53 protein-coding genes (1 of these 53 running past the window's edge) are annotated in these 57671 nt (G+C 48.7%); 29 read left to right on the top strand and 24 right to left on the bottom strand.

Features of this window, described 5'->3' with window-relative positions:
• The 4 genes in view from mutL to MED92_RS17700 are tightly spaced (at most 20 nt apart) and all read right to left on the bottom strand, a layout consistent with a single transcriptional unit that may run on beyond the window.
• On the bottom strand, positions 1-1245 hold the 5' portion of the coding sequence (mutL, locus tag MED92_RS17715) for a DNA mismatch repair endonuclease MutL (RefSeq protein WP_007022967.1). The gene continues 639 nt to the left of window position 1, outside the view; the window shows 1245 of its 1884 coding nt (coding positions 1-1245); its start codon is at positions 1243-1245; the stop codon falls past the left edge of the window.
• 13 nt (positions 1246-1258) lie between these two features.
• Positions 1259-2587, bottom strand: coding sequence for an N-acetylmuramoyl-L-alanine amidase (locus MED92_RS17710; protein ID WP_007022966.1), 1329 nt, complete (start codon positions 2585-2587; stop codon positions 1259-1261).
• A 20-nt stretch (positions 2588-2607) separates the two neighbouring features.
• Positions 2608-3084: a tRNA (adenosine(37)-N6)-threonylcarbamoyltransferase complex ATPase subunit type 1 TsaE gene (gene tsaE / locus MED92_RS17705; RefSeq protein WP_007022965.1), complete on the bottom strand. Its 477-nt coding sequence runs from the start codon at positions 3082-3084 to the stop codon at positions 2608-2610.
• Positions 3077-4624, bottom strand: a complete 1548-nt coding sequence (locus tag MED92_RS17700) for a bifunctional ADP-dependent NAD(P)H-hydrate dehydratase/NAD(P)H-hydrate epimerase (RefSeq protein WP_007022964.1) — start codon at positions 4622-4624, stop codon at positions 3077-3079. Before MED92_RS17700 ends, tsaE begins: the two co-directional genes overlap by 8 nt.
• Before the next feature lie 37 nt (positions 4625-4661).
• Here MED92_RS17700 and queG point away from each other — a divergent pair, with 37 nt between their 5' ends.
• Together queG and MED92_RS17690 are read left to right on the top strand one after the other, a co-directional pair.
• Positions 4662-5789 (top strand): tRNA epoxyqueuosine(34) reductase QueG, encoded by a 1128-nt coding sequence (queG, locus tag MED92_RS17695; RefSeq protein ID WP_007022963.1) that lies wholly within the window; start codon positions 4662-4664, stop codon positions 5787-5789.
• A gap of 238 nt (positions 5790-6027) precedes the next feature.
• Positions 6028-7215, top strand: a complete 1188-nt coding sequence (locus tag MED92_RS17690; RefSeq protein WP_007022962.1) for an amino acid aminotransferase — start codon at positions 6028-6030, stop codon at positions 7213-7215.
• Between the two features lie 100 nt (positions 7216-7315).
• Here MED92_RS17690 and rraA read toward each other — a convergent pair whose 3' ends face one another.
• The gene (gene rraA / locus MED92_RS17685) at positions 7316-7795 is read right to left on the bottom strand and encodes a ribonuclease E activity regulator RraA (RefSeq protein WP_007022961.1); all 480 of its coding nucleotides are present in this window, start codon (positions 7793-7795) and stop codon (positions 7316-7318) included.
• A 108-nt stretch (positions 7796-7903) separates the two neighbouring features.
• Here rraA and glmS point away from each other — a divergent pair, with 108 nt between their 5' ends.
• From glmS to MED92_RS17665, 4 genes are read left to right on the top strand one after another with little or no spacing between them, the layout of a single operon-like run.
• Positions 7904-8317 carry a methylaspartate mutase subunit S gene (gene glmS / locus MED92_RS17680; protein ID WP_007022960.1) on the top strand — a complete coding sequence of 138 codons (414 nt, stop codon included), beginning with the start codon at positions 7904-7906 and terminating at the stop codon, positions 8315-8317.
• The gene (locus MED92_RS17675) at positions 8314-9678 is read left to right on the top strand and encodes a methylaspartate mutase (RefSeq protein WP_007022959.1); all 1365 of its coding nucleotides are present in this window, start codon (positions 8314-8316) and stop codon (positions 9676-9678) included. Before glmS ends, MED92_RS17675 begins: the two co-directional genes overlap by 4 nt.
• Positions 9675-10877, top strand: coding sequence for a glutamate mutase L (locus MED92_RS17670; protein ID WP_007022958.1), 1203 nt, complete (start codon positions 9675-9677; stop codon positions 10875-10877). The genes MED92_RS17675 and MED92_RS17670 overlap by 4 nt, the downstream gene beginning before the upstream one ends.
• Positions 10867-12438: an AMP-binding protein gene (locus MED92_RS17665; protein WP_007022957.1), complete on the top strand. Its 1572-nt coding sequence runs from the start codon at positions 10867-10869 to the stop codon at positions 12436-12438. The genes MED92_RS17670 and MED92_RS17665 overlap by 11 nt, the downstream gene beginning before the upstream one ends.
• Before the next feature lie 71 nt (positions 12439-12509).
• Here the strand turns inward: MED92_RS17665 and orn are convergent, their stop codons facing one another.
• On the bottom strand, positions 12510-13052 hold the full coding sequence (gene orn / locus MED92_RS17660; protein ID WP_040663594.1) for an oligoribonuclease: 543 nt from the start codon (positions 13050-13052) through the stop codon (positions 12510-12512).
• A 151-nt stretch (positions 13053-13203) separates the two neighbouring features.
• Here orn and rsgA point away from each other — a divergent pair, with 151 nt between their 5' ends.
• From rsgA to MED92_RS17630, 6 genes are all read left to right on the top strand, one after another.
• Positions 13204-14232 carry a small ribosomal subunit biogenesis GTPase RsgA gene (gene rsgA / locus MED92_RS17655; protein ID WP_007022955.1) on the top strand — a complete coding sequence of 343 codons (1029 nt, stop codon included), beginning with the start codon at positions 13204-13206 and terminating at the stop codon, positions 14230-14232.
• Positions 14233-14276: 44 nt separating this feature from the next.
• On the top strand, positions 14277-15908 hold the full coding sequence (locus MED92_RS17650) for an HDOD domain-containing protein (protein ID WP_007022954.1): 1632 nt from the start codon (positions 14277-14279) through the stop codon (positions 15906-15908).
• Positions 15909-15983: 75 nt separating this feature from the next.
• On the top strand, positions 15984-16796 hold the full coding sequence (locus MED92_RS17645) for a sulfurtransferase (protein WP_007022953.1): 813 nt from the start codon (positions 15984-15986) through the stop codon (positions 16794-16796).
• Positions 16796-17689, top strand: a complete 894-nt coding sequence (gene asd / locus MED92_RS17640; protein ID WP_007022952.1) for an archaetidylserine decarboxylase — start codon at positions 16796-16798, stop codon at positions 17687-17689. Before MED92_RS17645 ends, asd begins: the two co-directional genes overlap by 1 nt.
• A gap of 78 nt (positions 17690-17767) precedes the next feature.
• Positions 17768-18784 carry a CAF17-like 4Fe-4S cluster assembly/insertion protein YgfZ gene (ygfZ, locus tag MED92_RS17635; RefSeq protein ID WP_007022951.1) on the top strand — a complete coding sequence of 339 codons (1017 nt, stop codon included), beginning with the start codon at positions 17768-17770 and terminating at the stop codon, positions 18782-18784.
• Positions 18785-18894: 110 nt separating this feature from the next.
• Positions 18895-20160, top strand: coding sequence for a GGDEF domain-containing protein (locus tag MED92_RS17630; RefSeq protein ID WP_007022950.1), 1266 nt, complete (start codon positions 18895-18897; stop codon positions 20158-20160).
• Here the strand turns inward: MED92_RS17630 and ung are convergent.
• From ung to prfB, 4 genes are all read right to left on the bottom strand, one after another.
• Positions 20129-20812, bottom strand: coding sequence for a uracil-DNA glycosylase (gene ung / locus MED92_RS17625; protein WP_007022949.1), 684 nt, complete (start codon positions 20810-20812; stop codon positions 20129-20131). The two genes, MED92_RS17630 and ung, sit on opposite strands and share 32 nt — an antisense overlap.
• Positions 20813-20823: 11 nt before the next feature.
• Complete coding sequence (locus tag MED92_RS17620) at positions 20824-21264, bottom strand: hypothetical protein (protein ID WP_007022948.1); 441 nt, start codon at positions 21262-21264, stop codon at positions 20824-20826.
• Between the two features lie 110 nt (positions 21265-21374).
• Positions 21375-22877 carry a lysine--tRNA ligase gene (gene lysS, locus MED92_RS17615; protein ID WP_007022947.1) on the bottom strand — a complete coding sequence of 501 codons (1503 nt, stop codon included), beginning with the start codon at positions 22875-22877 and terminating at the stop codon, positions 21375-21377.
• Positions 22878-22907: 30 nt separating this feature from the next.
• Positions 22908-24002: a peptide chain release factor 2 gene (prfB, locus tag MED92_RS17610; RefSeq protein WP_007022946.1), complete on the bottom strand. Its 1095-nt coding sequence runs from the start codon at positions 24000-24002 to the stop codon at positions 22908-22910.
• A 166-nt stretch (positions 24003-24168) separates the two neighbouring features.
• On the opposite strand from prfB, the gene nhaD reads away from it, so the two are divergent.
• A complete protein-coding gene (nhaD, locus tag MED92_RS17605) occupies positions 24169-25620 on the top strand; it encodes a sodium:proton antiporter NhaD (protein WP_238321537.1) in 1452 nt (483 codons plus the stop codon).
• A 1-nt stretch (position 25621) separates the two neighbouring features.
• Here the strand turns inward: nhaD and fldB are convergent, their stop codons facing one another.
• Both fldB and MED92_RS17595 read right to left on the bottom strand, forming a co-directional pair.
• Positions 25622-26140, bottom strand: a complete 519-nt coding sequence (fldB, locus tag MED92_RS17600; RefSeq protein ID WP_007022944.1) for a flavodoxin FldB — start codon at positions 26138-26140, stop codon at positions 25622-25624.
• A 57-nt stretch (positions 26141-26197) separates the two neighbouring features.
• Complete coding sequence (locus MED92_RS17595; RefSeq protein WP_007022943.1) at positions 26198-26521, bottom strand: phasin family protein; 324 nt, start codon at positions 26519-26521, stop codon at positions 26198-26200.
• Positions 26522-26691: 170 nt separating this feature from the next.
• Between MED92_RS17595 and gloA the strand changes: the two genes are divergently transcribed.
• The 4 genes from gloA to creD all read left to right on the top strand — a co-directional run bounded on the left by gloA (position 26692) and on the right by creD (position 30694).
• On the top strand, positions 26692-27084 hold the full coding sequence (gloA, locus tag MED92_RS17590) for a lactoylglutathione lyase (RefSeq protein ID WP_007022942.1): 393 nt from the start codon (positions 26692-26694) through the stop codon (positions 27082-27084).
• Positions 27053-27775, top strand: a complete 723-nt coding sequence (gene creB / locus MED92_RS17585) for a two-component system response regulator CreB (protein ID WP_238321536.1) — start codon at positions 27053-27055, stop codon at positions 27773-27775. Before gloA ends, creB begins: the two co-directional genes overlap by 32 nt.
• On the top strand, positions 27772-29220 hold the full coding sequence (gene creC, locus MED92_RS17580) for a two-component system sensor histidine kinase CreC (protein ID WP_007022940.1): 1449 nt from the start codon (positions 27772-27774) through the stop codon (positions 29218-29220). The genes creB and creC overlap by 4 nt, the downstream gene beginning before the upstream one ends.
• A gap of 67 nt (positions 29221-29287) precedes the next feature.
• Positions 29288-30694, top strand: coding sequence for a cell envelope integrity protein CreD (gene creD, locus MED92_RS17575; protein WP_007022939.1), 1407 nt, complete (start codon positions 29288-29290; stop codon positions 30692-30694).
• Positions 30695-30696: 2 nt separating this feature from the next.
• Here the strand turns inward: creD and MED92_RS18755 are convergent, their stop codons facing one another.
• Positions 30697-31914, bottom strand: coding sequence for a GGDEF domain-containing protein (locus MED92_RS18755; protein ID WP_007022938.1), 1218 nt, complete (start codon positions 31912-31914; stop codon positions 30697-30699).
• Between the two features lie 120 nt (positions 31915-32034).
• Positions 32035-35688 carry an EAL domain-containing protein gene (locus MED92_RS18750; RefSeq protein ID WP_007022937.1) on the bottom strand — a complete coding sequence of 1218 codons (3654 nt, stop codon included), beginning with the start codon at positions 35686-35688 and terminating at the stop codon, positions 32035-32037.
• A gap of 374 nt (positions 35689-36062) precedes the next feature.
• Here MED92_RS18750 and MED92_RS17560 point away from each other — a divergent pair, with 374 nt between their 5' ends.
• The 3 genes from MED92_RS17560 (at position 36063) to MED92_RS17550 (ending at position 38764) form a co-directional block, all read left to right on the top strand.
• Entirely contained in the window at positions 36063-36860 is a 798-nt protein-coding gene (locus tag MED92_RS17560; protein WP_007022936.1) for a tetratricopeptide repeat protein, read from the top strand.
• 198 nt (positions 36861-37058) lie between these two features.
• The gene (locus MED92_RS17555; RefSeq protein ID WP_007022935.1) at positions 37059-38303 is read left to right on the top strand and encodes a YeeE/YedE family protein; all 1245 of its coding nucleotides are present in this window, start codon (positions 37059-37061) and stop codon (positions 38301-38303) included.
• 2 nt (positions 38304-38305) lie between these two features.
• Entirely contained in the window at positions 38306-38764 is a 459-nt protein-coding gene (locus tag MED92_RS17550) for an RDD family protein (protein ID WP_007022934.1), read from the top strand.
• 76 nt (positions 38765-38840) lie between these two features.
• Here the strand turns inward: MED92_RS17550 and MED92_RS17545 are convergent, their stop codons facing one another.
• From MED92_RS17545 to lptF, 3 genes are all read right to left on the bottom strand, one after another.
• Positions 38841-39173 (bottom strand): four helix bundle protein, encoded by a 333-nt coding sequence (locus tag MED92_RS17545; protein ID WP_007022933.1) that lies wholly within the window; start codon positions 39171-39173, stop codon positions 38841-38843.
• An 86-nt stretch (positions 39174-39259) separates the two neighbouring features.
• On the bottom strand, positions 39260-40351 hold the full coding sequence (gene lptG, locus MED92_RS17540; RefSeq protein WP_238321535.1) for an LPS export ABC transporter permease LptG: 1092 nt from the start codon (positions 40349-40351) through the stop codon (positions 39260-39262).
• On the bottom strand, positions 40348-41466 hold the full coding sequence (gene lptF, locus MED92_RS17535) for an LPS export ABC transporter permease LptF (protein ID WP_040663544.1): 1119 nt from the start codon (positions 41464-41466) through the stop codon (positions 40348-40350). Before lptF ends, lptG begins: the two co-directional genes overlap by 4 nt.
• A 204-nt stretch (positions 41467-41670) precedes the next feature.
• Here lptF and MED92_RS17530 point away from each other — a divergent pair, with 204 nt between their 5' ends.
• Both MED92_RS17530 and MED92_RS17525 read left to right on the top strand, forming a co-directional pair.
• On the top strand, positions 41671-43167 hold the full coding sequence (locus tag MED92_RS17530; RefSeq protein WP_007022930.1) for a leucyl aminopeptidase: 1497 nt from the start codon (positions 41671-41673) through the stop codon (positions 43165-43167).
• Positions 43168-43185: 18 nt separating this feature from the next.
• Positions 43186-43626 (top strand): DNA polymerase III subunit chi, encoded by a 441-nt coding sequence (locus MED92_RS17525; RefSeq protein ID WP_007022929.1) that lies wholly within the window; start codon positions 43186-43188, stop codon positions 43624-43626.
• Positions 43627-43800: 174 nt separating this feature from the next.
• On the opposite strand, the gene MED92_RS17520 is transcribed toward MED92_RS17525, so the two are convergent.
• Complete coding sequence (locus MED92_RS17520; protein WP_007022928.1) at positions 43801-44895, bottom strand: PrnB family protein; 1095 nt, start codon at positions 44893-44895, stop codon at positions 43801-43803.
• A gap of 364 nt (positions 44896-45259) precedes the next feature.
• Between MED92_RS17520 and MED92_RS17515 the strand changes: the two genes are divergently transcribed.
• The 3 genes from MED92_RS17515 to MED92_RS17505 all read left to right on the top strand — a co-directional run bounded on the left by MED92_RS17515 (position 45260) and on the right by MED92_RS17505 (position 49583).
• Entirely contained in the window at positions 45260-48115 is a 2856-nt protein-coding gene (locus tag MED92_RS17515; protein WP_007022927.1) for a valine--tRNA ligase, read from the top strand.
• 181 nt (positions 48116-48296) lie between these two features.
• Positions 48297-48713 carry a MarR family winged helix-turn-helix transcriptional regulator gene (locus MED92_RS17510; RefSeq protein ID WP_007022926.1) on the top strand — a complete coding sequence of 139 codons (417 nt, stop codon included), beginning with the start codon at positions 48297-48299 and terminating at the stop codon, positions 48711-48713.
• Between the two features lie 87 nt (positions 48714-48800).
• On the top strand, positions 48801-49583 hold the full coding sequence (locus MED92_RS17505) for a thioesterase family protein (RefSeq protein ID WP_007022925.1): 783 nt from the start codon (positions 48801-48803) through the stop codon (positions 49581-49583).
• Positions 49584-49882: 299 nt separating this feature from the next.
• Here MED92_RS17505 and MED92_RS17500 read toward each other — a convergent pair whose 3' ends face one another.
• A complete protein-coding gene (locus MED92_RS17500) occupies positions 49883-50812 on the bottom strand; it encodes a DMT family transporter (protein WP_007022924.1) in 930 nt (309 codons plus the stop codon).
• Positions 50813-50909: 97 nt separating this feature from the next.
• Between MED92_RS17500 and MED92_RS17495 the strand changes: the two genes are divergently transcribed.
• On the top strand, positions 50910-51698 hold the full coding sequence (locus MED92_RS17495) for an AraC family transcriptional regulator (RefSeq protein ID WP_007022923.1): 789 nt from the start codon (positions 50910-50912) through the stop codon (positions 51696-51698).
• A gap of 210 nt (positions 51699-51908) precedes the next feature.
• Here MED92_RS17495 and MED92_RS17490 read toward each other — a convergent pair whose 3' ends face one another.
• A complete protein-coding gene (locus MED92_RS17490) occupies positions 51909-52568 on the bottom strand; it encodes a substrate-binding periplasmic protein (protein ID WP_162010877.1) in 660 nt (219 codons plus the stop codon).
• 294 nt (positions 52569-52862) lie between these two features.
• A complete protein-coding gene (locus tag MED92_RS17485; RefSeq protein ID WP_007022921.1) occupies positions 52863-53600 on the bottom strand; it encodes a type 2 periplasmic-binding domain-containing protein in 738 nt (245 codons plus the stop codon).
• A 175-nt stretch (positions 53601-53775) separates the two neighbouring features.
• On the opposite strand from MED92_RS17485, the gene cadR reads away from it, so the two are divergent.
• Together cadR and MED92_RS17475 are read left to right on the top strand one after the other, a co-directional pair.
• Positions 53776-54222: a Cd(II)/Pb(II)-responsive transcriptional regulator gene (gene cadR / locus MED92_RS17480; protein ID WP_007022920.1), complete on the top strand. Its 447-nt coding sequence runs from the start codon at positions 53776-53778 to the stop codon at positions 54220-54222.
• A gap of 91 nt (positions 54223-54313) precedes the next feature.
• Positions 54314-54949 carry a cation efflux transmembrane domain-containing protein gene (locus MED92_RS17475; protein ID WP_007022919.1) on the top strand — a complete coding sequence of 212 codons (636 nt, stop codon included), beginning with the start codon at positions 54314-54316 and terminating at the stop codon, positions 54947-54949.
• Positions 54950-55003: 54 nt separating this feature from the next.
• Here the strand turns inward: MED92_RS17475 and MED92_RS17470 are convergent, their stop codons facing one another.
• The 3 genes from MED92_RS17470 to MED92_RS17460 form a co-directional block, all read right to left on the bottom strand.
• The gene (locus MED92_RS17470) at positions 55004-55903 is read right to left on the bottom strand and encodes a DMT family transporter (protein ID WP_007022918.1); all 900 of its coding nucleotides are present in this window, start codon (positions 55901-55903) and stop codon (positions 55004-55006) included.
• A gap of 92 nt (positions 55904-55995) precedes the next feature.
• The gene (locus MED92_RS17465) at positions 55996-56565 is read right to left on the bottom strand and encodes a TetR/AcrR family transcriptional regulator (RefSeq protein WP_007022917.1); all 570 of its coding nucleotides are present in this window, start codon (positions 56563-56565) and stop codon (positions 55996-55998) included.
• 92 nt (positions 56566-56657) lie between these two features.
• A complete protein-coding gene (locus tag MED92_RS17460) occupies positions 56658-57089 on the bottom strand; it encodes a hypothetical protein (RefSeq protein WP_007022916.1) in 432 nt (143 codons plus the stop codon).
• Positions 57090-57199: 110 nt separating this feature from the next.
• On the opposite strand from MED92_RS17460, the gene MED92_RS17455 reads away from it, so the two are divergent.
• Positions 57200-57671 (top strand): substrate-binding periplasmic protein (locus tag MED92_RS17455; protein ID WP_007022915.1); only part of this gene is annotated, 472 nt, incomplete at its 3' end.

Raw genomic sequence — 57671 nt, 5'->3', positions numbered from 1 at the left:
AGGATGCAACGCTGCGTAACCAGAAATCTGTTCCCGTATCTGACCGCCGCTCGGCGCCGAAGGCGGTGTATACCCACCACCTCTGACAGAAGAGTTGAATCCTGCATTTCCAGATACATTTTGCGCAGAACTGAAAGCAATCCTGTTCTGCTCATAATTCTGCTGAACGGGCTGTACTTGTGGTTGCAGATTAACAGAAGCCTCCGCCTGCTCTGGTGAAGCCATCTGATCCTGAGGGCGCATATCTGCAATGAGACGATGGAGCGTTCGAAACAGAAAATCATGCACCAGGCGGCTTTCACGGAAACGCACCTCATGTTTTGTTGGGTGCACATTGACGTCCACCAGCGCAGGATCAAGCTCGAGATACAAAACATAAGCGGGATGGCGACCGTGATATAGCACATCGGCATAAGCCTGACGAACGGCATGCGTCACTACTTTATCGCGAATCATTCTGCCGTTAACAAAGAAATACTGGAGATCCGCCTGGCTGCGCGAGAATGTTGGCAAACCCACCCAGCCCCATAACCGCAACCCGGACGCCTCAGCAATCACATCCGCTTTAACCGCATTATCAATAAACGCTGATCCACAGATACTCGCCACGCGACGCTCTTGCTCTAATTCACTGTCAGCCTGATGTAACTGATGAATCACTTTACCGTTATGACGTAACTGGAAAGCCACATCAAAACGACTTAAGGCCAGACGCTTAACCACCTCATCAAGATGACGAAATTCTGTTTTTTCTGTTTTAAGGAACTTCCTACGCGCCGGCGTATTAAAGAACAGATCTTTAACTTCAACCGTGGTACCCGTAGGATGGGCAGCAGGCTCTAACTGGGCCTCCATATCTCGCCCTTCGGTCTGAACCTGCCAGGCATTATCCTGATCAGCTTGCCGGGAGGTCAGCGTGAGTCTTGATACCGAACTAATACTGGCCAGCGCCTCGCCACGAAATCCCAGGCTACCCACCGCCTCCAGATCTTCCAGTAACGTAATCTTTGACGTCGCATGACGGCTCAGCGCCAAAGGCAGATCATCCTTCTCGATGCCAAAACCATTGTCGCGGATGCGCATCAACTTCACACCACCCTGCTCAACATCTACATCGACTTTATTGGCGCCCGCATCAAGACTGTTTTCCAGAATCTCTTTAATAACAGAAGCCGGACGTTCAACCACCTCACCCGCGGCAATCTGGTTGGCAAGCCGCGGCGAGAGCAGATGTATTCGTGACATGAAGATTCCTTAACTAGCTGGTCGGGATACGAAGAACCTGACCAATCCTGATCCGGTCGTTTTTAAGGTTATTCGCTTTACGTAAAGCCGCCAATGATACATTGTTTCTGGTTGCAATAACTGACAACGTATCTCCACGGACAACTTTGTGGGTTTTGTTGTTCGCGGCTTTTCTTTGCGCAATATAAGTAAGCGCTGGCGGCTTACGCTGGAAGTGCTGAGTTATCCCCTGATAGACAGCATTTGCCATCTTTTTCTGATAAGCAGAGGTTTTCAGCTTAGCGGCTTCGCCCGGATTCGAGATAAATCCAGTCTCAACCAAAATTGATGGAATGTCAGGCGATTTCAAAACAGCAAATCCCGCCTGCTCTACATGCGGCTTGTGCATTTTTGCAAAACGGTTGATGTTATTGTGTATCTGCTTGGCTACAGAGCGGCTATCACCACGACTGGCCGTCATCGACATATCAAGCAACACACTGGCAAGCACATCATCTTTATCCTCAAGGCTCACGCTTCCCACACCACCAATCAGATCGGCACTGTTCTCTTTACGCGCCAACCAACGCCCCATTTCACTACTCGCCCCTCGTGAAGACAGCACCCAGACTGATGCACCACGAGCACGCTTATCTTTAAACGCATCGGCATGAATTGAAACAAACAGATCAGCATTTTGTTTACGCGCCGCCTTGGTACGACCACGCAAGCTAATATAGTAATCACCCGTACGGGTTAATTGTCCCTTGTAACCGGGCGTTGCATCCAGTTTGCGCTTCAGCTCTTTAGCAATTTTAAAAACAACATCTTTCTCGCGCACTCCACCCGGACCAATTGCACCTGGGTCTTCACCCCCATGGCCCGCATCAATTGCGATGACAATGTCTCGACCAGCCACCACTTTAGGTTTAGCTGTTTTCTTAGCTTTAACTAAGCTCTCTTTCTCATACAGATCGAGAACCAAACGGTGACCATATTTCTGATTCGGCTTTAATTCGAAACTTTTCGGTCTTACCGAGCGTTTCAGGTCCAGCACTAAACGAAGCGTTTTGCCGTTTTTGCCTGAACGGAGTTTTTTAACCGGGCTCTTATCCAGCCCTAGCTTATCGAGATTAGCGCTAAGCGTCGTTTTATCAATATCCAAAACGATACGGTCGGGCTTACTCAGGGTGAACACTTTATGAGTCGCAGGCCCCGTCATATCAAATACCAGACGGGCATGATCAGGTGCCAGCCACATTCTGACATTTTTAATATCAGCCGCATGACCCGATATACTCCCCATCAAAAGGAATAAACCGAACAGGTAAACTAACTGAGAGCGAATCATTCCGATCAGCATATAACTTAAGTATTCCCCTACTACTCAGATACGGCTGTTTCTAGCTTATCGGCCATAGCTTGACCAAGTTCAGTCTGAGCTGTCCAATGCAACTTCCGCCCCTGCCCTTCTAACTCAATACTTAATAACAGATCGGCCTGAGGCAAAATACCGCGCCCTTTATCTGGCCATTCAACCAAACAGAGCGCCTGCTCATCAAAGTAATCACGAATTCCCAGAAACTCTAATTCTTCTGGGTCACTCAGGCGATACAGATCAAAATGATAGACCTGCTTATCCCCTATAGCGTATGGCTCAACCAGCGTATAGGTTGGACTCTTAACCGAACCTTGATGACCACAGCCACGCAATATACCGCGACTCAGGGTCGTCTTACCCATACCCAGGTCACCTAAAAGAAAGATCACACCATGCGCATCAGATGCATCAGCAATCACCTGGCCAAACGCAACCATTGCCTCCTCATCAGGCAATACCACAGAACCCGTACTACTCATATTTCCCGTTTATCACTCCTGGAATTGCTGCAAACAGATCCGACGCCAGCAATCCTCTTTCACCTTGTTTTTCGACAATCTTATCAGCTGACCTCGCGTGAACATATACCGCAAGTCGCGCGGCCAGCTCAGGACTCAACCCCTGAGCCATAAAAGCACCGCAGATTCCGGAAAGCACATCACCCATGCCTCCGACAGCCATGCCGGGATTACCTGCATTACAAAGGTAAACAGCCTCACCCGCACAAACCAATGATCCGGCTCCTTTTAACACAACACTGCCACCGAGACGATTTTGCAGCTGTTCCACTGAGGCAAAACGATCCTCCTCAATCTCAGCCACGCTCGAGCGCAATAGCCTGGCAGCTTCACCCGGATGCGGGGTACAGATCCAGTTATCTCGAGGCCTCAATAGCGATTTATGCCGGTCAGACAGCAAGTTAAGCGCATCCGCATCTAAAACCATCGGTTTATTACTCGCAAAAGCCGCACGCAACATCTGATCCGACCAAGCATTCTGCCCGAGCCCCGGACCTATAACAATAATTTCAGCTTGCTCTAGTAATGGCGCTAATGCTCCCGTTGACTCCACAGCGTGAACCATCACCTCTGGGCAACGCACCAGAGAGGCAGTTACATGAGCCTCACGTGTCGCCAGACTCACTAATCCTGCTCCGCTTCGCATAGCAGCCTGCGCCGCCAACAAAGCCGCGCCTCCCATGCCTGAATTCCCCCCAACAATCAGCACCCGACCAAAATTACCTTTATGGGCACTTCGAGAGCGCTGCGGGAGAAATTCATTCAGATCATCAGATGTGGTCCGAAACACATTGACCGGAATCCGATCGCACACCTCTTCAGGCACCTTAAGATCATCAAACAACAACTCCCCACAATGGTCGACCGCCTGGGAGGTTAGCAAACCACGCTTTAAACCAATAAAACTCAGGGTAAGATCAGCTCGGACAGCACAACCCAGGACTCTACCGCTGTCTGCACATAACCCAGAAGGGATATCCACAGCGACAACAGAGCGGGAAGACTGATTTATCTTATGAATAGCCGAGGCATAAGCACCACGCACAGCCCCACTCAGCCCAGTTCCCAGTAGCGCATCAACCACCAATTCCCCTTCAAAATCAATGTCATCAGCATAAAGTTGATACTCGGGATCGATAGCTTGCAGTTGTACCCAGGCCTCTTTTGCTTCACCTTTAAGTTTGTCTGCAAAATCATTCTGCCCGACACACAGTAGCTGGACCTTCACGCCCTTCTGACGCGCCAGTAAAGCAATCACAAACCCATCGCCACCATTATTCCCTGACCCACACAGAATTGTCATAGAACGGAGGGATGGGTATCGCTCGACGATTTCAGCAAAAACCGCATGCCCAGCACGCTGCATAAGGCGTATACCGGGTATAGAAAATTCCTCTATCGCAGTACGATCAAGTACGCGGGTTTGCTCAGCCGTGTATAATGGGGCTGGCAACTGAGATCGGTTTATAGACATCTGAATCACTACTGCTTTTTCTTTCATTATGAGTAATCCGCCCCTAAGGGAGCAAGTTTAAACTATGCCTACATTATCACCCGAAGCGCTTTCCCAGCTCGCTGATAAAATAAAACAGTGGGCATTAGAACTCGGGTTTCAACAATGCGGCATTACCGACTGTGATCTGACAGCAGAACAGGAACATTATAAAGAGTGGCTTAATCGACAGTACCACGGCGAGATGAACTATCTGACCAACCATATGGACAAGCGCTTTAATGCGGCCGAACTGGTACCAGGCGCCCAGAGAATCATCTGCGTGAGAATGGACTATTTACCCCCTGACACGCAGGCTCTGAACAACCTTGAAGATCCTGACCAAGCCTATGTATCCCGCTATACGCTGGGGCGTGATTATCACAAACTGATCCGTAAACGCCTTACCCAGTTAGGTAAGCGAATTGATGAAGAGGTCGGCTGTAGCGTTTACCGTGCATTTGTAGACAGTGCACCGGTACTTGAGCGCCCGCTAGCCGAAAAAGCCGGCATTGGCTGGCGCGGCAAACACACTTTGGTTCTTAATCGCCACGCAGGGTCACTTTTCTTCCTCGGCGAGCTTTTCATAGACCTACCACTACCACTGGATCAACCGATAACCGAGAACCATTGTGGCAAGTGCACCGCCTGCATGGATGTTTGCCCGACGGCGGCTTTCCCTGCGCCCCACTTACTGGATGCCAAACGCTGTATTTCTTACCTGACCATTGAGCATAGCGGCTCCATTCCTGAAGAGCTGCGCCCACTGATGGGCAATCGAATTTTTGGTTGCGATGACTGCCAACTCATCTGTCCCTGGAATCGCTTTGCCAATTTCACTCAGGAACAGGATTTCCATCCTCGTCAAAAACTTGATCAGAGCGAACTGATCAGCCTCTTTAACTGGAGCGAAGAGGAGTTTCTGAAAAGGACAGAGGGCTCTGCAATTCGCCGCACAGGCTATGAAGGCTGGCTTAGAAACATCGCTATTGCACTGGGCAATAGTTCTGGCGGGAAAGACACAATTACAGCACTGAAAGAAAAGACAGAACACCCCTCTGCCATAGTTCGTGAGCACGCTGAATGGGCTTTGGGCAATTTAGCTAGCCGCCAAGGGAAAGGGTTAGACCAACCACTGTCGCTCCATCCACGCAAGAATAAAGTCGCGCTATAAACGGCAGAAAAGCCAAATCTGTAATAAAAAATCTGGCAAAACGGGATATCAACGCGAAAAAGCCAATTTACTGGGCACTTTATGAAATAAAATCTACTATTAGCGCCCAAATTTCGCGCAAGATTATATTTGTTACTGTATAATTTCTGCCCCTGCCTTTTTTCGCCAGAATGGCGGGGTCTATACTGCCCTTAGCAGTTGATAACAAACGCACTTTCAGTAAAAGGTATAAAACTCCATGTTTTCTGAGTTAATGGCACCACCAGCGGATCCAATCCTTGGCTTGTCTATTAAATTCAAAGCCGACGAAAATCCGAACAAAATCGATCTTGGTCCTGGTATCTATAAAGACGAAGCCGGCAATACACCGGTTCTGGCTTGCGTTAAAACTGCTGAAAAACTCCGCGTAGACAACGAAACAACGAAAACCTACCTGGGTTCAGCAGGCTCCTCCCTGTTTAATGACAAGATCGCTGATCTGTTACTGGGCGAGCATGACATTATTAAACAAAATCGTATCCGTACAGTATCCACCCCTGGCGGCACAGGCGCACTGCGTCTTGCGGGTGAGTTCCTGAAAACCTGTAAAGCGGGTGCGACTATCTGGGTTAGCAACCCGACATGGGCTAACCATCAAGGTGTTTTCACAGCAGCCGGCCTGACTGTTAAAACCTACCCGTACTACGATTATGAAAACAAATGCCTGGACTTTGCAGCGATGACTGAAGCGCTGAAACAAGTTCCGGCAGGCGATGCTGTTCTATTACACGCATGCTGCCATAACCCAAGCGGCATGGACCTGAACAATGAGCAGTGGCAACAAGTTGCAGAATTAGCCAAAGAAAAAGGCTTTATGCCAGTGATCGACATTGCGTACCAGGGCTTCGGCAATGGTCTCGATGAAGATGCCTACGGTCTGCGCCTGATGGCTAACACCGTTGACGAGCTGATTGTGTGCAGCTCATGCTCTAAGAACTTCGGCCTATACCGTGAGCGTATCGGCGGTTGCTCCATCATCGGTAAAGACGCAGCTTCTGCAGACATTATCGGCGCAGTGCTAAACCGCGTTGTACGTGTTCTGTATTCTATGCCACCTGCACATGGCGCAGCGATTGTTGAAACAATCCTAAGCTCGGAAGAGCTGTCCGCTCAGTGGCACGCAGAACTGAAAGAGATGCGCGATCGCATCAACGGAACACGCCAGCTCTTGGTTGAGAAACTAGCTGAAAAAGGCGTTACTCAGGACTTTAGCTTTATCACGCGCCAAAACGGAATGTTCTCATTCCTGGGCATCGATCAGGCACAGGTAACCCGCCTACAGGACGAGTTCAGCATCTACGTTGTGGATTCCAGCCGCATCAACGTGGCAGGCATCTCTCAGTCAAACGTTGATTACCTGACTGAGTCCCTGGCTAAGATTCTATAACCGAGCCTAGAGTCAGATACAAAAAAGCCGGATGCTATGCAACCGGCTTTTTTATGCCCAAATCCCAACCTTTAACTCAGGCCAGGAATCTCAAATCAAGTTAGACAATCTTTTCCGCAGTAACGATCACACCATCAGTATCTGCATACAGGTAGTCACCCTGCTTAAACTCAACCCCACCAAACGACAAAGCAATACCGCGCTCACCTGAGGTCACAGGGATCGATTTACGCGAACAAGTCCCCAGCGCAAATAATGCCACCGGAATATCCTTGATCTGGAAAGTATCGCGAATATAACCGTTAATCACGATGCCCGAGTAACTGTTCTGCTGCGCAAACTTCATCAGGTTTTCGCCCACAACTGCGAAGTATTCCTGATCAACATCCACTACAACAACCTTGCCTGCACCGTCTTCATCACGCAACAGGCCAATCAGATCAGAATTATTCTTATCTAGCTTGATAGTCACGATCTCACCCTGACAGTGCGTCGCACCACCAAAGTTGCTGTAGCCCGGCCCCAGCACCGCTACCTTTTCGCTGTGTTCATCACAGATATCTGCAGTGAAAAAAGTCATATTTGCTCCCTGAACGGTCAATTGCAGCGCATTCTATCACCCGGGGGCCAGATTTTGATAGAAAATCTTGGTAATATACGCACCCCAATTTACAGCGGACCACATTCTATGAAGGTAGTAACAGGCGTAGTTGGCAACGATATTCACGTAGTTGCCAACCGACTCATGGAGCTCTCCCTCAATGCCAGGGGGTATGAGGTATTTAATCTGGGTGTGAACACACACCTGGAAGAGTTTTTTGATGCGGTTGTAGAGACCGGCGCAAATATTCTGCTGATTTCATCTTTGAACGGCGAAGCTGAGGGCTGGAGCCGTGAGGTCAAAGCCCTGAAGTCAAAGTATAAGAATCTGGACGATCTGATCATGATGATCGGCGGTAACCTGGCGGTAGGTCGCGGTGACGCTGAAGAGATCGAGCGTAAGTATAAAAACTACGGTTTTGACCTGGTCTGCCACCAGATCGATCTGAATACCGGATTGGACTGGCTTGAAGAGTTTATTGAAAAGAGAAAGACGCAATGAGCCTGCTGCAAGAAGAAAGAGAGATCATCCTCAGCAATGAGTATGTAGATAACTTTGACTTCGACGAAGTTGAAGAGTTTGTTCGGAATGCCAGCAAAGATTTGTTCATTTCGCACCACTTTGCCAAAGCCGACAAAATGCTGGTCCAGCCACGTGGCGGCTTCCCTACCTACAAGCAGCAGTTTGACCTGTATGAGTTCTTCGTAGAATCCAATGTAGATGTGCTGCCGCTGACGATCGACTCGAACACCCGTCTTAACGACTACGGCACAGCGAAAAAGATGCTGCGCCTGAGTGAAGAAAACGAGATCGACATGCTGAACGGCTATCCGCTGGTTAACCACGGCTACCGAACGACTCGTAAGATGATCACCAACTTCAATAAGCCGGTCAGCCTGCGTCATGGCACACCAGATGCTCGCCTGCTGATTGAAACTGCTATCGCTTCAGGTATCTTCGAGATCGAAGGTGGTCCGATCACTTACCTGCTTCCGTACTCAAAAAACTTCCCGCTTGATAAAGCCTTTCTGTACTGGAAGTATGTTGAGCGTGTCTGCGCTAACTACTCAGAGCTTAATGAGCCAATTAACCGTGAATCCTTCGGTCCGTTAACAGCAACGCTAGTGCCACCTTCCATTACTATCGTGATCCAGTTGCTGGAAATGCTGCTGGCTCTAGAGGAAGGCGTTAAATCATTCTCGGTTTCCTTCTCACAGCAAGGCTCAATGAACCAGGACATCGTAACGGGTGCAGTCATTAAGAAACTGGCGCGTTTCTATGCTGAAGAGATCGGCTGCGGCGATGCTGCAATCCATCTGGTTTATCATCAGTGGATGGGCGCATTCCCGATGAACAAAGATTTCGCTGAGCAGTTGATCAACATGTCTACGGTAATCGCCTCTATGGTCGGTGCAGACAAGATCATCACCAAAACTCGCGAAGAGGCGACCGGTATCCCAACACCACAGGCTAATGCAAAAACAGTCGCTGATACGCAATACACACTGCGTATTCTTAATGGCTTACCTAATATCGTTGATGAGGAAGAGGAAGAGATCCTCACTTTGGAAGTTAAAGCGATTATGGAAGCAGTCTTCAACGATCCGGCTGATACACTGTGGCGTAAGGTATTTAACTCCATCAAAAATGGCGTTATCGACGTACCGTTCTCCCCGCACATTATTAATCACAACAATATGATTACTATCCGTGATGCGAATAAGAATATCCGTATCATCGACCGCGGTAACGTGCCGATCCCTGATCGCTGCTTCGAATATGAACGTGCCCAGTGCGACCTAAGCAAAGACACTAAAGGCATCGTAAACGACATCATTCACGATATAGGTATTATGCAATGAGCCAGGATAACGAAAAACTGCTGATTGATGTGGGCAGTACCTATTTCAAGCTAAGTACGCCGGATAGCATCGAGCAGCACTTCCGTGATTTCAATAAAGACATCCTGGATGATCTTCTGCAAAAAAGCGGCTCAACCATCGAGCGCTTTAACAAAGATGATGTGCACATCTGCTCTTCGGCAAATGGTGGCTTAAGTACACTGATTATCGGCCTGACTAACTCATTCTCTCTGAAGTATGCGACCAACATCGCGTTCAATTCAGGCATCAACATTATCGATACCCTGCTTTATCAAAATATCGCCGAGTACTCAGTACCTGGCGATCTGATCGATGTAGTTATCATCGTTGGCGGCATTGATTCCCACAGTAATATCTTCGGACAGGATCTGTACAACTACCTTGAGCAACTGAACTACTCAAACATTGTATTTGTCGGTAGTGAAAAGGATGCGAACAGCGTAGCGGCAAACATCGATAACCTGGCAGTACTGCCAAATGTTATCGATAATCGCCTGCATATCGTGGAAGAGCATCTCAAGGAGTATCTGACCAACCTGTACCAACAAGATATTATGGGTAAAGAGGATATTAAAAACCTCTATCAGATCACCAGTAACCAGATCTTCTCTACACCCTATGTGGTTAACCAGGCTTTACCGCATATCGATGCCAGCTACTCGGTAGTCAACCCGTTTATCCTGTTGGATATTGGCGGTGCAACAACCGACATTCACTACTCAAAAGATTTGGTCGATGACAATATCGTAACTGAGAACGAATTTGACCGTCTGGTATTCAAAAAGCTTGGGGTTTATAAATCCAAGCAGTCACTGATTTACGCGGCACAAAATAATGAGTTCACCTACGAACTTCTGACCCACCTTAAAGTGACAGAAAATATTTTTGATGAGCAGAGCGACAAAGCGACCAAGGTACTGATGCAATTGGCGATTTTCCTTGTTCTCTGCAAAATTTCCCACTACCGTAAGGCTTATATCAATCTGAAACTATTGGCGATCAACTCCATCATCATCACGGGCGGGATCACCAAAGTACTTTCAGTAGAAGAGATAGAAAACATTATTGCTTTCTTCTATCGCAAAATTCTGACGTCTGATCATAAGCCAGTAACGATTCTGGATAGCAACTACGATATCTGGACCCTCGGCGCGAAGGAAATTAAACATGTCGATTAACTGTATTCGTACCCTTTTAGAAAATGCGGTTGAGACTCACGGTAACAAGATTGCGGTTACCCATGAAGGTAAATCCATCACCTATGATGAGCTATTCAAGCGTGTAAACCAGGTCGCTTTCTATCTGCGCGAGCTGGACCTACCCAAAGATGCACGCATAGGTATCTATTCGAACAAAGGCATTGAACAGGTCATCGCTATTCTGGCGATCCTGTCAACGGATTACATCCTTGTGCCACTCACTCGTCTGCTGAAACCGGAGCAGGTTGAATACATCATCAATGACTGTGGCATCCAGTGCATCATCACCGATCGCCTGAAGCTGGAAAGCATTGAAGAGATCAACTTCGAAGGCCACGTTATCTCTTATGAGACAACCAGCAAAGATGTACCTTCCTTCGAAGAGATCTATAAGTACTACAACAAGCCATACGAATGTGACATCAGCGGCCATAATAACGCAGTTATCACATATTCATTTGGTCTGACAGGCACTCCGAAAGGGATTGTGATCTCACACCGCAACCTGATCGACTCTGCCCGCGTAGTCTCTCAGTACCTTGATTTGCAGGAAGACGACGTAATCTCCGGCCTGCTGATCTTTAATCTGGATTACGGCCTGAACCAGATCTTTTGCTCGCTCTATAAGCATGCAACATTAGCGCTCCACCGTTTCATTCTTCCGGAAGACTTTTTCAATCATCTAATGAATGACAAAGTAACGGTACTGCCGCTGATGCCGGTCAACATCTCTGAGATGTTCGATGACGAGATCAGCCGCATCCCAAGCCCTGAGCTTTTCGAGGATCTGCGAATCATTACCTCTTCAGGTGGAAACGTAACGGCGAAAATGATCAGCGACTGCAAGAAAACCTTCCGTAACGCAGAATTCTATTCTATGCACGGCCTGACCGAAGCATTCCGTTCGACCTATCTGGACCCGTCACAGGTTCAGATTCGTCCGGACTCGATCGGTAAAGCGATCCCTGATGTTGAACTCTACGTTATCAACGAAGAAGGCAAAGAGTGTGCACCCCGTGAAGTGGGCGAACTGATTCACCGTGGTGGCTATATCTACCGCGGCTTCTGGAATGCACCTAAAGAGAATGCCGAACGTTTCAAATCGATTCAGATTCTTAAGGATGTGATCAATCTGGAAGGACAGCTGACCGATGAAATCGTCGTTGCCACCGGTGACTATGTTTATAAAGATGAAGAGGGTTATCTCTACTTCGTATCCCGTCACGACGATATGATCAAAACCCGCGGCTTCCGTGTCTCACCTTATGAGGTCGAATCCGTTGTCGCGAAAAATATTCCTTCTATCGATCGTTGCGCAGTCTTTGGGCTGGAAAATGAGCTAATCGAAGAAGAGATCGTGATGGTTTATTCGGCAACCAGTGAACTGAGTGAAGAAGAGATTCTCTTCGAGCTTAAAAAGCACCTGGCGTCTTATATGATTCCAAGCAAGATCGTATACAAACGCTTCCTGCCACTGGTTCAAAGCGACAAGAATCGTGTCAATAAAGATGAGCTAAAGCGCGAACTTGCAGACAGCTAATCAAACCTGCATAAAAAAACGGGTCAGTAGTTAAACCACTGACCCGTTTTCTTTTTATACGCTATCGACTATCAGTCGAGCTTAATAAAATGCTCGCGGTAATGCTTAAGCTCTTCAATTGAATCGCGGATATCATCCAGCGCCAGATGCGAACCTTTTTTCACGACACCCGCTGCAACTTCAGGCTTCCAGCGCTTAGCCAGTTCCTTCAGCGAGCTAACATCCAGGTTTCGGTAGTGGAAGAACGCCTCAAGCTCTGGCATATATTTATCCAGAAAACGACGATCCTGGCCAATACTATTACCGCACATTGGAGACACACCCGCTTCCACATACTGTTTTAGAAACTCGATGGTTGCTTGCTCTGCTTCCGCTTCTGTCACAGTGCTCTCTTTTACACGCTGTGTCAGCCCCGACTTGCCATGCTGATTCGTGCACCACTCATCCATGTTATCCATAATCTCATCTGACTGGTGAATCGCCAGCGTCGGACCTTCAGCCAGAACATTCAGATCAGAATCGGTGACAATCGTTGCAATCTCAATAATTACATCGGTCGCTGGCTCCAGACCAGTCATCTCCAGATCGATCCAGATAAGATTATTTTTATCCACTTCAGCCTCCAACCACACTTAATAGACCCGCGTAGCTTTAACTCTGATTCGCAGGTTTCTTTACTTTCCCTTAGAATACATTACCTTCTAAGAACTTGCTTCGATATTCACAAGGATTATTAGCGTAACCCTCCGTTAACGCTAAAAAACTATGGCAAAACGTAAACTGACCCGCCGTCAAAACTGGCGTATCCAAAAAATCCAGGAAGAGCGTGCGGCACGTGCCTCCAAAAAAGATAAAGCGATCGATGATCAACTCGATAGCAGCGACCTTGGCCCTGAACAACATGGCCTGATCATCTCCCACTTCGGACGCACGGTAGACGTTGAAGCTACCGAAGGGAGCAAACAAGGCGAAATAGTCCGCTGTCATATGCGAACAAACCTTGGACAGCTCGTGACTGGGGATCGCGTTATATGGCGCGAAGGTAAAGAAAGCGGCGTCGTGGTTGCCAAGCTGGAGCGGAAAAGTGAGCTCCTGCGCCCGAACCCCTATGGTGATATGAAGCCTGTTGCCGCTAACATCGACTTTATTGTTATCACTGTTGCGGTTGAACCCACCCCTTATGCGAACCTTATTGATCGTTATCTGGTAGCAGCCGAGCTCAGTGGTATCGAGCCCATTGTTCTACTGAACAAGACTGATCTATTAAACGATGCCAATCGAGCAGGTATAGAGCAGATGCTGCAGCGCTACCGTGATATTGGCTATCAGGTTCTTTCAGCCTCCAGCGCTTCCGAAGAGGGCCTCAAACCTCTGAAAGAGCATCTGAATCAGCGAATCAGCGTTTTTGTCGGCCAATCTGGGGTAGGAAAGTCATCCCTTATTAATACCCTGCTACCGGGTGTTGATTTAAAAGTGGGAGAACTCTCAACTCAGACCAAAAAAGGCCGACATACTACAACGACAGCGCGTTTATTCCATTTCCCTGACGGTGGCGATCTAATCGATTCCCCTGGGATCAGGGAGTTTGGTCTGTGGCACATTGAGCCAGACGAAGTGATCAACGGCTTCACCGAATTAAAACCGCTGGCAGGGTTATGCCGTTTCCGCGACTGTAAACATGAAAAAGAACCGGGCTGCGCACTGAAAAACGCAGTGGAAGATGGCACAATCAGCGAACAACGCTGGAACAGTTACAAACACATTCTCTGTTCCATTGAAGAGCAAAATAGCTAATACTGGTCCATAGTAAACAAGAAGTTAGAGAGATCGGAGCGCAGATGTCAGAATCGCCGTATGGAGTTGAGGCTTGGGTTGAATATCTCAAAGATAAGCCTTTGCCGGTTAGAAATAGCGTCCTGCGTCGCCTGCAAAAGCAGCTCCGTGATCCTAATATTCCTCTCCAGGCTCTCAACAAAACGATTAAATCCGACCCTGTCCTCTGTTTACACATGGTGCGTAAAGCCTCTGAGCTACATACCAAAGTGGATTCAAAGGTTACCAGCATTGACCATGCTATCAGCTCACTAGGCCTGGACCACATTGAAGCCGTTCTAAAAGAGACCAAAGCACTCAAACTGAATCCATCCAGCGTTTCGCAAAAGATGTACTTCCGCTATATAGCGGTCAGCCATCATGCGGCAACCCAGGCACAGGACTGGTTACAAAAACGTCGCGCACCTTTTATCGAAGAAACTTACCTTGCGACAATGTTTTATGGCGTAGGCCACTGGATTCTATGGCAGCATGCAGCACTTCATATGAGTCAGATCCAGGTAAAGATTCGGGAAGACCGTACTGATGTAGTGCTGGCTGAAACTGATATTCTTGGCTGTACCATTCAGGAAATATCTCGTGGACTGATTGAGGACTGGAATGCTTCCGAACTCGCTTGCATCAGCCTTGAGCATGAGACCTCGCCGAACAAGAAAACCCTGGCTCAACTGCACCAGCGAGCCTTAGGCGATCCACGCCTGACCGATGAAGATCTCAGAGAGATTAATCATCTGGTTCAGGAAAAGTTCTTTCCGGTAAAACTGGCCAATTGGATCGCTTTGACTGCCAACCTTGGCTGGCGTGAAACAAAATCGATGAAGATCATCGATATTATCAACGATTTCCTTAAAGGTGAGATCGCGCAAACCATCTCTATGCTGCATGAAAACTGTGCAAAATCGGCACGTCAGTACCACGTAGCCGGCACCCTTGCTCCAGCCGCCGAGATGCTAATGATCCCTTCAGATAAAACGATCAACTACCGTTTATCTGAAAAAGAGCATCAACTGCTCGCAAAATCTATGCCCGCTGTTGAGAAGCCCAAAGTTGAGATCCCTCAGCCAGAACCTGAAGACAACGAAGATATCAGCCCTGTTATTCTCGAACCTAAACCAGAGTATCAGGATCAAAACATCTATGATCAGATATCAGAACGTTTCTTAAAGGGCTACGACTTATACACGCAACCAAAGCATGTTCTTCAGGGACTTATCCAGGGGATTAACCGCGGCCTGGGTTTTGAGCGGGTTTCAATGTTCTTAGTGAATAATAAAAGCCATTCACTCAAAACCGCTTTTTCCGTAGGATTCAATGACGATCACCCTTTAACCTCTTTCCAGTACGACCTTGAGATTCCAAGCTTATTTAAAAAGCTTAGAGATAAACCGGGCTGCATTCTGATAAAACCGGATAATATCGAACAGATGCGCCACATGCTCCCTGATGCATACCACAATTGGTGCCCTGAAAATGGCTTCCTGCTAATGTCACTGTTCTATGGCAAAACGCCCATTGCGATTATCCATGCTGACTATGGAGATGAAGGCCCGGAAATAAGCGATTTCCATCACGAACGGTTCCGCTATATCTGCTCAGCAGCAACCCTGTCACTAAAAAAACTACTGGTAAAAAAGTAGGCGCATTAGCATAAGCTTTTCAGGCCGACAGGAACCCAGTATTATCTCTCTCCCCATACTTCACGGAGAATTTCGATGAGCTTACCTTTATTGGTTGAGGCGACCGATCTCAGCAAGCATTTAGCTGACAGTAATTTGATCATCATCGACCTCTCCAGCCCGGAAAACTATGCTGCGGGACATATCCCTGGAGCGATACATCTGCCTTCGGCGCGATTACTAATGGGCGAAGGCCCTATCCCTAACAAATGCCCATCTGATCAGCAAATTGTGCAACTTTGCCAGGATATTGGTCTGGACAGTGATAAACAGGTTGTCGCTTATGATGACCAGAAGGGCCCCTGGGCTGGACGCCTGATGTGGACACTGAACATTGCCGATCATGAAAAATGCTCTGTGCTTAACGGTCAGCTGGACGCATGGAAAAAGCAGGGATTCGAGCTGGAACAAAGCGCTAATAGTGTCAATGCCAGTCAATTCCGGCCGAAAATCAATCGCGATCTAATCGCAGATGTAGATTTTATCCTCAACCACATTGAGGATTCGTCTCTGAGTATATGGGATGCACGCAGCGAACCGGAATATCTCGGCGATAAAGTCATTAATGCTCAGAAAGGCGGGCATATCCCCGGGGCTAACCTCCTGGAATGGACCGACTGTCTTATCAGCGAAGACGATCTGCGCCTTAAACCCGATGCAGAGATACTAGAACAACTGGCTAATCAGGGAATCACTCCGAATAAAACAGTCGTAACACATTGTCAGACTCATCGCCGCTCAGGCCTGACATATCTGGTCGCGCGCCATTTAGGGTTTAATGACATACGCTGTTACGACGGCTCCTGGTTTGAATGGGGCAATTTACCGCACACACCTGTGGAGAAATAATGAAAGGTTTTAAAGATAGTATTTTCATCGCGTTCCAACATATCGTACCGCAACACCTGTTATCCCGATTCGTTGGAAAGATTGCAGACTGCCAGACTCCCTGGGTCAAAAACAGTTTCATCAAGTGGTTTGCCAAAAACTATCAGATCAACATGTCTGAAGCCCGGGAAGAGATACCTACCAACTACCCAAGCTTCAATGCATTTTTTACCCGAGAGCTTAAAGAGGGTGCCCGAGAAATTGATGCAACTTCGGGCGGCATCGTCAGCCCTGCAGATGGCGCCTTCAGCCAACTGGGGTCTATTGACCATGGACGTATCTTTCAGGCTAAAGGGCGAGGTTATGGCCTGACAACCCTTCTGGGTGGCGATCAGGAACGTGCGGAGCAATTTATCAATGGTGAGTTTGCAACCATATACCTGTCTCCCCGCGACTATCACCGCGTACATATGCCAGTAGCAGGGACCTTAACCCATACGACCTACGTACCAGGCGATCTATTCTCGGTAAACCAAACAACCGCAGAAGGCGTTGACCAGCTGTTTGCTCGTAATGAGCGCCTGGTTGCTTATTTTGATACCGAGCATGGGCCCATGGCGATGATCCTGGTAGGCGCAATGATCGTAGCAGGTATCGAAACGGTTTGGGGTGGACAGGAAGCACCACGCTTGAAAAAGCCAATCCACACCCCATTTAATAATATGAACCCTGAGCCAATTCATCTTGAGAAAGGCGCAGAGATGGGACGCTTCAAACTAGGCTCCACAGTTATCCTGCTTTTCGGAAAGGATAAAATCGATTGGACGGAGTCACTACAGGCAGCAAGTCCAGTTAAGTTAGGCGAGCTTATCGCCACTAAGTCTGAACCTAAAGAAGAAGCTCCTACAGAATAACCACAAACTTTGTCAGCTGTCCTCGTTATTGTTTTCGCATACACTGGACAGCCGGCTAGTTACTAGGTACCCATTATAATGAGCGAACTGATCCAACTGTTAGAAGACAAAGGCCTTGAGCTGAACCCTGAAAAAAATAGCATCCTGAGCGACAGTTCAATCAAGACGCAAGTTATTCCTCTGATCCATCAACGGGTCTTATCAGTCAAAGGCCCTGATACCGAAAAATTCTTACAGGGACAGCTTACCTGTGATGTTGCAGAAGTATTCAGTCGCGGCAGCGCTTTGGGTGCACACTGTAATATCAAGGGCCATATGCTGAGCTTGTTTCGTCTATTAAAAGCAGGCGAAGAGGAAGTCTTGCTGCGCATGAGTCAGGATATCTTTGATTCAGCGGCGAACAACCTTAAAAAGTACATCGTATTTTCCAAAGCTGAAGCATCCGAAGTGAGTGATGAAATCTCTGGGCTAGGTATAACCGGACCAGGTGCTGAAGCACTCGTCGAACAGTTTTTCGGTAGAGCACCTAGTGAAGATAACGGCATTCTGCCACTCAGTAACGGTTTGGTCGTACGTGTACCCGGCAACCGCTTCGAGATCTGGATGGCAACTGCAGAGCTATGCGAATTGTTAAGCAAGTTACCTGACGAGGTTTCCATCGGCTCTACCGATGCATGGGTTTTAAGCGAAATTGAAGCAGGCATTCCGGATCTTCGCGAAGCGACGCAAGAAGCCTTTATTCCACAGATGACAAACTTCCAGGCACTGGATGGAGTTAGCTTTAAAAAAGGCTGCTACACCGGTCAGGAAATTGTGACTCGCCTTCAACACCGTGGTCAGCTTAAGAAGCCAATGTATCTTATCGAAGTCGGAGGCGATAAAAAGCCAATGGCTGGCGATGTAATCACTAGCCCGGACAAACCTAACGCAGGGCAAGTGGTCATTTCGGCACCGATAAATGGAGGCCGTTATAAAGCATTGGCCGTCATCGTAAAAACACTGGCCGAGAAAGGCGATCTATTGCTCAATGGCAGCGAGGTTGAACTAACCGACCTGCCTTATGAGCTTGATCCCAAGCTGTTCGAGCCCAAATAGTGCTCACAATCAAATAGTTTGCGCAGATAATTAGCAGTAGTTGACCTAAAGGGAAAATAGGGAGACACTGCTAATTCGTTAGTCTTATTTGCCTAAGGAGAGGCAAGTAGATGAATATTCAGGCACCTGGCAGTCCTAAAATCCCCCTCTTGCTTACGGGTGTCACCGCCACGTTGAGCTTCCTGCTGCTGGTATATATCCACTCCACTTCCCAAAACGCCTTACAGAAATATGTCCCATGGGTCGATGCATCCATGGAGATCAAAATTGAAGTTGCTCTGGCTCATCTGTGGCTCGAGGAGGTCATGTCAGGGGACAGCAACGAATCTATCGACGTAGTCAGAGATCATGTAGAAAATGCCAAATGGTATGCCATCGCTATTCTTGATGGCGACCAAAACGAGCAAGGCACTTTCCTCCCCTTACTCGAAACAGATCTGCGCCTTCAGGTTAACCAGATTCTCTATATGATCCAGCAATTTGATAAGGTGATCGAGGAGCGATACACCAGTGCAGTCGATGCGGGTTCAGGAAGTGATCTTGACCAGAGTTTTGATCTGTTATTCCTCAACATCATGAGTGCGACCGCCGAATTAGAGATGTCTTTGAAACAGCAGATCCATGAAGAGCACCAGGCACAGAACTCCCTGCTGTTAATGCTTATGCTAGCCATATGCACGATGACCCTGATAACGGGTTACGCAATTTGGCGCTTTACCAGCAACCGCTCTAAATACATCAACAAACTTGCGGTTGCCCATCAACGCATCTCCGAACAAAACGCTCAACTCAAAGAGCTCGCCCATACAGACCAATTAACCGGCCTGCCTAACCGTAAAATGCTGGAAGCTATTACTAATCAGGCGCTTAGTCGGGTACAGCGCAAACACAGTGTGCTCTCACTCACCTTTATTGATCTGGACTTCTTTAAGCCGATCAACGATGAATTTGGCCATAATGTGGGTGATAAAGTCCTCAGCAACTTTACCAAAGCGATCACTACCCAGTTGAGAGATGGCGATGTACTTGCCAGGCTTGCCGGCGATGAATTTATATTATTAATTCAGGAAGAATCAGAAGATGCACTGAAGGAAGCTCTGGATAATATAATCGCTCGCATCCAGCTACGTCTGGAAGAACCGATTATCAGCGCACCAAGCGAGATCCATATACGCTGTAGCGCGGGTACCGCATTCGCCCCAAGGGACGCGATTGAATTTGAAATGCTGCTACATTGTGCCGACCAGGCCATGTACGAAAGCAAGAATCGCGGGCGCGGTCAGCACTGTTACTATGAACCAGAAAGTATCGATCAGGCAGAACTACCTCTTGAGGCCAGCGATGCTAAACCTGATCTGGTAACTGCCACTGAATAGCCGTTCTTCCGGTCTGCTCAAGGTATGCATTAGCCTGACTAAAATGGCGACAACCAAGAAATCCTCGATGTGCTGAAAGAGGCGACGGATGAGGCGCCTTAAGAACAAGGTGCCGACTCTGATCGATACACGCGCCCTTCTTCTGAGCGTAGCTACCCCAGAGCATAAACACCACATTGCTGCAGCGCTCATTTACAACTCTGATCACTTCATCGGTAAATTGCTCCCAACCCTTTCCCTGATGGGATGCAGCATTACTCTGCTCCACAGTCAGCACACTGTTCAGCAGCAGCACACCTTGATTAGCCCAGCTCTCCAGATAACCATGGGTAACTGGCTGGATACCAAGATCCGAGTTCAACTCTTTATAGATATTGACCAGGGAGGGTGGAATCTTAACGCCAGGAAGCACAGAGAAGCACAATCCATGGGCCTGATTCGGCTGGTGATAAGGATCCTGACCCAGGATGACAACTTTAACCTGATCTAAAGGGGTTGCTTCAAGGGCATGAAACCAGCTTTCAGAGCGCGGATAGATAATCTTTTTCAGATCCTTTTCCTGACGCAGAAACTCTTTCAATTCAAGCATGTAAGGTTGTTCGAACTGGTCCGCCAGCTCAGCCTGCCAGGCAGGCGCATTTTCGAGTGCCATAAAGGGCCTTGTTATCCACCACAGTCTTTAATTTCACCAGGCCTAAGCTCTAAAGGCTCAGTGATTACCCGGCGATGCCAGACTGAATAATACCTCACTCTGCCCGGTGCATGGGAAACAATTCCCGAAATGATAATAGCCAGAAAGTAGATAAACGCATTGGGCTGATCAAACCACCAAATCACGCTGGACAGCAGAGCTAACTTCACCCCGATAGCGGTACCTCTAAGCTGAATTAGCCAGATACCGTCTGCATAAACTTCCATCCCCGCCATGATAAATCCACTAATGACCGTCACGACAAGAAATGGATACCAGGCAGCTTCAGGCTGCTGGTACAAATAAGCACCCGCCAACCCTGCGATACCTATCAGGTGCAGTGTTCGCATAGTGATACTTATCCAGCGCTTATAGGGAATAACGCGCTTTTCCGGGGGAAATAACCAGTCCATAGGATCAGTATATAGCTTTTATCTAATAAAACGATATAGACCCTTGGACCAATTTCAGGCACAAAAAAGGCCCTGATCGGGCCTTTTTATTAATCGCTACCTTCTGCTACTTAGCCGCGAGGGCGCATCGCAGGGAACAGGATTACGTCTCTGATAGACGGCGAATCAGTGAATAGCATGACCAGACGGTCAATACCGATACCCTCACCCGCTGTTGGTGGCAAGCCATATTCCAGTGCGTTGATGTAATCGGCATCGTAGTGCATCGCTTCATCATCACCCGCATCTTTCTCAGCAACCTGCTGCTGGAAACGCTCAGCCTGGTCTTCTGAATCATTCAATTCGGAGAAACCATTTGCCAGCTCACGGCCGCCTACGAAGAATTCAAAACGATCCGTAATGAATGGGTTCTCATCATTACGGCGCGCCAGTGGAGAAACTTCCGCCGGATACTCAGTAATAAAGGTAGGCTGATCCAGACGATGCTCTACTGTTTTCTCGAAGATTTCAATCTGAACCTTACCCAGGCCCCAACTATCTTTTACATCGATATCCATACGCTGCGCAATCTGGCGAGCAGCAGTTTCATCTGCCAGCGCTTCAGCAGTGATATCTTCGTTGTAGTGCAAAATAGAATCGAAAACACTGATACGACGGAAAGGTTTTTCCAGGTCATACTCAAATGTTTCCAGCACTTCACCTTCGTCATTACGTACTGTATTAACAATCGTCGTTGTACCCAGCACATCCTGAGCAACCGTACGTAGCATATCTTCCGTCAGGTCCATCAGATCACGGTAATCCGCATACGCCTGGTAGAATTCGATCATTGTGAATTCTGGATTGTGGCGTGTTGAAAGCCCTTCGTTACGGAAGTTACGGTTGATTTCGAAAACACGCTCAAAGCCACCCACAACCAAACGCTTCAGATACAGTTCTGGCGCAATACGCAGATACATATCACGATCCAGCGCGTTGTGATGCGTGATAAACGGACGTGCAGTCGCACCACCTGGAATCACCTGCAGCATAGGTGTCTCAGCTTCAATAAAGCGACGCTCAGTCAGATAGTTACGGATACCGGAAACGATCTTTGAACGCATTTCAAAGACTTTGCGGGAATCTTCGTTAGTAATCAGATCAACGTAACGCTGACGATAGCGGATCTCAGTGTCCTGCAAACCTTTATGCTTGTCTGGCAGAGGACGCAGGTTTTTCGTCAGCAACTGGTATTCGCCCAAATCAACGTAAAGATCACCTTTACCTGATTTGTGAAGCTCACCGGTCACACCAATGATGTCACCCAGATCCAGACTTTTCGCAAACTTACGCGCTTCTTTATTCACATAGAACTGAATACGGCCTGTCATATCCTGAATAACGCCGAAAGCGCCACGGTTCAGCATAACACGGCCAGCAATGCTGACTTTGATGCCTGCTTCAGCCAGCTCTTCCTTCGATTTATCGCCGTACTTCTCTTGCAGATCCTGCGCATAGCTGTCACGACGGAAGGTATTTGGGAAAGCATTACCCTCTTCGCGAAGGCCGTTAAGTTTCTCACGGCGCTCTGCAATCAGGCGGTTTTCATCTTGCTTCTGAGTGTTATCAGACATCGGTGTGGTAAACCTTTAATTTAAAAATTCTTAAAGACCAGCTTTCAGGCTGGCTTCAATAAACATATCCAGATCGCCATCCAGCACTTTGTCACAGTTTGAGCTCTGTACACCCGTGCGGAGGTCTTTAATTCTCTGATCATCCAGGACATAAGAACGAATCTGGCTACCCCAGCCGATATCCGCCTTATTATCTTCCTGTTCCTGAGCCGCTTCAGTACGTTTCAGCATCTCAACTTCATATAACTTAGCTCGCAGCTGCTTCATACAGGTATCTTTGTTCTGATGCTGTGAGCGCTGAGCCTGACTTTGTACCACGATACCAGAAGGCTCGTGGGTAATACGTACCGCAGACTCGGTTCTGTTTACGTGCTGACCACCTGCACCCGATGCACGGTATACATCGACGCGCAGGTCTGCAGGGTTAATTTCAATATCAATATTGTCATCGATTTCGGGAGATACAAATACCGATGAGAACGAAGTATGACGACGGCCGCCCGAATCAAACGGAGACTTACGCACCAAACGGTGCACCCCGGTTTCCGTACGCAGCCAGCCAAAAGCATACTCGCCTTGGAAACTGATCGTAGCCGATTTAATACCAGCCACATCACCCGCAGAACACTCCAGCAGCTCGGTTTTAAACCCTTTATCTTCACCCCAGCGCAGATACATACGCAGCATCATCTCAGCCCAGTCCTGTGCTTCAGTACCACCGGAGCCCGCCTGAATATCCAGGAATGCGTTATTTGGGTCAGCTTCGCCCGCGAACATACGGCGGAATTCCAGCTGCTGCAGACGATCCAGCATCGCAGTCACGTCACTTTCGACTTCAGCGACTGTATCTTCGTCGTCTTCTTCCACTGCCATATCCAACAGATCACGCGTATCCGCAACGCCCGCGGTCAGATCATCGATTGTGCCTACAACCGCTTCTAACGTAGAACGCTCTTTACCTAATTTCTGCGCGTTTTCCGGATCATCCCAAACAGCAGGATCTTCAAGCTCGCGGCTTACCTCTTCAAGACGTTCTTGCTTGGTTTCATAATCAAGAAAACCACGCAGCGCTTCGGTGCGCTCTTTGATATCTTTGAGGTTATTAAGAATCGGGTTAATTTCCATGGTAAAGAATCGTAGCCAGCAGTTTAAAAAAGGGCAGTATTTTACCGAAAATAGCCCCATAACACTACAGATAAGACAACATATCTAAGATATTTGATCCACATCTGGTCAGCGCTGTACAGAAGGCTCTACAATTAAAATCAGTCTGTGCCGAATGGATCCGATCATGGTCTTAAGATACCTCCCTGCTTTGCTGCTGCTATTGCTGTCATCATCAGCATGGGCATTTACAGGGAAAGACCCTCTCCTACTGGTAGATCTGACCCATTCGCTCTTCGGCATAGCTGCTGTGGCAATCTTTGTTATCGGGTATTTATTCGTATTAGGTGAAGAGTTTATCCACCTGCGTAAATCAAAGCCTATTATGGTTGCCGCTGGCCTTATCTGGCTTTGTACCGGTATTGCTTACGCTCTAACCGGCGATACTCTGACCGCCGGTATGGCAGCGCGGCAGTACATACTTGAGTACGCTGAGCTGTTCTTGTTTCTGCTGGCTGCAATGACTTTCATAACCACGATGGAAGAACGCTTGGTTTTCGCTGCTCTGCGCTCCTGGCTAGTTGTACAACGTTTCTCTTTACGCAAAATTTACTGGATAACCGGCGGCCTGGCGTTTGTCATTTCACCCATTGCAGACAACCTATCCACGGCGTTACTGATGGGAGCGGTGGTGATGGCGGTTGGCAACCATTACCATAAATTTGTGACCGTCGGCTGTATAAACATTGTCGTTGCCGCCAATGCGGGCGGGGCTTTCAGTCCCTTTGGGGACATCACCACACTGATGGTTTGGCAAAAAGGCCTGGTCGAATTTGAACAGTTCCTGCAGCTGTTCCCGGCAACCGTGATTACCTGGCTGATCCCTGCAATCATCATGAGTCGCTGCATAGAAGATGGACCGCCCTCAGGTGAAACCAATCGTTTACATATGAAGAAAGGCGCAGTCACTATTATCTTCATTTTCCTGTTTACCATCACATTGGCGGTACTCTCGCACAGTACTCTGAATTTACCACCGGTTCTGGGCATGATGACCGGTTTAGGTATTTTGAAGCTTTTTGGCTTCTATCTGAGTCAGCACGAACCGATCGTCCATGAACAGGGCCACATTTCCCACCATCATCGGGACAACATCCAAACCCATAAGCATATGAAAGGTGATCATGGCGACGTGGTCAGGCGCTTCAATATCTTCAAAGTGGTAGAGCGTTCCTCATGGGATACACTGATGTTTTTCTACGGAGTAGTTCTCTGTGTCGGAGGGCTGGCAACACTGGGCTATCTAACCGTACTTTCTCAGCTAATGTATGGTGGGTTCGGTACAACGCAGGCCAACATTCTGGTCGGCATCGCTTCAGCGCTGGTCGATAACATCCCGGTCATGTTCGCAGTGCTCAGCATGGAACCGCAGATGGATCTGTCTCAATGGTTACTGGTAACACTCACCGCCGGAGTAGGCGGCTCACTTCTATCCGTGGGTTCCGCTGCAGGTATCGCTTTAATGGGGCAGGCTCAGGGCGTCTACACTTTTGTAAGCCATCTAAAATGGAGCTGGGCGATCGCCATCGGTTATGCCGCAGGCATTATCACCCATATGTATCTGCACAATATGTTCTGAGTTACAGGCCAAACCCTTTAACGACTTGCTGGCTCCAGCGAGCGACACGCTCTTCAGTTTCACTGCGCTGGCAATCTTCATCTATGGCCAGACCTACAAACTGACTTTGATCTTCAGTAAGCGCTTTGGATGCTTCGAAGTCATAACCGTCTGCAGACCAGTAACCAACCATAACCGCACCACGCTCCTGCATTTTATCGTGCAACAAGCCCATCGCATCGAGAAACCATTCAGCATAACCAATCTGATCACCCAGACCAAAGACTGCACAGGTTTTTCCCTCAACATGAACGGCATCAAGCACATCCCATAGGTCAGCCCAGTCTTCCTGTAACTCGCCAAAATCCCAGGTTGGGATACCAAGAATCAGGTGCTCATACTCACTCAACCCATCCAGACCATCAGCAGCGATATCGATGTGATGAATTTTATCACTACCGATCTGTTCAATAATCTGCTCTGCAACGGTCTCAGTATTGCCCGTGGTAGACCCATAAAAAAGGCCGATTGGTTTAGTCATTTTTTGCCCTAACAAACAAAAAAAGCAGCCTGCGGCTGCTTTTAACCTTCTGATAAATTACTTGTTGAATGCGTCGAAAGTGGACTGCGCAACATCCTCAATCTCGGATCTGGCATCTTGCAACGCTTTCATATTCTGCTCACTCGCGCATTTCAGAGTGTCTTCCAACTCTTTCGCATACGCTCTCTGAAGCTCAACCAGATCGCTGGGCGACTGGCACTTCTGCATCTCTTTGGTCTGCTGGATGGTCGCCTCAATACAGGATTTTGTGCATTCCATCTGCTGACGCGTCAGCTCTTCAAGCATCTTGGTCTGAATATTAACCAGCTCTTTGAAAGGCCCCATAGAATCTGTAATTTTTTTATTCATATCTTGGAACATATCACCACCTTCCCTACTCTCACAGGAGAAACTGCTTTCCCACTTCAAATTTCCGTATAGCGCGCAGGAATTATTTATATCTATCCTTATAATAAAGCACTCTACGAGATGAATGGCAAAGCTTATCTTGCCTCCATGATACCAAATATCAACGCACAGGATGCTGAAAAATGCGACTTTTACACACTATGCTCAGGGTAACTGACCTTAAAGCATCAATAGAGTTCTACACCGAGTTGATGGGCATGCAACTGCTTCGCAGCAAAGACTATCCAGAAGGAAAGTTTACTCTGGCATTCCTTGGCTATGGAGATGAAGCTGAACATACCGCGCTGGAATTAACGCACAATTGGGATACTGATGCATATGATCTGGGTAACGGTTTTGGTCATTTAGCCATAGAAGTCGATGATGTCTATGCCGCCTGCGACGCAATCAAAGCGAAAGGGGGCGAAGTTGTTCGTGAAGCAGGCCCCATGAAACATGGCAGTACAGTACTCGCTTTTGTAAAAGATCCCGACGGTTATATGATTGAACTTCTTGGTAGCAAAAGAAGCGATTAACCGAGTGACCGGTCAAAATATACATATTTTAATTGTTGAAGATGAACCCAGTATTGCGGATAACGTCTCTATCGCCCTGCAGTTAGATGGGTTCACCTCGGAGCACTTCATTCTCGCTCAGGAAGGCTTAAACGCTCTGCAAAACAGCCGTTTCGATCTGGCCATTATTGATGTAGGTCTTCCAGACTTTAACGGCTTTGAACTTTGTAAGCGTATTCGAGAGTTTTCCAATATACCTATTATATTTCTCACGGCCCGCTCAGATGAGATCGACCGAATACTGGGCCTTGAGTTGGGTGCTGACGATTACGTTACAAAACCATTCAGTCCAAGAGAACTCAGCACCCGGGTTAAAGCGATTTTACGCAGAGTAGCGCCGTCTGCTTCAACAGAAAGGTCTGACACTTTGATTCTGGATCAAAAACGCGCCTGCATTTTCTATCGTGAACAAAAACTTCCGCTAACCCGCATCGAATACCTGCTCCTCAGTAAAATGCTCAACAATCCTGAACAGGTCTTCAGCCGCGAACAATTGATGCAAGCAGCCTGGGATCATCCAGAACACAGTTTAGATCGAGCCGTTGATACCCATATAAAAACCATTCGCGCCAAGCTGAATGAGTTCAATCCAGATCAGCAGCTCATAAAAACCCATCGTGGTCTGGGTTACAGCCTGGTACTCGACGAATGAAATTCGGCCTGAAGCTATTCTTAAGTTATGCCGCCATTCTCGGATTAGGGATATATTTCTTCCTCAACTCGATGCTACTGGAGATCAAACCTGGCTTACGCCAATCCCTTGAAACCGCCCTGATCGACAGCGCAAACCTTTTAGCTGAAGTGGTTGCCCCAAACGATACCGACACACCTATCAGAGTTGAGCTTATCGGACCTGCCATAGAAAAAACACTGCAACGCCCGCTAAATGCAACCATCTGGAATCATGCAAAGACTCAGGCCAACCTGCGTGTTTACATCACCAACGAACAAGGGATTGTGATCTATGATTCCAGCAAGCTAGCGGTAGGCGAGGATTACTCTCAATGGAATGATGTCTATCTCACCCTACGTGGAAAATACGGCGCCCGAAGTACCCAGGAGAACCCTAAGGATCGCTTCAGCTCAGTGATGTATATTGGTGCGCCTATCTATACCACGACCCAGCAGGGTGATAGAAAAATTGCTGGCGCTCTCAGTGTTGGAAAGCCTAACGTCAGTGTCGAGCCCTTCTGGCAAGCAGCCAGAGACAACATTCGCTCTAAAGGCATGTGGTTGCTGATCGCCGCGGCCTTTGCCGGTGCGTTACTCGCCACCTGGCTAAGCTTAAACATTCATCGCCTTGTCGCTTATGCACGCAGTCTCAGCCAGGGGGAAAAACTATCGCCGCCCAATATCAGTGATCCCGATCTCACCCAACTTGCCCAGGCCATGGATGAGATGCGTAGAGCGCTGGATGGTAAAGAGTATGTAGAAGAATACACCCTGAACCTCACGCATGAGATGAAGAGCCCTCTAACAGCGCTACAGGGAGCCGCCGAACTCATTAACCTGACCGAAGATCCACAATCCAAAATACGTCTAGCGCAAAACATCAGCCAGCAAACAGAACGTCTTAGGGCGCTAGTCGATGAAGTATTAGCCCTTGCCCGTTTAGAAAACCGTTCTGAGCTGGAGATGCAAAAACCGGTAGATCTGGGTGAGATCATTCATCATGAGTGCCACCAGCTGGCTCTGCGCTTTGAAGAGCAGCACATTACCCCCAAACTCGGTATCGACAATAACCTGCGAATCAAAGGTGACCCCCTACTGCTTAGCCAAGCAATCAGGAACCTGCTGGAAAACGCGCTGGACTTCAGCCCTAAACATAGTGAGATCACTTTAAGCGCTTTTTCCGAAGGCAATCACACCGTGCTAACCATTGAAGATCAAGGGCCGGGAATCCCCGATTATGCAACCGAGCAAATATGGCAACGCTTCTATTCATTGCCACGCCCCTCGAGTGGTCAGAAAAGCACAGGACTGGGGCTGTGCTTCGTAAAACAGATTGCCGATCTTCATAGTGCCGAAATTCAGCTGCATAACAGCAAGGAAGGCGGCACACTCGCAAGATTCACATTCCACACACAAAACACATAATCGCAACATCAGCTCCCCACATTGACTGAATAGACTGCCAGTAAAAGTAATATTTCTGGAGCCTGATATGTCTAAGCGAATAACCCTCAAACTCATCATTATTGGATTTCTTGGCCTGCTACTATGGATCCCCTTGTTGCTTGAGCAAGGAGTGATCTATGAACGAATGAGCTACAGGGATCAGGTAATACGCGATATCGCAAGTAAATGGACGGGACGGCAAACCATCACCGGGCCTGTAGCCATCATTCCATGGCAACTCGATTACAGCGAATCCGTCTGGGACGATAAACTTAAAACCTACCGTCAAGTGAATAAAAAGAAACAGGGTAGGTATCTACTCCTGCCAAACCAGTTCACTGCGGATACAGAGATCAGCAATTCGACACGAAGCCGGGGTATCTATCAGATTCCTGTGTATAACGGCACTATTGCCATGGCGGGAAAATTTTCCAACCAACCTCTGTTGAAATTTAAAAAACAGATCGAAGAAAAAAACAAAGGCCAGCTGAGCTGGGGGCAAGCCAACTTAACCCTAATGATTTCGGATATGCGCGGCATTGTTTCTGAACCCGAATCAGAATGGGGAGGCAAACCAATTCAATTCACCCCAGGTAGCGCGATCAATTCAGCTCCACAAGGCATTCAGGCAGAGGTTTCAGGCTGGTCCGATAACTTAGCTGAACAGATTACCTTTAGTATTGATATGCAATTTAAAGGCATGGAGAAACTATTAATTACCCCTGTTGGGGCTAACAGCGCAATCACCATGAAATCAGACTGGCCACATCCTAGCTTTACCGGCCGCCACCTGCCCACCAGCTATGAAATCAGCGAACAGGGGTTCAGTGCGCAATGGAATACATCCCCGTTTTCAGGCGACCTTGATTCCGTGCTTAACGATTGCCAGCGAAACAACTACTGTGATTTCAGCGCCCATGCGATCGGCGCAGAATTTATTGACCCGGTAGATATGTATTCTCAGGCAGAGCGCTCTATTAAATATGGACTGCTGTTCATCGCAGTAACCTTTATGCTGTTTTTCCTATTCGAAGTCCTTAAAAAGCTGCAGATTCATCCGATTCAGTATGGCATGGTAGGCTTGGCGCTTGCTCTGTTTTATCTGCTACTGGTATCCCTTAGCGAGCATATCGATTTTATCTGGGCCTACATCATCGCCACGATAGCCTGCTGTACTTTGCTGGGGGGCTATCTTAGCGCGGTATTACAAAGCCGCAGTCGCGGATACTGGTTTTCAGCAGGCATTGCAGGGCTGTATGCACTGCTATACATGATTATCTCTTCGGAAGACTTCGCACTATTGATGGGAACCTTACTGATCTTTATCACCCTGGCGGTTGGCATGATGACCACACGTAAAGTCGATTGGTATCAGTTGAATCAGAAACCTCAGTCATTAGCTAACGACATGCCTGAGACCGAAGACACAGCTGCAGAGAGAAACAGCCAATAAGCTTAAAGTTCGGGGGCGGTTTCAACTGCCCCCACGACTCGGTTACGTCCAGCGCCTTTAGCCTCATACAAACAATCATCAGCTCTTTTAATCAGCGCATCCAGATCTTTATCTGAATCATCAGCAATCGCAAAACCGATGCTGGTCGTAATTGAGACCGTTTCGTCACCCAGATCAAATCCGGGCTCGACAAGCCTCACTCTCAACCTTTCCGCCACAGAGTAAGCATCACAGTTCGTGATCTCAGGAATCAGGACAATAAACTCCTCCCCCCCGTAACGCCCGATTTCAGAGTAACTGCGAAGCTCCTCCCTTAAGCGACCAGCCACACGCCTTAACAGTTCGTCACCCGCCAGATGACCGTAGTTATCATTAATTCGCTTAAAATGATCCAGATCCAGCATTAGCAACGCAAATTTACGTGCATCAGGACCGCCTCGTTTAAATCGCTGCCACTCAGCTTCCATTCGGCGGGTAATCTCCGCTCGATTATAAAGCCCGGTAACGCTATCAACGGTCGCCAGCGTTTCTAACTGATACTGCTGGGAGATAAGCCGCTTAGCCGCTTTACGCATAAACGCGAAGGCTGTAGTGATTATCCCCAGAACAATCAGAGCCAGCCCCCCGACAAAGAGCGCAACCCCTTGCTGAACTTCACCACGAAACCCTGACATATCCTGATAGATCTCGAAGGCGCCAATGACCTTACCTTCCGGGTTTTTCATCGCTACGTAGCTTTCAACCACATCAACATCAAAGCGCTCTTCATGGGTCAGGTCACGGAACTGATCTTTGTGCTGAATCAAAGAACTTGCTCCGCCATTCAAGGCGACTTGAAGTTCTGCATTCTGGCTAGCGTCAGTCCCAATAATTCGCATATCGGTACTGTAAATAACGATTCCTTTCGGGGAGAACATCTTAATTTTAACAATGCCATAAGGCTGAATGAACGCTCTCAACGTTCGATCCAGGCTCATGATATCCGGAGGTAACAGAGGCGCTTTAATCAGGGCTGCGTCTAATTCGGTACGGTGAGCATTAATGATGGAAGATGCGAGATTAACCGCGTTAGATTCGGCAAGTCGAACCACGTAGCGTTCGTAGATAAGACTGGCCGCATAACCACTCAACACCAGAACCAACACAGAAGAGAGGATAGCAATGGCACAAAACCGACGCAGGAAAAAATCTAAAGATGAAGACAGCTTTCTGGGATTCATATACCAGACCTCTCACTACACCACCCTGGTATAACTTCCCTTCCTCTGGATAAAGCTTAGCAAACGACCGTTCATACTGAACATTTTTTTGGCGATGGGCTATACCCTAAAAGCAGCATACTAGTTGTGGTAGGTAAGAAAGTTGGCGAACTGATCGGCAGGTACCGGCTTACTTCTCAGATAGCCCTGATAGTAATGGCAATTTTTGCTACGAAGAAACGCCAGCTGCTCCTCTGTCTCGACACCTTCTGCCAGCACCTGAAGTCCTAAGCTATGCCCCATAGCAACGATGGTTGCAGCGATAACCATGTCATCTTTGTCAGCAGGAATATCATCAACAAAAGACTTATCAATTTTCAGTACATCCAGCGGGAATTTCTTCAGGTAAGCCAAAGAGGAATAACCAGTACCAAAATCATCAATAGCAATACGTACTCCCAAAGAACGGAGGCTGTCCAAAAGCTGGATAGATTCTTGCTCCCGCTCCATAAGAGCACTTTCAGTGATTTCTAACTCCAGATATTTTGCTTCAAGCCCTGTTTCTTCCAGAACATTAGCAATCACTGGGCGAATATCAGAATGGCGTAGCTGCACTGCAGATAAGTTAACTGCCAGCGCAAAGGGTTCACAGCCTGCATCAAGCCAGGCCTTTAACTGGGAGCAACCCTGTTTGAGTACTAACAAGCCTATATCGTTAATCAGGCCTGTCTGCTCAGCAAGAGGGATAAATTCATTCGGACCGATCAGGCCATGTTCAGGATCATTCCAGCGCACAAGTGCTTCAGCACCCACCAACTTACCCGTAGCGATGTGAATCTGTGGCTGGTAATAAACTTCCAGCTCATTCCTGGCAATGCCTTTGATTAGTCTGGCTTCAAGATCCAGGCGCTTTCTGGCATCCCGCGTCAGTTCCTCAGTAAAGTAATGGAAACGACCACGCCCTTCCGACTTGGCTCGGTATAACGCGGCATCAGCATGCTGCAGAAGCGCCTGAGAATCACCGCTCTGCTCAGGAAACAGGCTGATTCCTACGGAACCACCAATAGCGACCTCATAACCATTACTGATATTCCAGCTTTTCGCCAGCAGCGAGGTGACTTTACTCGCCACTTTGCCGGCATCTTCCGGGTGCTGAATATCTTCAAGAAGAATGGCAAATTCATCCCCTCCCATCCGGCAAACCAGGTCTACCTCCCGCAAACCTTCTTTAAGAATGCTCGCCACCTGCTTAAGAAGTTCATCACCCGCAGAATGACCAAAACTATCATTTACATCCTTAAACCGATCCAGATCCAGAAGTAATAAAGCCAGGGAAGTATTTTTACGACGAGCCTGCGCTAATGCCTGATCAAGACGGGTTTGCAACATCAATCGGTTAGGTAAACCGGTCAACATATCATGATGAGCCAGATGATTGAGTTTCTGTTCCGACTCCTTCAACTGCGAGATATCAGAGAACACTCCAACGTAGTGATTCACCCGGTTATCATCATCTTTAACGGCACTGATACTTAACCATTCAGGATAAGTCGTACCATCTTTACGACGATTCCAGATCTCCCCCTGCCAGCTCCCAACATCATTAATGCTTTCCCACATCTCATGATAAAACTCAGCGCTGTGGCGACCCGACTGGAGGATTTTCGCCGGCTGCCCAATCACCTCATCTTTGCCATATCCAGTCAGCGAGCAAAATGCCTCATTAACCATCTGGATCTGACCATCAACATCGGTGATCATCACCCCTTCATTGGTACTTCCAAATACCGCAGCAGCCTGACGAAGGCGATCTTCATAATTAATTCGCTCGGTAACATCGCGCAGGAAAACAAAGAACCGTCCCCCACCTCCAGACCAGTAAGTAGCATTCACTTCAACATCATAAATATCACCGTTTTTGCGACGATGCTTGGTCAGGAATCGCTGCCCACCCTGATGTTTTATCAACTCAATCCGCTTTTTAGTCACATCCGGAGTTTCGATGGCATCCAGATCACCAATGCTCATCGACATTAACTCTTCGCGACTGTAGCCCGACATTTTCGCGTAAGCTTCGTTTACATCAAGAAAACGGGCTTGCTGGTCAACAATCCAAAAGCCATCTTGTGAGGTAGTAATAATACTGAAATAGGTTTCAGCGCTCTCTTTTAATGCCTCAGAAGCAAGCCTTTGCTCAGTGATATCTTCGAGGATCGCCAGAAAACCGTGCTCTGTAGTTACCCCCGATGCGGTAATCAGTTTTGTTTTACCCTGCTTACAGATCACCTGATATTCAGCGGCTGGGATGGTGTGGTTGCCAGACTTAGCCCCATCTAACGAGTGCCCCCAACGCGTTCTGACCTGATCGCGGTATTCTTGTTGGGGGTGGGCCTTAATAAACCAATCTTCCAAAGTCGGAACATCGTCCTTCGTATAGCCAAAAACCTCGGTAAAACGTTTATTTAAACTCAATACCTCGCCAGAAAAACTCACATAGGCCATCGAGATAGGGGATTCATCAAACAGCATGCGAAAGCGCTGCTCGTTTTCAATCAATTTCTGCGTACTTTCCATCCGCTCAGTCAGATCTCGGGCAATGGCAACAACGTACTCTCGATTGCCTAACTGAACTAAACGCGCCTTTACCTCAACAGGAAACACACTACCATCAGCACGGCGATGATCACTGATCGTTAATACTTCCCCTTCCCTAAGCTTTGGAAGAAAGCTGTCAAACCAGTACTCCAGATTTGGAACCGCAACCGAAAAATCCACCACGCGCAGATTGAGCAGTTCCGCTAAAGGCATTCGAAGATTATCAGCAGCCTTTTGGTTCGCATCCAGAATACGGCTATCTTCGGCATCGATAACAAAAATCGAATCACTAACCTGATCGACCAGATCCTGGTAGAACTCACGTTGCTCGATTTCTCTTAAACGGGATTCAGAATCAAGGAGATCTCGATTTTTTCGATCCAGGGTTTCCTGAAGGTACTCTATATAAGAGCCCTGCAAAGATTTTGCTATATCGTGACGGGTAAGGATTCCGGCTAACACTCCTTTATCGTCAACAACAATAAGACGGCGAATCTTTTCCAGCTCCATCCTGCGGCTCGCAGTCTGCAGCGGCATATCCGGCAAAACAATCTGCAGAGGTGAAGACATAACCTCCTGGATAGCGACAGAGGAGCTATCAACACCTTTAATAGCGAACCTAACAACATCCCGCTCGGTTATCACACCCACCGGCTTTCCTTCAGACATCGCTACGATGCAACTAAAATGGGTTGTATTCATCAGGTCGACCGCCTGACTAAGGGGAAGGTTAGCTTCCAGGGTAGCGACACTTTGAGACATCGCGCTACCAACAGTTTTCAGTTCAACAAGGTATTCGATTCCCATGTGATGCAGGAAATCACCTTCACTTGCTAAACCCAGTAACTTACCTTCTTCATCTACCACGACCAGATGACGAACCTTATGTTCCATCATCTTTTGATAAGCTTTTGCATAGCCGAGATTCAGAGGCACAACTAAAACCGGATGAGTCATTACATCACCCATCCGCATCTCAGATATCGACCGTTTCTCAGCCATCAGGCGAATGGCGTCTTGCTCTGTAAAAATGCCAATCGGCTTATCATCGGAATCAACGGCGACAATGCTACTGATCGCATTGGTCTGCATCAGAGTCAGAACATGTGCTAAATGCGCACTAGCCCCCACCGTCATAACGTCCGGTGTAATGATCGCCTTTAAAGGTATCGACTCAAGTTCGATGGCATTCAGATTCATAGTGCGGTTTCAGGATCCTTTGAATTTAGCCTAGTCGATTATATTAAGGCGCGCTTTAGAAAACATTGATATAACACCTAAGATGAACATCCATTAAATAATCATTAGATGTATAATAAATACACCTTTTGTTGTAGTATTGACCCACCGCAAGAAACTGAGCACGTAGAGTAGTTTTGGGGCGAATAGTTAGTATAGAATCGCCGCACATTAGATTTTACTAAATTAACTAGACCTATAAATCAGCATTTTTGCCGGCGAGAGAATACCGCTAACTAAGAATAGTTACTTAAGGTAATCAACAAATGCGTTGCAATATAGGTATAATTGTCGGCCTCTCTCGAACCCTAACTAATTTAAGTGGGCAACACTCGATGAAGAAACAGATCCTTTTAGCAGCAAGTCTGATGCTAAGCATCAGTGCGACAGACCTGATGGCAGCAAACCTCGGTAAGGGCAGCGTAGCGTTCGATAAACAAGACTACGAAACAGCCTATAAAGAGCTAAGCCCGCTGGCAAAAGAGGGTAACCCTGACGCACTTAATATGGTTGGCCAAATGTACGAAAACGGCTGGGGCGTGGATAAAGACGAAGCCAAAGCAGTGCGTTACTACAACCGCGGTGCGTCTTTGGGCCACCTGGGCAGTGTAAACAGCCTGCGCGCAGTCAAAGACAAAGAGTACAAGAAAGAGCTGCTGACTGTTGAGCCTGCTGCAAAAGCCGGTGATGCCAAAGCTCAGAACCGTCTGGGTGAAATGGCCGAGTTCGGCTACGGCATGAAACGCGATCCAAACATGGCAATCCAATGGTACAAGCAATCTGCTGAACAGGGTTATGTTCCAGCGCAGCATAACATTGGTCGCGCCTACAACTTCGGTACCGGTGTCGAACAGAACTTTGTAGAAGCGGAACGCTGGTATCGCCAGGCCGCAGAACAGGGCCACACGGATGCAATGTTCTTCCTCGGAACACTTTACTCTAACGAGCACGGTTCCCAGAACGACGTTAACACCAACATTCTGGCTTATGCCTGGATGCACAACGCAGCAGAACTGGGCAACCGTACTGCCGTTGAAATTGAAAAGCGTCTGATCATGAAACTGAACAGCAGTGAACTGAGCGAAGCGAAAGCGCTGGCTGAAGAGTATCGTAAAACATACGTAGGTCAGTAAGCGGAGCACTTCTATAAGAAGTACTGCACTTTTTATACTATGGCGATCTCAGGATCGCCTTTTTTATTTCCTTATATTAATTTCTACTTAAGCAGCGCTGAGTTTTCTCCTGACTGGTGATATAATAACCAGCTCATTTTTGCGAGTGGGCGAAGATCCGCCGTACCTGTAACACAGTTCTATACGACGTAAATACTTATGAATAGCGTGGAAACGCCCTCCCCTGATATTGCTGTTGAATCACAACCACAATCAAAAACCTTACTGGTACCGGGTATCGCTCTGGCCCTGTTTGGTTATTGCCTTTATTGGCTGCAAGCTAATGAATCTTCGCAACAGATGTGGCTAATGCTGATTGGCGGCTTCCTCGGACTGGCCCTGTATCATGCTTCTTTTGGCTTCACGACGGCCTGGCGTAACTTTATCGTTAATAAGCGAGGACGCGGTCTGCGCGCGCAAATGGTGATGCTAGCCGTTGCAGTATGCCTGTTTTTCCCTGCGCTTGGTGCTGGCGAGCTATTCGGTGAAGAGGTCCGCGGCTACATTCGCCCTCTCGGTTTTTCCGTACTGATTGGCGCCTTTATCTTTGGTATCGGCATGCAACTAGGCAACGGTTGCGCTTCTGGCAACCTTTACCATGCCGGCGGTGGTCAACTACGGGCGATACCCAGCATGTTTGGCTTTATGGTCGGCGGTTTGTGGGCCACCGCGGATTATGAGTGGTGGATGGAGCTTCCCCAGCTGGCACCCGTTTCTGTGATTGAAAGCACAGGGGTTATCCCGGCTATTATTCTCAATCTGGCTCTTTTTGCCGCAATCGCTGGGTTTACGCTTTGGCTGGAAAAACGAACCCACGGTGAAGTTGAAACCGATCGCCCTTTGCGCGGTATTACCGACTGGCGCCGATACCTCAAAGGCCCCTGGCCATTTATCTGGGGCGCTTTGGTTTTAGCCCTGCTGAACTTTACTACCTTGGCGATGACTGGCCGGCCATGGGCTGTAGCAGTCGCTTACCCATTATGGGGAGCAAAGCTAGCCATGCTGCTGGAGTTGGAGCTGGAATTTGATTTCTGGACCTACTGGCTACAACCGGGCCGAGAAACTGCCCTGGAAGAATCCCTGACCAGCGATGTTAATTCCGTTATGAATGCAGGCGTATTGCTCGGGGCCTTTGCCGCCGCAGCCTTTGCCGGTAAGTTCTCTTTCCAATGGAGACTCCCGGTTCTGCACTGGATCGCGGCCCTGCTGGGCGGTGTTATGCTTGGCTACGGCGCAACCATCGCCTTCGGTTGTAATATCGGCGCGTATTTCGGTGGTATCGCCTCTGGCAGCCTGCATGGCTGGTTATGGTTAGTCGCTGCATTTGCAGGAAGCTACGTAGGCAGTTATATTCGCCCTCTGTTTAAACTGGATACCAAAACCTCAACCCGAAGTGCGTGTTAAACATGAGCAGAGCTTTTAAAGAAACCTACGACGACATCAAGATTGCCAGCCCACTAAAGCGACTCGGCGCCTTTGTCTACGACATGATGATTATCGTTGCCCTGCTAATGGTCTCCACCGGGATTATCACAATGGCCTTTAACGACGGCGAAGCCGTAGAAGGACCTCTGTTCCAGTCTTTCCTGTTTATCCTGCTGTATGTATTTCTCTCTTACTTCTGGATGCGTAACGGCCAGACTCTGGGCATGCTCGCCTGGCGTCTGCGAGTCCAAACCACTGAAGGGGAAAGACTAAACTTCGTAAAATGCCTGCTACGCTACATCGTCGGCTGGATCTCACTCCTCGCCTGCGGCGTCGGTTTTCTGTGGATGTTCATCAGCAAGCAGAAGATGACCTGGCACGACATGGCATCCGGCACCCATGTGGTTGAGCTGCCTAAGAACGCTAAAATTTTAGAATAAAGCGGTTAAAATCTGCTAAATACAGCTAAATGCTGGCGCAAAAGCGATGAATTCGTTGCACACCCTAAAACTACTATTATTGTAGAATTAAGGTATTGAGCATTTTCTTAATGTAAAACACTTCGGCATACCACTTGTCAGCAAGATCGACAGGGATGAAACCAACCTGTTTTCCAATATGGATTTGCGTGCGCAGCTCAGCAGCAGAGCCCTTTGCGTAATAAAGAAACTTCTTGCGATCCTTTTCTGAGCCTCTCTCAAAGCCTTCAGCAATATTACTTGGAATAGATAAACCACTTCGAGTAATCTGATCCTTGAAACCGAAGTCCGTACATTGAGAAAAGTGCTGATAAAGTTCGCAGCTCAAAGAGCATGCTCGCTTCCAAACATGAAGTGTTTCAAAACTCATAACAACCTCCTTGTTGTTAAATGGTTTTAGTTTCTATCCTGCCCTTCACCGCTTCCGGCTGATTTCAGCCGCTTTATTCTGCCCTTCTACTTCGCCCTATTAAGCAACCAGAACCCTACGCCGATACAGATCAGGATTGGGATCATCACTGCAACGAATGGGTAGAAGCCGAAGACTGCGCTGGTCGGGCCGAGGATATCCTGAGAGAGTTTAAAGACCAACCCGACAATGATGCCGGTGATCAGGCGCTGGCCGAGGGTTACGCTACGTAACGGGCCGAAGATGAAGGAGACTGCCACCAGCACCAGCGCGAAGATCGCCAGGGGCAGAAGGAGTTTGTTCCAGAAAGCGATGCGATATTGTTCTGATGCCAGACCCTGGTCCGTCAGATAATTGCTGTATTGAACCAGGCCAGAGATCGACAGGTTAGTTGGCTGAACCATCACCACCTTCAGAAGGTCCGGAGTTAGGCCGCTTTCCCAGATCTCCTGCTCAATTTCGGTTGTGACGATACTGCTGGTTGCCCTCTGCTCACGACCTTTAGCGTCAGGGAAACGGGATTCCTGAATATCAGTAAGTAGCCACTTACCATCCTCGTAACGCCCAACTTCCGCGAAGCTGGAACGCTTAAGGGTCAGGTCTTCATTAAATTCATAGCGGGTTACCCCACGCACTGAACCATCGGGAATCACCGCATTGATATGCAGGAAAGTCATATCGTCACGATGCCAGACCCGGCTGGCATCATGGATGGCACCGCCGCCGGTCAACATCACCTGACGATGACTCTGGGCTCGCTGCTCGGTGTGCGGTACCACAAACTCACCCAGACCCAGTGCTAAAGCGATAATCAGCAGCACCGGTTTCATGACTGAAATGATAATGCCCAACGTCGAAATACCCGCCGCACGCATTACCGTTAATTCGGAACTGGAAGCCAGAATACCCAAGCCTAACAAGCAGCCGATCAGGCTCGAGAGCGGGATAAACTCATATAAACGGCGCGGCAGGGTCAGCAACACATACTCAACAGCAGCAGCAAAACTATAATTGCCTTGCACATCTTTTAGCTCTTCCACCAGCGCGAACAACATATCCAGCCCGGCAACAACCAGCAGCACAACTAAAAAGCCGCCCAAAACATGGCGAGCAATATAACGATCGATAAGGCTCATCATTTAGCTCCCTTCCATGGTAAACGGATGCTAGGCATTGGGATCTGGTTATAGACACGGCTCCAGAAACGGCCAAACAAGATCATATTTAAAGCAAAAGCGGCAAAGACAAAATGAACAATCCAGATAGTCAATGGCGACGTTTCACCTTCACTGACATTGCTGGTGGTATTACTCAGAATGGTTATATAGGTCAGATAGATAAGGATTGATGGTACTAACCGGGCAAACCTGCCCTGTCTTGGATTAACACGGCTAAGCGGCACCGCCAGCAAGGTTACCACCAATGCCAAAACCGGTAGGGATAGTCGCCAGTTTAGCTGCGCTTGATGGCTTGGCTCCTCAGAGCCCCAGAGCATCGCAGTGGGAAGCGCCTCAACCTTGTCGTAACGAATCTCCTGATTACGGCGCTCAACCTCTGAGCCATAACGCTTAAATTCGACTTCTACGTAATCAGATTGGCCCGGCTCACCCTCATAGCGGTAGCCTTCCTCAAGTACCAGAAAACGCTGCCCCTTATCCTGATCGATCAGGGTCGAACCGGTCTCAGCCACGGTAATCTGTAATCGCTGAGTACTGTGGTTACGGTCCGCCATAAAGACCAAACCCAGAGTCCCGTCGTCTTTTACTTCGTCGGTATAAGTTACCCTTCCGGTATTCTTATTCTTCTGGAAACGCCCTGGCACCAGGCTTTCCAGCTCACTGCGACCTTCCTGATCATCAAAAATCTTATTCGTTTCCGAAGCCCCATAAGGGGATACAAACAGACTCAGGCTACCCACAATAACCGCTACGAAGATCGCAGGCCCCATGGAGTAGGACACCAGACGTTTCTGGCTCATACCTGTGGCTTCCAGCACGGTCATCTCACTTTCCAGGTATAAACGCCCGTAACCCAGCAGGAAACCGAGGAACAAACCCAAAGGCAGAATCAACTCAAGGAAACCTGGCAGGCGGTAAGCCATAATGGAAAACAATACGCTTGGGTCTAATTCACCCGCAGCCGCCCGGGACAGATACTTAACAAAACGGCCACTCATAATGATTACCAGCAACACAGCGCTGACGGCAAACATACTGAGCAGCACTTCCCGTGCTAAATAACGAAAAACGATCACTAGAAGTCCTTACTGGGTCCGATAAACCTGACCTAAAACTGTTACCGACCGAAAAATGGTTTATATTATTGGCCTTTACTACGGATGAAACTGTTTAAAAGCCTGATGCTGGATATTTTCGATCTAATTTTGTACCTGCATTATCCTTTAATCCGTCACCTTTGTCTCGTTTAGCCGGCCAAGAGCCGTGAGTTTGGAGCTAACATGGATTTTGAAATCGTAAGTGGTGATATTTCTTCACTGGAAACCGAATGTTTAATCGTTGCTATTGAAGCTGACAACGCCCTTTCACCTGCGGCAAAAGCTGCAGATGAAGCAAGCTCTGGCTATATCAGCGAGATTCTCAGCGGTGGCGATATCAGCGGCAAAACGGCTCAGACTCTGCTTTTGCACAAAGTCCCTGGCCTGGCGGCTAAACGCGTTCTGCTTCTCGGCCTAGGTAAAGAAGATGATCGTAACAACCGCAGCTATCGCAAAGTTGTAAAAGCGGCGATGGGCATCGTGAAGAGCACAGGTGTTAGCAGCGCAACTTTCGCCCTGAATACAACCCTGACCAACGATGACGATAACTACCGTCAGTTACGTCACCTGGTTGAGTGGTCAGGTAACGAGCTGTACACCTACGACGAAACTAAGAGCAAAAAAGCGGATCCACTGAAGCTGGAACAGATCGCAATCTATGTTGAAGACATTGATTCTGAAATCGCCGAAACAGCGCTACTGGATGGCACCGCCATCGTAAACGGTACCAGCATCGCCCGTGACCTGGGTAACTTGCCAGGCAACATCTGTACCCCGACTTACCTGGCAGAACAGGCGCTGGAACTGGACGACGAATTTGACGAGCTGACCACCACTATTCTTGAAGAAGATGAGATGGCAGAGCTGGGCATGAACAGCATGCTATCCGTAGGTAACGGCAGTGACCAGCCATCAAAACTGATCGTAATGGAATACAAAGGCGGCCCTGAAGGCGAGAAACCTCACGTACTGGTTGGTAAAGGCATTACTTTCGATACCGGCGGTATCTCCCTGAAGCCAGGCGCAGGCATGGACGAAATGAAATTCGACATGTGCGGTGCGGCTAGCGTATTCGGCGCGATGACTTCGCTGTGTGAAATGGCGCTACCAATCAACGTGGTAGGTATCGTTGCTGCGGCTGAAAACATGCCAAGTGGCTGCGCAACTAAGCCGGGTGACATTGTTACGACGATGTCCGGTCAGACTGTTGAGATCCTGAACACTGACGCAGAAGGCCGTCTGGTGCTATGCGACGCCCTGACTTACGCAGGCAAATTTGAGCCAGCATCTGTTGTAGATATCGCAACCCTGACCGGCGCCTGCATTATTGCGCTGGGTCACCACGCAACAGGCGTGCTTTCTAACAACGATGATCTGGCTGCAGAACTTCTGGAAGCGGGTGAACAGGCAGCCGATAACGGCTGGCAGCTACCCCTATGGGATGAGTTCCAGGAACAGCTGGACTCCAACTTTGCGGATATCGCCAATATCGGCGGTCGCCCAGGTGGCACCATCACAGCAGCATGCTTCCTATCCCGCTTTACCAAAGAGTACCGTTGGGCACACCTGGATATCGCAGGCGTAGCCTGGAACAGTGGCGGTAAGGACAAAGGCGCAACGGGCCGTTGTGTACCGATGCTGACTCAGTACCTGCTGAACCAGTCCGCAGAAGAGGAATAAGCCTACGGGCTGAAAGCTATGACCAGTAAAGCTGATTTTTACGTACTGCCTTCCAGCGATCCCGATGCCCGGGGTCGCTTCCTTTGTCGTCTTGTGGAAAAGATCGGAGCCCTCGGCCACCAGATCTATATCCAGACGCCCGACGAACAGGAAGCCAAACGTATTGATCAGCTGCTCTGGGAATACCGCCCCGAAGCGTTTATCCCCCACCACCTGCTCGGCGATGACAAAATCAGTTCACCGGTTCAGATTGGTTGGAACGAACAACGCCCCGAGCATAAGGATGTCTACGTCAATCTGAACCTCGACATCCCTCAGGACGCTCTGGAGTTTGAACGCATTCTTGAAGTGGTCGTACAAACTGAAGACGTCCTCACCTCAACCCGTAAGAACTACAAAACCTATCAATCAAACGGCATTCAGATTGATATGCATGATATGCGGAAGAAGAGCGGCTGAAATCGGCTGAAATCGGCTGGAATCGGCTGGAATCGGCTGGAATCGGCTTTCCAGGATTATCAGCACGCACGTAAACATCAAGCAGCTTAAGGCTACATGCAGATATAAGCAGCTACTTGCCGCCCTTATCAGCCTTTATCCGCCTTTATCCGCTTTCCTCTGCTTTTCCCCGCCTCATGCAGCTTTTACCCCTTTCTTATGCCCCCTGGTTTCTTCAATCAGGAACTTCAGCCAGCGCATGTAAGGTGTGCCGCCGGTGCCTTGCTGATCGTTGCAGCGCCGTGCAATGTATTTGATTGCCCAGTGGTAATGCACTTCACGGAAGCAGGCCATCTGCTCTAATACCGCATCAAATTTTGCGCTGCTGGCCAGGAGTTTAATATCTGGCATCGCCCTAACCTGCTCCAGCAGTTCCCGATCGTAACGGGGCATATACTGACGCATATCGTAGAGATGGCGGATCAGTTTATTGTCCTGATGGGGGATCTTCATCAACTCGGTAAGGAGCGGCATGATCGAGCTTTGTGCGCCGGTTTCGCCGCGGAAGCTGATCGGGTTGATATTCACCCCCTCATAAACCACCTCATTAAACTGGCCGATGTAAGGGCGGAACTTGGCAAAGTACAACTCATCTGACATCCGCTCCGGAATCCGTTGCAGAACCTGAATAATCGAGGTCATCGCCGTGTTGATCTGATCCAGCGCCGCATCTACCTCCTGGGCACCGCACTCACCTTGCAGACTCAACACCGCTTCAAGAATCTGTGCCGCCAGAGCTTCAATCTCCACATGCACCAGAATAAACCAGTGCTCATCATAGAGATGGACAAAGTTCTGAATGGTATCGATATTCCCCAGTTGGATAGGTTTGCGCAAATCAAAACGCCGCCAGTTATACAGCGCGTACCCGTCATAACTAAGAATCGGCGGCCGCTGCATCAGCTCGGCAATTTTGCATAAGGGCTTAGCCAGATTAGCTGGCAGTGAATGGCAATGAGGCTGGCCGATCTGGTTAACATAGCCCGAAGCGATAAACCCCAGCCGTACGTAGTACAGACAAGCTTGTGGCCAAAGATCATCAGGAATATTTACATAAGGCCAGTCCGGCACATAAACCCGGCGCAGATAATCCCGGGCATCTTTCTCTAACAACAGACTCGGTAACGAATTACCCACCGTATCCAGAACCGAATAAGGCTCCCCCAACGCCAACTCAGTCGCCGGATCCTGGCAAGGTAAAAAACCGCGTGTGGCATAACACTGGTTCATGTTCGTGCCCTCCGCAATAACTTTAATACTTTTAAGTATAGAAGTATTAAAGGCGGGTAAAGGGCTGCTAAAGACTGCTAAAGACTGCTAAAGACTGCTAAAGACTGCTAAAGACAGTGTAAATTCTAAATATATAGCGACAACCAACTGATGTAGCATTTTCTTATTCGCTTAATCCGTTATTCCCTGCTTTTGGCTGCCCCTTTCCGCTTCTAACTACTCATTCCCGCCTTTAGCTGTTTTTAGCCGCTCTTATCTGGGTTTAACCGCTTTAAACCTGTATAATGTCGGACTTTATGCGTGCTGCCCAACCATCTTTGGGGCAGCCTTTAATCCGACAGATTTTCAGAAGAACCAGAGCGCAATGGATACGACTTACCAGCCGCACGAAATCGAGAAATCCTGGTACAAAACCTGGGAAGACAACAACTACTTCGCACCACAAGGCGAAGGTGATTCTTACTGCATCATGATTCCGCCACCGAACGTCACCGGTAGCTTGCACATGGGTCACGCTTTCCAGCACACGATCATGGATGCTCTGACCCGTTACAAGCGTATGCAGGGTAAGAACACGTTATGGCAGGTCGGTACTGACCACGCGGGTATCGCAACGCAGATGGTTGTTGAGCGTAAGCTGGCGGCTGAAGAGCAGAAGTCCCGTCACGACCTGGGTCGTGATGCGTTCATCGAAAAGATCTGGGAGTGGAAAGAAGAATCCGGCGGTACCATTACCCGCCAGATGCGTCGTCTGGGTAACTCTGTAGACTGGGCGAACGAACGCTTCACCATGGACTCAGGTTTCTACCATGCGGTTCAGGAAGTCTTTATCCGTCTGTATGACGAAGGCCTGGTTTACCGTGGTAAGCGTCTGGTTAACTGGGACCCGAAACTACACACCGCGATCTCTGATCTGGAAGTTGAGAACAAAGAAGTCAAAGGCAAGATGTGGTACCTGCGTTACCCACTGGCCGATGGCGTTAAAACCGCAGCTGGCGAAGACCACATCGTTGTCGGTACAACCCGTCCGGAAACTATGCTGGGTGATACCGGTGTTGCGGTTAACCCGGAAGATGAGCGCTACAAAGACCTGATCGGCAAAGAGATCGTCCTGCCGCTGGTTGGCCGTCGTATCCCAATCGTTGGCGACGAACACGCCGATATGGAAAAAGGTACCGGCTGCGTAAAAATTACCCCAGCGCACGACTTCAACGATAACGAAGTGGGCAAGCGCTGCGGTCTGCCAATGATCAATGTCCTGACCTACAACGCGGATATCCGTGATCGGGGTGAAGGCTTTAACACCGACGGCACACCCAACAACGAAGTCGACACCACTATCCCGGAAAAATACCGTGGCATGGAGCGTTTCGCGGCACGTCGTGAAATCGTTGCAGATTTTGAAGCAGCAGGCCTGCTGGTTAAGATCGAAGAGAACGACATGACGGTACCTTACGGCGACCGTGGTGGTGTTGTTATCGAGCCTATGCTGACTGACCAGTGGTTTGCCGATGCTAAAACACTAGCAAAACCAGCGGTTGAAGCGGTAGAAAAAGGCGATATTAAATTTGTACCACAGCAGTACGAGAACATGTACAACGCCTGGATGCGCGACATTCAGGACTGGTGTATCTCCCGTCAGCTGTGGTGGGGCCACCGTATCCCGGCCTTCTATGACAACGAAGGCAACGTATACGTAGCCAACGACAAAGAAGCTGCCCGCGAGAAATACGGTCTGGACCCGGAAGTTGAACTGCGTCAGGACGACGACGTACTGGATACCTGGTTCAGCTCCGCACTCTGGACATTTGGCACGCTGGGCTGGCCTGAAAACACTCAGCGTCTGCAGACATTCCACCCGACGGATGTACTGGTAACCGGTTTCGACATCATCTTCTTCTGGGTGGCGCGCATGATCATGATGACCATGCACTTCATGAAAGATGAAGACGGCAAGCCACAAGTACCGTTCAAAACGGTTTACGTCACCGGTCTGATCCGTGACGAAAACGGCGACAAGATGTCCAAGTCCAAAGGTAACGTTCTGGACCCACTGGATATGATCGACGGCATCGAGCTGGATCAACTGCTGGATAAGCGTTGCGGCAACATGATGCAGCCACAGCTGGCTGAGAAAATCGGCAAACGTACCAAGAAAGAGTTCCCGGAAGGCATCCAGGCTCATGGTACTGACGCCCTGCGTTTCACCCTGGCTGCACTGGCTTCAACGGGCCGTGACATCAACTGGGATATGAAACGCCTGGAAGGTTACCGTAACTTCTGTAACAAGATCTGGAACGCAGCCCGCTACGTGTTAATGAACACTGAAGGTGAAGACTGTGGCCAGAACGGTGGTGAAGTTGAGCTTTCACTGGCAGATCGCTGGATCAGCAGCCGCCTGCAAACAGTAGAAGCCGAAGTAGTAAAACACTTCGACGAGTACCGTTTCGACATGGCATCCAAAACACTGTACGACTTCATCTGGAACGACTACTGCGCATGGTACCTGGAACTTTCTAAGCCGGTATTGTGGGACGAAGATGCATCCGCAGAAGCGAAGCGTGGCACTCGCCGTACACTGGTTCGCGTACTGGAAGTAATCCTACGTCTAGCACACCCGATCATGCCGTATATTACCGAAGAGATCTGGCAGCAAGTGAAAGACCTGGCCGGTGTTGAAGGCGACACCATCATGACTCAGGCTTACCCAGTTGCTAATAACGACAAGATCGACGCAGCCGCTGAAGCCGATATCGAATGGCTACAGGGCGTTATTACGGGCGTACGTAATATCCGTGGTGAGATGGGTATCTCCCCTGCTAAAGAGCTGGACGTACTGTTCCAGAACGGCAGCGAACTGGATCAGCAGCGTCTGGAAGCGAACCGTACCTTCCTGTCCAAACTGGCATCCCTGAGCAGCATCACTTGGCTGAATGCCGGTGACGAAGCACCGATGTCGGCGACTCAGCTGGTTGGCGATATGGAAGTGCTGGTACCAATGGCTGGCCTGATCGACAAAGGTGCTGAACTGGCGCGTCTGCAGAAAGAACTGGATAAACTGCAGAAAGAGATCGGCCGCGTAGAAGGTAAACTGGGTAACGAGAAGTTCGTATCCAATGCACCTGAAGCAGTTATCGCTAAAGAGCGTGAGAAGCTGGAAGCATCCAAGTCAGCATTCGATAAGCTGAAAGAGCAGTACGGCAAGATCGAAGCGCTGTAAAAACAGTTGCTAGAACGCTTTGCTGCTAGTGGTTAGCTGCTAGAAATAGCTTAAGACTTAAAGCCCAGACTTCGGTCTGGGCTTTTTTTGTGGGCAACAGGCACCGATCTAGAAAAACCAAGAGCCCTTGTAGATAGAAAATTACTTTGCATACAAAATAAATTCAGCCTATGATCACAGCATGAATAAAGAACTCACCCCACAAGATTGTATTTTCCATCTGCTGGTTAAAGCCTCGAAAGCGGGCAACCGCTGCTGGAAGCAAGCCACGGCCGATCTAGGCCTGACCGCCGTACAAGGAAAAGTGCTTAACTTTATGCACAACTGTGGGGAGATTACCGCCAGCGAACTCAGTAAAGAGGTAGCAATCGATAACGCTACCCTCACTGGCCTGCTGGACCGCCTGGAAGCACTGGAACTGCTGGAACGGCACACTAAAAGTGATGACCGACGGGCGATACTGATTCGCCTGACTGATCAGGGCCAGACGCTGGCCGAAGAGCTTTATCAACGCTGGCAACCGGCGAACGAACAGTTCCTGGAAAACTTTTCCGATGCAGAAACCGCCATGCTAAGGGATATGCTGAAACGGTTTTAACTAAACATTTGACTATTTATTTCGCATACGAAATTTATATACACAAAATATTTGTAAAGCTTATATACAAATGACGGGAGCAGATCGATGCACATTGATGAGATTCTTAACTCAATTCACTCAGGTGAAAATGTACTCATTCCGGAATCATGGGCACAAGGACGAACCACCTTTGGCGGCCTGACCGCAGCCATACTCTGCCAGGCCACCTCGCTGGATGTTGATCCCTCACGCCGGTTAAGAAATTTCGAGGTCGGTTTTGTCCGCCCGTTGGAAGCATTAAAGCCCTACGAGATCAGTGTAGAAACCCTCGCCAATGGCAAAACTGTCACCATCAAATCAGCGCGGATCATCCAGGAAGGCAAAGTACGTGCAACGGCACGGGCAGACTACGTATTGCCATTAGAATCCGACGTCAAAATCGATACCTTTACTGCACCTAACCTGAAACAGCCGGAAGCCTCAGTCGCACTTGAAGGCGACCACCTGCCCAACTTCTTTAACTACTTCGACGGCCACGTCGCCACCGCAGGCATTCCGTTCAGTGGCGAAGAAGTGCCAGAGCTGGGAGGCTGGGTAAAATTTAAGGAAGCACCACAAGCGATTAGCGACGCTCATCTGGTGTGCATGATCGACGCCTGGCCACCCACGGCATCTCCCCACTATATCGGCTTTAAACCCCTATCGACGATCAGTTGGAGCATCCACTTCGCCAACTCCGCCAGCCGCCTCTCCCCAGAGGATTATCTGGGCTATCACGCCAAAGTTAACTTCGGTGAACAGGGCATTAGCTCATCCAATGCAGAGATCTGGGGCGCAGATGGGCAGCTGCTAGCCACCAGCGTGCAGACTAATATTATTTATGGGTAAGGTGATTAAAGGCGGATAAAAGCAGGTTGAAGCGGTTAAGGGCAGATAAAAGCTGAATAAAGCATCGAAGGACAGATAAAAGCTGACTAAAGCAACAGAGGGCAGATAAGGGCGGGAAAATCTTTGAACAGCAGCTCTTACCGCAATTAGCAGGTTTCAGCAGAACTCAGCCGTACTTAACCGCTCTTATCAAGTTTCAGCAGACCTTAGCCGTACCTAGCCGTTCTTATCAGATCTCAGCCGAACTTAGCTGCTTTTATCAGCCTTTAGCCGCGCAGCGGCGTCCTATCAGCTAGCAGCTAGCTTCTGAAAGAAGCGAAGCGCCCTGCTTGCTGCGAAAGCCACCCATGCCCACTGACCAGCAGAATGCCGATAATGATCCCCCCGGCACCGACGATAAAGTTCGGCTCGATCTTCTCATCCAGCCACCAGCTACCTAGCAATACACCGAACAGCGGGGTCATAAAGGAGAGGATACCCAGCTGTGAAGCTTTATAACGGGTCAGCAGCCAGAACCAGAGCAGGAAGGCGAGAAAAGCAACAACAACGCCATGAAATGCCAGGCTGGCCCAAACCTCCGGTACAGGATCGATCTCGGTTTGGCCACTCCAAAGTGACCAGAGACCGAGCACAACAAACGCCACCAGCAATTGATAGAGCAACGTCTGCTTCGCCGGTAGAGCAGACAAACCGGTAGCACGCACCACCACCGTAGTTGCCCCCCAGGCGGCACCGGCCAGCAGGGCAAGAAAATCTCCCCAGAGAATGGCCGCATTCAGGCTATTATCGCCTCCGCCCATAAAGGCAACGGCCATGCCTGCAAAGGCGAGAATAATGCCAAACCATTGCAGGCGGCTCATCCGCTCGTTGGGGATTTTGATATGCAGCCCAATCGCTGCAAAGATCGGCGAGGTATAGAGAAACACTGTGGCATGGGAGGCATTGGTGTAGCGCAGCGCCTCACCGAGGAAGAGGAATTCCAATGTGAACAAAATACCGATCCATAACGCCGGAAACCGGTTTTCCGGGGCTAGCTTTACTTGAGATCGCTTGGTTCTGATCAGCAGTAACAACAGAGTTGCAGCAATACCGTAACGCAGGGCGATCTGGAACACCGGAGCGATATGATCTGCCACCGCTTTAAGCACCACCTGCTGGGAAGCCATGATCAGGCAGAAGCCAAACATGCAGGCGAAAGCAAACAGATCGAGTGGTTGACGGGTTCCCATGGTAATTCCTCTGAACGATAATCCGATCTATTCTGCTTTTGTCTGAAATACTAGATATAGCTAGAATAAGACAAACCATCATTCAGATCCGCCAGCTATGTCGAAAAAACCACATATCCAGCAGCCACTCACACTCGAAGAGCTACCGGAACCGATCTATTACTTTTTACGCTCGATGCCGGAAGACACTATCTACCCGGCCCAGACTCACCCCTGGGGCGAATTTGTATTTTCCTTTAGCGGCGTGCTTGAGCTACATGCGGAGGAGCAGGAGTTTCGGGTACCACCCAACTTCGGCCTTTGGCACCCAGCGGGGACTGAGCATCAGGGCGGCAACCGCAACGCCTCTGAGCACTGCTCGCTGTACATTGATGATGAATTGGCAACCAAGCGGGGCATGCCGAAAACCAGCTGCGCTTTATTGGTTTCCCCGATGCTGCGCGAGATGCTCATCCACCTGCGAAACCACTTTCCTAAACCGCCCTACACCGAGCAGGAGAGTCGTCTGCTCGATGTTATCCTCGATCAGCTGATCGTCACTCCGATTGCCGGTAACTACCTGCCCGATTCCAAAGACCCCCTGATCACCCAGGTACTGGCTTATCTAAAAGATGACCCCGGTGCGAATCACTCGATCCGCGCTATCGCCGAGCAGTTCGGCATGTCGGAACGCACCCTGGCACGTAAAGCGCAGAGCGAGTTGAATATGCCCCTGAGTGAATGGCGACAACGCCTGAAAGTTGTCCGTGCTGTACCGATGCTGCAAGAAGGCACCAGCGTCGAAAGCGTCGCCCTCGACCTGGGCTACAGTACCGCCTCAGCATTTATCGCCATGTTTAAACGACTACTGGGAACGACACCGGATGAGTATAGGAAGAAGCGGTAAAAGTCGGCCGAAAGCAGAAAAAAACAGAAAGAAGCAGTAAAGAGCAGCCAGAACCTGATAACAGCAAAATAGAAATAACCTGCTCTTAACCGAATTTAACCGGCCCATCGCGTTGAGCTGATCCTATCCGATTGTAACAGCACTTATCCGCCCGCCCCGCCTTCGGCCGCCCCTATCCGACCCAAGCAGCTTTTATCCGCCTTTACTCTCCTACATCAAATACTTCTTGTAGATCTGCTGGTATTTATCCGAGGCTTTAACCTTATCCAGCGCTTTCTGCCAGCGCTGGATAACCTCGTCAGGGATCTCTTTCGAGCAGGCGATATAAAGGGGAAACTCAACCAGTTTTACGTCAGTCGCGACTAATGAATCGACCGGTTTGCCCATCATTTTAAGGTAGTGGGCAACACCCAGTGGACTGACATTGACCGACAACTCAGCGCGATCGGAAAAGAGCAGTGAAAACTGTTTTTCACGCTCAGAGAGTTTAATCACGTTGGTAATACCCAGCGCAGCGACCCGGCTCGCGACCAGGCCTTTATGGGGCACAGTGATCAAGCGGGCTTGCTTAATATCCTTAATACTGCGGTATGTTTGAGGGTTGTCTTTGCGTTTATAGAAATACACCGCTTGCTTCGATATCGGCCCCACCCATTTGAACCTGTTCTCTCGTTCAGGAGTTCTGAACAGGGAGAAGTGCATCACATTAGGTAGGGTTTTCAGCATTCGATCCCCCCGAGCACCAGGGTAGATTTCGATAGGATAGTGTTCACCGAGCTCATCCATGACCGTATGAACAATCTCTGTGGAAAAACCAACGACTTTACCTTGATCTCTGTAGTTGTAAGGCGCCCAGTCTTCCGTAATCACCCTGAGTTCAGGTTGGGAATAAACCAGCCTTGGCCCGAACAAAAGTGACAGTAGAAAGAAATAACTTAAGAAAATTAGTTTTCTGCGGCCGGAATCCACAAAGCTTAAATTAAGAGGTATTACTTCCATAAACTAACAACGCCCCTACAGCATTCCTTTTACTTTCTTCCACCTGCTTGAAGATTTTTGACAGGTGCCGCTGATCCATTTTGTCAGCAGCACACTTCAGTATAGATCAGTAATATTGGCTATGCTGTCCTATCTGCAAGAAAGAGCATTTTTCAGAAAAGGAGGCTATTGCTTACTTTCCATAAGGATCCTGCGCCTTAGGGTGCCTTCGGGGGCAAGCTCAGAAACCGCTTTGATGAAGCGCTGTTTTTCTTCTGTGGTAAGGTAATGATTACCACCGGCTAACCAGACAGTTTCATTATCCACTGCCTCACCAATGATGATGTCATGCTTTAAATTGAACGATTCACAAAGCGACAATCCTTCATTACAAGGCGTATACCAGGCGGCATTAGTACGCTTAGCCAGCACGCCTTCAACCAAGCGCGGGTCATCAAATGGCACTAGATTGGTAAAACCAAGTTCCTTAAGCCTTTGCTGATGGGAAGAGCCTCGCCAGACCATGATTCCCTCCAGTTTTTTTGCCTCTTCATAGGAGTTGATTGGCCGCGTGACAGTAAGAAAACAGATGGGCACTTCCCAAAGCTTTGCCAACCAGTTAAAGCGCTGTTCTCGCTCAGTAGTGCGGGTCAGGGGAAACAGCAGATAGTCCGAAGACTTTTCCGTTTCAAGCACTGCACGGGACCAGGGCACGATACGGTAATTTAATCGTACGTCCGCTTTATCTGCAGCCTGAGCAAAGAAATCCGGATAAACACCTTCTACACCTTGATCGGTCTGCTCCAGCAAACCTGACATCAGCTCTGTTGAGACAAGCGTCACCTCTGAGTGATTCCCAGCACGAACAAATGATGAGACGCTCAGCATGAGAAACAGAGCGATACAGAGAAACTTAATCGGCACAAATGCTCCTTAGTTTGAGCTATACAAAGTCCACGTATAGTTCAAAACCCGTTAGCAATAGTCTGGCTAATAACCTCCCTACCTGACATTTAACTTTAGCACACCGCCAAAAACATGAACTTACTTGAGATCATAAAACCCTATATCTACTATAAGGTTTAAGGAGGTACATCAAATGAAGATTGGTCAGCTTGCGAAGCGCGCAGATTGCGCTGTTGAAACGATCCGTTACTGGGAGAAAGAAGGCTTACTCCCGCCACCCTATCGTTCCTCCAGCAATTACCGAATCTATAATGAATCACACCTCCGGCGTTTGCTGTTTATCCGTAACTGCCGCAGCCTGGATATGAGCCTTGCTGAAGTACGCCGCCTATTAGACCTTGGCGATCAGCCTGCGGAAAGCTGCAACGAGATCAATGATCTGGTCGATGAACATATCGAGCACGTAGTTAAGCGAATTCGTGCGCTTCAGTCGCTCGAGACAGAGTTACGCACACTTCGTCACCGTTGCAATAACGATAGTGATATTGAGCACTGTGAAATTCTAAAGGGTCTCGCTGAAGGTGAACCCACCGAGAGCACACAATCCGATAGCCATGTGGACGGTTTACACGGCCACTGAACACTAGCAAATTTACTCAGCTGGCAGCCTTGACCCTATAGCTACTACAGGGTTTTAAATATCCTTATTAACCATTTCGAGGATATTAAAGATGGCCGGATGTAGCTGTGACGCTAAACATTCCGAAGATACGCTTAAGAACGACCGGTTTCGCCGTGCCTTATGGATCGCCCTGTGGATCAATGCCAGCATGTTTGTGGTGGAGATTATCGCAGGTTTCAATGCCAGCTCGGCGTCACTGTTAGCAGATGCGATCGACTTCCTCGGCGATGCTGCAAACTATGTTATCTCACTCTCTGTATTATCGATGGGGATGCTCTGGCGCTCCCGTGCTGCCTTGGTCAAAGGCTCAACCATGCTACTGTTTGGCCTGTTTGTGATCGCCAAAGTGGTATGGGACTTTATCCACGGCACTACACCTGAGGCTCTGACGATGGGGGCAATCGGTTTCCTCGCCCTGATCGCAAACCTGACCGTGGCCATTCTCTTATATACCTTCCGCAGTGGCGATGCGGATATGCGCTCAGTCTGGCTATGCAGCCGTAACGATGCCATCGGCAATGTCGCGGTAATGATTGCGGCTGCCGGGGTATTCGGCAGCGGACAAGCCTGGCCCGACCTGCTCGTGGCAGCCATTATGGGTAGCCTAGCCATAACCGCGGGACTAAGCGTGATTAAGCAGGCGAAGCGAGAGATGATTCAGGTAAAAACCGTAAAGGGCAGATAGACTCTGCCAAATACAGAAAATTTCGGCTAAGGGCAGCATCGCATTGAGCCGCCCTTAGCCGCTTCTAGCTGCCTTCAGCAGTTTTATTCCTGACTTATTAGCGTTCGCTACCCCTATCCCGATCACCACTATCGCAAAGCCGACCCAGTCAATCATTGTTGGTACCTGATTAAACAGCGGCCAGGCGATCAAAGCCGCTGCTACCGGGATACCGTAAAACACACTCGCAACCTGCGAGGCGCTGCTTCGACTGATCAGGATATACAGCAAGGTCACCGCACCTAATGAGACACCGATTGCCATCCAGAAAATCGATATCACCAAATCCAGATGCCACTCGATCTGCATCGTTTCAAAAGTCATGGCAAGCAGGAACATCAACGGTACTGTGCCCAGGACCTGGAGCGCACCGCCACTGATCAGATGCATATCTGCACAATGCTTTTTTTGCACCAATTGACCCAGTGAAAGCCCTAACAAACCCACAACCGCCCAGATAAGCGTAGCCGGGGTTATGCCCTCTACAGCCAGACCATCAGCCACGACCAGAGATACACCGGCGACCCCAATAATGAGCCCGAGCCAGCGTTGGATTGAAACCTCTTCCTGCAAATAGGGGCCTGCCAAGACTGTCACTAACAGGGGCTGCAGTGCAATAATCAAGGCACAAACCGCAGGTTTCATCCCCAGGTACATGGCGTAAAACACCCCCGCTGAAAATACCCCCTGAAGGAGGAAGCCCACCAGCAAAAACCACCCTGGATTTTTCGGCCAGGGAGCATCCAGCAGTAAAGCACCGACGGCTAATAAACCTCCGGCAATCAGGAAGCGAACACCCAAGAACGTAAAGGGTTCGCTATAAGCCAACCCCAGCTTAGCCCCAACAAAGCCGGAGCCATACACAGTAATAAACAACAAGGTAAGCAGCGCTGTTTGATTGGCATAGATACGCATGGCAGTTCTCCATATCAACTTTACATACCAGTAGGTACAATTAGTATTTATAAAAAAACCTGTGCTGAGACAGGCTTTTAAAAATCGATCAGTTAATGACGCTTAAGGCTCTCTAGCAAAGTCATAAAGCTTCCACTGGTTTCATCAACAATCTGATCCTGAGAAGTGGCTTTCCCCACCACAAAACCGCCCTGGATAACACTTAAAGTCAGGGTAGCCAAAGCTTCAGCAGGTATCGTCTTGGCTAGCTTGTCCTGACGCTGCGCTTCTTGGTAAATTCCACTGAAACGCTGATGCATCGTAGAGAAATACCGGTCTAAAGGCGCTAGAAGCTGGTCATCCCCAACCGATGGATCCTGAACAATACGTCCCATTCGACAGCCTTTCAAAGCATGTCGAGGAAGCTGCAGGTAAGCACAGACTTTATCGAACCAATCACCTGAGCTTTGGCTGATTAAACTATCGAATTCCGCGATCAGATCATCCGCCCTCGCTTCCATCGCGGCAACTGCAAGATCCTTCTTGCTTTTGAAGTGGTGATAGAAACTACCCTTGCCCACACCACTTCGCTCAAGCACATGGTTTGGGCTGGTTGCATCATAGCCCCGCTCCCAGAGCAGTTGCTTCATCGTATCAACCAAAAGATCACGTGTCGTAGCCATCAAAAGCCTCTATGGCGATTAAATAATTACAAACATACTAGTAGGTACAGAGCAATAATCAAGGAAAATCTCCAACTGCTTGTGATTTTGTTTTAAAAGCGACGAGGAACCGGACGCTCAATGTAATCGAACCTATCACCCCGTTCATAGAGAATATAATGCTCCCAGGCCAACACATCCCAAACACTGTGGACAGCGTAAACCGGCGGAAGGCGATATAGATTGGCCGAAAGGATTTCTGGCTGATATGGGTTCCCAGGAGGCTGCAACATAAGGTTTTGCAGCTCAGAAGCACTCCATTGATAGGCTTTTTTAGGTAGCTTATAGCCTGCTGCAATTACGTGTTCCTGAAAAGATGGAACAATCAAAGACAACGACTGGCATGCGTTACGCCCCTCAATGCAAAGCTCCCCCTTCGCGGTATCGAGCAGATAATGCTCTCTTTTAACAGAATGACTATAACTGCCCGCACAACCTACCATCAGCCCCGTGACAAACAGGATCGATAAAATTTTCCCGCTCATTGTTATCCTTTCTTTTCTAGGTTCATCCCTTTGGACTATATTGGATAGCATATAGTTCAGCGGTATAACAGGGGGAATGGACGCCCTAGTGGCTAGGTGAGGTCCATAAGGTGACAAGATTTTTAACTCTGTGTTTTTCTTTTCTTCTGATCATTAGTGCCCAGGTCCGGGCTGAAAAGCTGATTGTTGGCGTAGACTCCTGGCCTCCCTTTCGTTTTGTAACCCCCGATAATGTCTGGGGCATTGATCATGAACTCTGGAACACCTTAAGTGAACGCATGGGGTTTGAAGTTGAATACCTGAGGTGCCCCTGGAAGCGCTGCCTGAAAATGATGGAGAACGGCCAGATTGATGCGATGAGCGGCTTAGCCTGGCGTGAAGAAAGAGCCCTCTATATCACATATACCTCGCCCAATTATTACAGCTGTAGTACCCAGTTGTATCTTCAGCATGGTAATTCACGCAGGGTTGAGAAACATCGCGATCTGCACACCATGACCGTGGGTATGGTCGGAGGGTCTGCCTATTACGAAGCCTTTGATAAAGACACGACGATCCTGAAGAAAAGCGTGACACAAGAAG

This window comes from Neptuniibacter caesariensis, assembly GCF_000153345.1.
GTDB classification, from domain to species: Bacteria; Pseudomonadota; Gammaproteobacteria; order Pseudomonadales; family Balneatricaceae; genus Neptuniibacter; species Neptuniibacter caesariensis.
Note: the sequence above shows the minus strand (reverse complement) of the source record. Positions and strands in the feature narration are given on the sequence as shown.

Excerpts from the sequence above, each read along its gene's own strand:
- MED92_RS17710 (WP_007022966.1), bottom strand. The coding sequence starts at position 2,587 with ATGCTGATCGGAATGATTCGCTCTCAGTTAGTTTACCTGTTCGGTTTA.
- tsaE (WP_007022965.1), bottom strand. The coding sequence starts at position 3,084 with ATGAGTAGTACGGGTTCTGTGGTATTGCCTGATGAGGAGGCAATGGTT.
- MED92_RS17700 (WP_007022964.1), bottom strand. The coding sequence starts at position 4,624 with ATGAAAGAAAAAGCAGTAGTGATTCAGATGTCTATAAACCGATCTCAG.
- queG (WP_007022963.1), top strand. The coding sequence starts at position 4,662 with ATGCCTACATTATCACCCGAAGCGCTTTCCCAGCTCGCTGATAAAATA.
- MED92_RS17690 (WP_007022962.1), top strand. The coding sequence starts at position 6,028 with ATGTTTTCTGAGTTAATGGCACCACCAGCGGATCCAATCCTTGGCTTG.
- rraA (WP_007022961.1), bottom strand. The coding sequence starts at position 7,795 with ATGACTTTTTTCACTGCAGATATCTGTGATGAACACAGCGAAAAGGTA.
- glmS (WP_007022960.1), top strand. The coding sequence starts at position 7,904 with ATGAAGGTAGTAACAGGCGTAGTTGGCAACGATATTCACGTAGTTGCC.
- MED92_RS17675 (WP_007022959.1), top strand. The coding sequence starts at position 8,314 with ATGAGCCTGCTGCAAGAAGAAAGAGAGATCATCCTCAGCAATGAGTAT.
- MED92_RS17670 (WP_007022958.1), top strand. The coding sequence starts at position 9,675 with ATGAGCCAGGATAACGAAAAACTGCTGATTGATGTGGGCAGTACCTAT.
- MED92_RS17665 (WP_007022957.1), top strand. The coding sequence starts at position 10,867 with ATGTCGATTAACTGTATTCGTACCCTTTTAGAAAATGCGGTTGAGACT.
- rsgA (WP_007022955.1), top strand. The coding sequence starts at position 13,204 with ATGGCAAAACGTAAACTGACCCGCCGTCAAAACTGGCGTATCCAAAAA.
- MED92_RS17650 (WP_007022954.1), top strand. The coding sequence starts at position 14,277 with ATGTCAGAATCGCCGTATGGAGTTGAGGCTTGGGTTGAATATCTCAAA.
- MED92_RS17645 (WP_007022953.1), top strand. The coding sequence starts at position 15,984 with ATGAGCTTACCTTTATTGGTTGAGGCGACCGATCTCAGCAAGCATTTA.
- asd (WP_007022952.1), top strand. The coding sequence starts at position 16,796 with ATGAAAGGTTTTAAAGATAGTATTTTCATCGCGTTCCAACATATCGTA.
- ygfZ (WP_007022951.1), top strand. The coding sequence starts at position 17,768 with ATGAGCGAACTGATCCAACTGTTAGAAGACAAAGGCCTTGAGCTGAAC.
- MED92_RS17630 (WP_007022950.1), top strand. The coding sequence starts at position 18,895 with ATGAATATTCAGGCACCTGGCAGTCCTAAAATCCCCCTCTTGCTTACG.
- ung (WP_007022949.1), bottom strand. The coding sequence starts at position 20,812 with ATGGCACTCGAAAATGCGCCTGCCTGGCAGGCTGAGCTGGCGGACCAG.
- MED92_RS17620 (WP_007022948.1), bottom strand. The coding sequence starts at position 21,264 with ATGGACTGGTTATTTCCCCCGGAAAAGCGCGTTATTCCCTATAAGCGC.
- lysS (WP_007022947.1), bottom strand. The coding sequence starts at position 22,877 with ATGTCTGATAACACTCAGAAGCAAGATGAAAACCGCCTGATTGCAGAG.
- prfB (WP_007022946.1), bottom strand. The coding sequence starts at position 24,002 with ATGGAAATTAACCCGATTCTTAATAACCTCAAAGATATCAAAGAGCGC.
- nhaD (WP_238321537.1), top strand. The coding sequence starts at position 24,169 with ATGGTCTTAAGATACCTCCCTGCTTTGCTGCTGCTATTGCTGTCATCA.
- fldB (WP_007022944.1), bottom strand. The coding sequence starts at position 26,140 with ATGACTAAACCAATCGGCCTTTTTTATGGGTCTACCACGGGCAATACT.
- MED92_RS17595 (WP_007022943.1), bottom strand. The coding sequence starts at position 26,521 with ATGTTCCAAGATATGAATAAAAAAATTACAGATTCTATGGGGCCTTTC.
- gloA (WP_007022942.1), top strand. The coding sequence starts at position 26,692 with ATGCGACTTTTACACACTATGCTCAGGGTAACTGACCTTAAAGCATCA.
- creC (WP_007022940.1), top strand. The coding sequence starts at position 27,772 with ATGAAATTCGGCCTGAAGCTATTCTTAAGTTATGCCGCCATTCTCGGA.
- creD (WP_007022939.1), top strand. The coding sequence starts at position 29,288 with ATGTCTAAGCGAATAACCCTCAAACTCATCATTATTGGATTTCTTGGC.
- MED92_RS18755 (WP_007022938.1), bottom strand. The coding sequence starts at position 31,914 with ATGAATCCCAGAAAGCTGTCTTCATCTTTAGATTTTTTCCTGCGTCGG.
- MED92_RS18750 (WP_007022937.1), bottom strand. The coding sequence starts at position 35,688 with ATGAATCTGAATGCCATCGAACTTGAGTCGATACCTTTAAAGGCGATC.
- MED92_RS17560 (WP_007022936.1), top strand. The coding sequence starts at position 36,063 with ATGAAGAAACAGATCCTTTTAGCAGCAAGTCTGATGCTAAGCATCAGT.
- MED92_RS17555 (WP_007022935.1), top strand. The coding sequence starts at position 37,059 with ATGAATAGCGTGGAAACGCCCTCCCCTGATATTGCTGTTGAATCACAA.
- MED92_RS17550 (WP_007022934.1), top strand. The coding sequence starts at position 38,306 with ATGAGCAGAGCTTTTAAAGAAACCTACGACGACATCAAGATTGCCAGC.
- MED92_RS17545 (WP_007022933.1), bottom strand. The coding sequence starts at position 39,173 with ATGAGTTTTGAAACACTTCATGTTTGGAAGCGAGCATGCTCTTTGAGC.
- lptG (WP_238321535.1), bottom strand. The coding sequence starts at position 40,351 with ATGATGAGCCTTATCGATCGTTATATTGCTCGCCATGTTTTGGGCGGC.
- MED92_RS17530 (WP_007022930.1), top strand. The coding sequence starts at position 41,671 with ATGGATTTTGAAATCGTAAGTGGTGATATTTCTTCACTGGAAACCGAA.
- MED92_RS17525 (WP_007022929.1), top strand. The coding sequence starts at position 43,186 with ATGACCAGTAAAGCTGATTTTTACGTACTGCCTTCCAGCGATCCCGAT.
- MED92_RS17520 (WP_007022928.1), bottom strand. The coding sequence starts at position 44,895 with ATGAACCAGTGTTATGCCACACGCGGTTTTTTACCTTGCCAGGATCCG.
- MED92_RS17515 (WP_007022927.1), top strand. The coding sequence starts at position 45,260 with ATGGATACGACTTACCAGCCGCACGAAATCGAGAAATCCTGGTACAAA.
- MED92_RS17510 (WP_007022926.1), top strand. The coding sequence starts at position 48,297 with ATGAATAAAGAACTCACCCCACAAGATTGTATTTTCCATCTGCTGGTT.
- MED92_RS17505 (WP_007022925.1), top strand. The coding sequence starts at position 48,801 with ATGCACATTGATGAGATTCTTAACTCAATTCACTCAGGTGAAAATGTA.
- MED92_RS17500 (WP_007022924.1), bottom strand. The coding sequence starts at position 50,812 with ATGGGAACCCGTCAACCACTCGATCTGTTTGCTTTCGCCTGCATGTTT.
- MED92_RS17495 (WP_007022923.1), top strand. The coding sequence starts at position 50,910 with ATGTCGAAAAAACCACATATCCAGCAGCCACTCACACTCGAAGAGCTA.
- cadR (WP_007022920.1), top strand. The coding sequence starts at position 53,776 with ATGAAGATTGGTCAGCTTGCGAAGCGCGCAGATTGCGCTGTTGAAACG.
- MED92_RS17475 (WP_007022919.1), top strand. The coding sequence starts at position 54,314 with ATGGCCGGATGTAGCTGTGACGCTAAACATTCCGAAGATACGCTTAAG.
- MED92_RS17470 (WP_007022918.1), bottom strand. The coding sequence starts at position 55,903 with ATGCGTATCTATGCCAATCAAACAGCGCTGCTTACCTTGTTGTTTATT.
- MED92_RS17465 (WP_007022917.1), bottom strand. The coding sequence starts at position 56,565 with ATGGCTACGACACGTGATCTTTTGGTTGATACGATGAAGCAACTGCTC.
- MED92_RS17460 (WP_007022916.1), bottom strand. The coding sequence starts at position 57,089 with ATGAGCGGGAAAATTTTATCGATCCTGTTTGTCACGGGGCTGATGGTA.